This is a genomic window from Bradyrhizobium sp. dw_78 (assembly GCF_018449525.1).
GTDB lineage: Bacteria > Pseudomonadota > Alphaproteobacteria > Rhizobiales > Xanthobacteraceae > Bradyrhizobium.
In genome coordinates this window covers 318,579-374,929 of the sequence record NZ_JAAVUS010000005.1, presented here as the reverse complement: position 1 = coordinate 374,929, position 56,351 = coordinate 318,579, and the positions used below count along the sequence as shown (strand labels likewise).

Below are 56,351 nucleotides of genomic sequence, written 5' to 3'. Positions count from 1 at the left end.
CGTTCCTGGTCTGCGAAATCCTGCATCTGCATCCCGACCAGTTCGAGACCTTCATGCATGCGCGGGTGACGAAGGCCGAGGCGAAACAAATCCTCGACGTCATCGCCCGGCGCATCGCCACGCGTAAACCGGCCGCCTATCTCGTCAACAAGATCTATATGCGCGGCCTGCCGTTCTATGTCGACGAACGCACCATCGTGCCGCGCTCCTTCATCGGCGAGTTGCTGGACTCGCATTTCGGCGAGCACGGCGGCGAGGACGGCGGCTCGCTGATCGACGATCCCGGAGCGGTGGAGACCGTGCTCGACCTTTGCACCGGTTCCGGCTGCCTCGCCGTACTCGCCAGCCGGGCATTCCCGGACGCGCAAGTGGACGCGGTGGACATCTCCAAGGGCGCGATCGAGGTCGCCACGCGCAATGTCGCCGATTACGGTCTTGAAGACCGGGTGACGCTCTACCGGGGCGATCTGTTCGACCCCCTCGGCGGCAGGCGGTACGACCTGATCATTTCCAACCCGCCCTATGTCGACGCGGACGGCATGGCGGCGCTGCCGCGCGAATGCCGCGCCGAGCCGAGCCTGGCCTTCGATGGCGGCGCCGACGGGCTCGCCATCGTCAGGCGCATTCTGGCGGAAGCCGGCCGGCACCTGACGCCGCAAGGCGGGCTATTGTGCGAGATCGGCCGCGGCCGCGAGCTGCTGGAGGCCGCCTTTCCGCAATTGCCGCTGCTATGGCTCGACACCGAGGAATCCGAAGGCGAGGTGTTCTGGATCGGCGCCGCCGACCTGTAAGGCCGGCTTTCCCGCGGGGCTGCATGGCCCCGAAAACCGTCCGATTGGGACAAAATAGTACAGCCTTTGACGTTCCCGTGCGGTGCCGAAACTGATAGTTTGCAGGCAACCGCCAACCCCTAAGACATGAAGAGGCCCCTATGCTCGACAAGAGCCCACGCTCCGCCGCCGTCAACGTTCCGAACGACCTTGCCGCGCACTGGATGCCGTTCACCGCCAACCGGGCCTTCAAGAAGGCGCCGCGTTTGCTCGCCGGCGCCAAGGACATGCACTACATCACCGTCGACGGCCGTAAGATCATCGACGCCGCGTCGGGCATGTGGTGTACCAATGCCGGCCACGGTCGCACCCAGATTTCGTCCGCGATCGCCAAGCAGGCCGAGGCGCTGGACTATGCGCCGCCGTTCCAGTTCGGCATTCCGCAGGCCTTCGAACTCGCAAGCCGCATCGCCGATCTGGCGCCGGACGGGCTCGACCACGTGTTCTTCTGCAATTCCGGCTCGGAAGCCGCCGACACCGCGCTCAAGATCGCGCTGGCCTACCACCAGATCAACAGCCAGGGCTCGCGCACCCGCCTGATCGGCCGCGTGCGCGGCTATCACGGCGTCGGCTTCGGCGGGACTTCCGTGGGCGGCATCGTCAACAACCGCAAGCTGTTCGGCACGCTGCTGGCCGGCGTCGATCACCTGCCCGCGACCTACGACCGCGAGAAGCAGGCCTTCACCAAGGGCGAGCCGGAATATGGCGCGCATTTCGCCGATGAACTGGAGAACCTGGTCAATCTGCACGGCGCCAACACCATCGCCGCCGTGATCGTCGAACCGATGGCCGGCTCGACCGGCGTGCTGCCGCCGCCGAAGGGCTATCTCAAGCGGCTGCGCGAGATCACCCAGAAGCACGGCATCCTGCTGATTTTCGACGAGGTCATCACCGGCTATGGCCGGCTCGGCTACGCCTTCGCCGCGGAACGTTACGGCGTGCTGCCGGACATGATCACCTTCGCCAAGGGCATCACCAACGGCGCGGCGCCGATGGGCGGCGTGATCGTGCGCGACACCATCCATGACGCCTTCATGAGCGGCCCGGAGCACATGGTCGAGTTCACCCACGGCTATACCTATTCGGCGCATCCGATCGCCTGCGCCGCGGGTCTGGCCACCCTCGACATCTATCGCGACGAAAAGCTGTTCGAGCGCGCCAACAAGCTCGAGCCGAAATTCGCCGACGCTGTGATGACGCTGAAGGGCCAGCCCAACGTGGTCGACATCCGCACCATCGGCCTGACCGCCGGCATCGACCTTGCCTCGCGGCCGGACGCCGCCGGCAAGCGCGGCTACGACGCGATGGTCAGCGCCTTCCACGACAACGACCTGATGCTGCGCATCGCCGGCGATACGCTGGCGCTGACGCCGCCTTTGATCATCAGCGAAGAGCAGATCGGCGAGATCGTCGAGAAGGTCGCCAAGGTGATCCGCGCGGTCGCGTAACATCCCTTCCCGGCCTCTCCCCGCCAGACGGGAGGGGCCGGACTTCGCGTATAAAAATTTGCATGGATTGAGAATTCCGGCGAGGATGCGGTGTCCTCGCCGTCCCGAGCGGACAATGCCAGCCACACCCCGCCAAGAACGGGGCGATGGAGCTGCCGCCAGCCAGGCTGCGGAACATCCGGCCGCACCAGAGAACATCAGAGCCTTACCGGCTCTGATTGCATCAGAACCGGGCTCTAACATTTTGTTCTGACGCGTTTTCTTCGCGCGAACCGGAATCCACTTCGCTCGAAAACGCTATAGCCCCTCGAATCAACATTGATGCTAAGGTTGCCGCGCTTGGGGGAGCGTCGCGCGCAACATGATCCGTATTTCGACAATTTTCATCGCCATCTGCATGGTGCTGGTCGCAGCCTCGCTCGGCCTCGTCCTGTATTCGGTCGCAGGAATCAGCGGAACCGAATCCGCGATCGTGGCGCTCACCGCGCTGACCTTCCTGATCCTCTACAACGCCGTATCGATGCGGCTGCGCGACCGCACCGACGTCGGCAGCCAGATCGCTGATTTGTCGCGCGGCACCGCCGATCTCGCCCGTCAGATCGCCGAATTCGGACGGCGGCTTTCCGCGGTCGAGGGCCGTGTCGCCTCGGCGAATTCCACCGGCGCGGACCGTATTCAATCCGTCATGGGCGAAATCGGTGAACTGGGCATGCTGGTCAAGCAGCTCGCCGCCTCCGTCGCAGCGCATGACGAAATGCTGGCGTCAGGCATTGCGGCCGCAGCGGCGGCCAGCAAGCCGGCGGATCACCGGCAGCAGGAATTGCCGCCGTCCGGCGAAGCCTCCGGCGCTGTGGCGGCTCCCGCAGCGACAGCGCCCGCCCCTTCCCGCAACCCGGTACACGTGCTTGCGGCCGTGAAAAGCGCCGTGGAGGAGAACCGGCTCGATCTCTATCTGCAGCCGATGGTGACCCTGCCGCAGCGCAAGGTTCGGTTCTACGAAGCCGTGACCCGCCTGCGCGACGACAAGGACCAGGTCATCACCGCCGATGATTTCGTCGGGATCGCGGAAGCCGCCGGGCTGATCGGCCGGATCGACCATATGGTGATGCTGCGCTGCGTGCAGGTGCTGCGCCGGCTGATGGTCCGCAACAAGGAAGTCGGGATCTTCTGCAACGTCGCCGCGGCCACGCTGGCCCATCCGGCGACCTTCGCGCAATGCCTCGATTTCCTCGAGGCCAACCGCGCGCTGGCCCCCTCCTTCGTGCTCGAATTCAAGCAGGCGACGTTCCGCAACATGGGCCCGACCGAGGCCGAACATCTGGCGGCCCTGGCGCAACGCGGCTTCCGATTCTCCATTGATCATGTCACCGATCTCAGATTCGAGCCGCGCGACCTCGCCGACCGCGGCGTCCGCTTCATCAAGGTTCCCGCGGCGCTGCTGCTCGATGTCAGGCAAAGCTCGACATCCGACATCCATCCTTCCGACCTTTCCGATCTGCTCGGCCGCTTCGGAATCGACCTGATCGCCGAACGGATCGAAGGGGAACGCGCGGTGGTCGACCTGCTCGACTACGATGTCCGGTTCGGACAGGGCTTCCTGTTTGCGCCGCCGCGGCCGTTGCGGCCGGAAGGCGCATCTGCTACCGGCGGGACCGCTCCCACCAAGGCGCAGGACAGCAATGGTTCCGGCAACACCGCTCCCGCCGATATCCCGGCGATCAATTCTCCCAGAGCCACCGGCAATGCCGCGCTGGCGCGGCGCATCGCAGGACCGGGCTAGCCGGCGATCCGTGTCATGACGGGCCTCCGTTTCGTCGAAAGGCTGCGCGATCTCGTCGATGGCGTGGACGTCGTGCTCAGCGACATCTGGGGCGTGGTCCATAACGGGCTGGAGGCATTTCCCGAGGCCTGCGAGGCGCTTCATAGCTTTCGCCAGCAGGGCGGCACCGTCATCCTGATCACCAATGCGCCGCGGCCGGCGGATTCCGTGCAGCGGCAATTGCGCAAGCTCGACGTCGCCGACGACACCTATGACGCGATCGTCAGCTCAGGCGATCTCACCCGGCATTACGTCGCCGATCACCCCGGCCGGAAAGTTTTCTGGCTCGGACCGGAACGCGACAATTCCATCTATCGCGGGCTCGATCCGGTGCTCGCGCCGCTGGGCGAGGCGGATTACATCGTCTGCACCGGTCTCCTGGACGACGAGACCGAATCCGCCGAGGATTATCGCGGCATGATGATGCAGGCGCGCGAGCGCAAGCTGCCGCTGATCTGCGCCAATCCCGACATCGTGGTCGAGCGCGGCGACCGCCTGATCTATTGCGCGGGCGCGGTCGCCGAACTCTATCGCGAACTCGGCGGCGAGGTGATTTTCTACGGCAAACCGCACCGGCCGATCTACGAACGGGCCATCGGGCTTGCGGCCGAGCGCCGCGGCGAGATGCCCCAGCTCAGCCGCGTCCTTGCGATCGGCGATTCCGTGCGGACCGATCTGGCGGGCGCCCACGGTTTCGGGATCGATTGCCTGTTCGTGACACGCGGCATCCACGCCGAAGAATTCGAGGGCATCGACCAGTTCGATCCCGCCTCGGTCAAGGAACTGTTCGGCCATCCGCCGCGGGCGCTGATGCGGGAATTGCGCTGGTAGTTGATGCCGTCGTCCCGGGATGGTCTGAAGGACCGGACCTCAGATGCGCAATTGCGCACCATAGTTCGCCTCTTCGAGACGCCCGGAATGACGGCGAAAAATAAAATGCCCGGACAATGCCGGGCATCTTGATTGGTCAGCGGGAAGTCGCCTGGCGCTATTACGCGCTCGCCATGTCCGGAAACACCGCTTCGATCTTGGTCTTCAGCGTGGCCGCATTGAACGGCTTGACGATATAATTGTTCACGCCGGCCTTCTTGGCCGCGATCACATTCTCGGTCTTCGATTCCGCCGTGATCATGATGAACGGCGTGGTGGCCAGATTGGGGTCCGCACGCACTTCCCGGAGCAGGTCGTAGCCGGTCATCGGCTCCATGTTCCAGTCGGAGATCACCAGCCCGTACTTCTTGTTGCGCATCTTGTTCAACGCAGCCGAGCCATCGCTGGCGTCATCGATATTCTCGAAGCCGAGCTGTTTCAGAAGATTTCTGATGATGCGGATCATGGTGTTGTAGTCATCCACCACCAAAACCGACATCGACAAATCAACCGCCATCTGGACCCCCGTTACGACGCCATTAACTATCAGTCTGCCTGGGACAGGAACGTCCCGCAGTTCGTCCCCAGCAGTAGCATCAGCCGTTAAACAGCCCGTTAACCGCCGCCTCCCGATACCGGATTTGACGTCCACCCCGGCGCTTTTTTCGGTTCTGACTGAATCAGAACGGGAGCTATCCTGGCTGTTTTGACGCGTTTTTTTCCCACAAACCGGTATCCGCCCTGCTCGAAGACGCCGCAGGCCCCGTTTTGGGACATCACTTGACTTCGCCGGGGCCGCCAAGCCACCGTCCGGCACCCGATTTGAGCTGAAGAATCCCTGAAAATGACGTCTGGCTTTACCGTTATCCGCGATTCCACGCCTTCCACCGCGATTCCGAGGGGAACCGTGGTCGCCATGGGGAATTTCGACGGCGTCCACCTTGGCCACCGCGCCGTGATCGCCGCGGCGCTCGAGATGGGGCGTATTCACGGCAAACCGGCGCTGGCGGTGACGTTCGAACCGCATCCGCGGCGGTTTTTCAGCCCGAATACCCCCCAATTCCGGCTGACCGACGAGGCCGCCAAGCTGCGGCTGCTGGCCGGGACCGGCCTCGCCGGCGCCGTGGTAATGACATTCGACGCCACCCGCGCCGGCACCACCGCGCAAGATTTCATTCACCATGATCTGATCGAGCGGCTCGGGATCAGCGGAATAGCCGTCGGCTACGACTTCCATTTCGGCAAGGGGCGGGTCGGCTCGCCGAGCCTGCTGGTCGGCGAGGCGCCCCGGCTCGGCATCGAGGTCGATGTGCAGCCGCATGTCGATATCGATGAGCGGCCGGTCTCCTCCAGCGCCATCCGCATGGCGCTCACCGAGGGGCATGTCGCCGATGCCACGGCGATGCTGGGCGGTCCCTGGTTCGTTACCGGTGAGGTGATTCACGGCGAGAAGCGTGGCCGCGGCCTCGGCTATCCCACCGCCAATATCCGCCTCGACGGCAATTGCGGGCTCAAGCACGGCATCTACGCCGTGCGGGTCGGCCGCGGTGATCAGCGCTTCGACGGCGTCGCGAGCTTCGGCCGCCGCCCCACCTTCGACAATGGCGCCCCGCTGCTGGAAGTCTTTTTGTTCGATTTCAAGGGCGATCTCTATGGAACCGCGCTGGACGTCGCCTTCATCGCCTTTATCCGCGATGAGCTGAAGTTCGACAGCGTCGATGCGCTGGTGCGCCAGATGGATAATGACAGCGCCCGCGCCCGCGCGGCCCTGGCGGCTGCTCCGGACGCGTTTCCGAAACTGGGGACGATTGGGTGATTTACGCCCCTCCCCCTCCCCATCAAAACACGCTATTCACCCCGCCATGAACGAAAAACCGCAAAAGTCCGACGCGCCGGACTATTCCAAAACCCTGTTCCTGCCGCAGACCGGATTTCCGATGCGCGCCGGCCTGCCGCAGCGCGAGCCGGAAATCCTGAACTATTGGAACGAGATCGGCCTTTACCGGAAGCTGCGCGAGACCGCCGCCGGACGGGCCAAATTCGTCCTGCATGACGGCCCGCCCTATGCCAACGGCCACATCCATATCGGGCACGCGCTGAACAAGATCCTCAAGGACGTCGTCACCAAGAGCCAGCAGATGCTGGGCTTCGACTCCAATTACGTGCCGGGCTGGGACTGCCACGGCCTGCCGATCGAATGGAAGATCGAGGAAGAGAACTACCGCTCCAAGGGCAAGCAGAAGCCGGATTTCCGCGATTCGGTGGCGATGGTGGCGTTCCGCCGCGAGTGCCGCGCCTATGCCAACCACTGGCTCGACGCGCAGCGCGAGGAGTTCAAGCGGCTCGGCGTCATCGGCGACTGGGATCACCGCTACGCCACCATGGATTATTTCGCGGAAGCCCAGATCGCCCGCGAACTGATGAAATTCGCCGCCAACGGCACGCTCTATCGCGGCTCCAAGCCGGTGATGTGGAGCGTGGTGGAGAAGACCGCGCTGGCCGAAGCCGAGGTCGAATACGAGGATTACACCTCGGACACGGTGTGGGTGAAGTTTCCGGTGGCCTCGCCGGCGCATGGCGCACTGGCCTCCGCCTCCGTCGTGATCTGGACCACGACGCCGTGGACCCTGCCCGCCAACCGCGCCATCAGCTTCTCGCCGAAAATCTCTTATGGCCTTTACAAGGTGACGGATGCGCCGCCGGACAACTGGGCCAAGACCGGCGACCTGCTTTTGCTCGCCGATGCGCTGGCGGAAAGCGTGTTCAAGCAGGCGCGCGTCACCGCCTATGAGAAGGTCCGCGATGTTCCAGCCGACACGCTCGACGCGGTGGAATGCGCGCATCCCCTGAAGGGTCTCGGCGGCAACTACCAATTCACGGTGCCGCTATTGCCCGGCGACCACGTCACCGACGATGCCGGCACCGGCTTCGTGCATACCGCGCCCGGCCACGGCCGCGAGGACTTCGATCTCTGGGTGTCGAACGCACGCGAACTGGAAGCGCGCGGCATCAACCCCGCCATTCCCTATACCGTCGACGAAAACGGCGCACTGACCGCGCAGGCGCCGGGCTTCGAGGGCAAGCGCGTCCTCAACGACAAGGGCGAAAAGGGCGACGCCAACGAGGCCGTGATCAAGGCCCTGATCGAGGCCGGCATGCTGCTGGCGCGCGGCCGGCTCAAGCATCAATATCCGCATTCCTGGCGCTCGAAGAAGCCGGTGATCTTCCGCAACACGCCGCAATGGTTCATTGCGATGGATAAGGACATCGCCGATCACGGCAAGGCAAAGCCTGGCGACACGCTGCGCGCCCGCGCGCTGCAGGCGATCGCCGTGACCCAATGGGTGCCGCCGGCGGGCCAGAACCGCATCACCGGCATGATCGCCGGCCGCCCCGACTGGGTGATCTCGCGGCAGCGCGCCTGGGGTGTACCGATTGCGGTGTTCGTGCGTGAAAAGGGCGACGGCTCCGCCGAAATCCTGCAGGACGATGCGGTCAACAAGCGCATTGCCGACGCTTTCGAACAGGAAGGCGCCGACGCCTGGTATATGGATGGCGCGCGCGAGCGCTTCCTCGGCTCCCTCGCCAACGAGGAATGGAAGAAAATCGACGACATCCTCGACGTCTGGTTCGATTCCGGCTCGACCCACGCTTTCGTGCTGGAAGATCCGGTGCATTTTCCGGGGCTGGCCGGCATCAAGCGCAAGATCGACGGCGGCGACGATACCGTGATGTATCTGGAAGGCTCGGACCAGCATCGCGGCTGGTTCCATTCGTCGCTGCTGGAAAGCTGCGGCACCCGCGGCCGCGCGCCTTACGACGTGGTGCTGACCCACGGCTTCACGCTGGACGAGAACGGCCGCAAGATGTCGAAATCGCTCGGCAACACCGTCGAGCCGCAAAAGGTGATGAAGGACTCCGGCGCCGACATCCTGCGGCTGTGGGTCTGCGCCACCGACTATGCCGACGATCAGCGGATCGGCCCGGAGATTCTCAAGAACACCATCGAGACCTACCGCAAGCTGCGCAACTCGATCCGATGGATGCTCGGCACGCTGCACCATTTCAAGCCGGCCGATGCGGTGGCGCATTCCGACATGCCCGAACTGGAGCGGCTGATGCTGCATCAGCTTGCCGAGCAGGCGGTGATCGTGCGCCGGGCCTATGCGGAGTTCGACTACAAGACGGTGATCGCGAGCCTTTCGGCGTTCATGAACACCGAATTGTCGGCGTTCTATTTCGATATCCGCAAGGACACGCTGTATTGCGACCCGCCGTCGTCGCTGGCGCGCAAGGCCGCGCTGACCACGATCGACATCATTTGCGACGCGATCCTGAAATGGCTGGCGCCGGTGCTGTCGTTCACGACGGAAGAGGCGTGGCGGATGTACAGGCCGGACGCGGAGCCCTCGGTGCATCTGACGCTGTTTCCGGAAGGCTTCGAAAAATTCCGCGACGATAGGCTGGCTGCGAAATGGGAGACCCTTCGCGACGTCCGCCGTGTCGTCACCGGCGCGCTGGAATTGGAGCGCGCCGCCAAGCGGATCGGCTCGTCGCTGGAGGCCTCGCCGCTGGTCTACGTCTCGGACCGGAATATCCTTGCCACCCTGTTTGATGTCGATCTGGCGGAAGTCTGCATCACTTCGAATTACGAGCTGCGGGAGGGCGAGGCACCTGCCGGCGCATTTCGCCTGGATGCCGTGCCCGGCGTTGCCGTGGTGGTCGAGAAGGCCGTCGGCACCAAATGCGCGCGCTCGTGGAAGATCCTGCCCACCGTCGGCGAAGACCCCGAATATCCCGACGTGTCGCCGCGCGACGCCCAGGCGCTGCGCGAATGGAAGGCGCTCGGGGTGGCCGTTTGAGCTCCCGCCTCCGTCCCGGCATCATCGCCGCCATCGTCACGCTGCTGCTCGACCAGGCCTCGAAATTCTGGCTGCTGCGCGTGTTCGACATCGCCCATCGCGGCGCGGTGAAGATCACACCGTTCTTCGATCTGGTGCTGGCGTGGAATATCGGGATCAGCTTCGGCTGGTTTCAGAGTGACAGTCCTGCCGCGCAGATCGCGTTGATGGCGGTCAAGGCCGTGGCCGTGGTCGTGCTGGCAATCTGGATGGCGCGGTCGCGTTCCTTGCTGGCGACCGTTGCGCTCGGCCTGATCATCGGCGGCGCCATCGGTAACGCCATCGACCGCTTCGTCTATGGCGCGGTGGTCGATTTTGCCCTGTTCCACATTGAGGTCAGTGGCCATACCTTCAACTGGTACGTGTTTAACTTGGCCGACGTGGCGATTGTTGCCGGGGTTATGGCCCTATTGTATGATTCCTTCCTGGGGGTACCCGCCGCAAAAGCGCCCTGATCGGGGCTAATACGGGCTCTCTAGGCTCAAATGACTTGCAGGTTGCCTGCAGGAGCGGAGCTGCGCCCCTGCCCGGCGATCCCGCGGGAAACCTTGAACAGGAACAACGCGATGCGCGATACCAAAGCCAGCAATTGGTTTGTGCGGAATGCTTCCGGCGCGCCGATGCATGCCATTCGGCTCGCCGCGGTCGCCCTCGGCATCGGCTTCGTGATGGCCACCGGCGCGGCCCGCGCCCAGGAGGATGACGAGGAAGACGACACGACCTTCGAGGAAAAAATCATCCAGGGCATCATGACCGGAATCGGCGGCACCAACATGGACAACCGGGGCATCGACTATCGCGAGCGTTCCCCGCTGGTCGTGCCGCCCAAGATCGACCTGCCGCCGCCGGCCGTCACGTCCAAAACGGTGAACGTGCCGAACTGGCCGAAGGACCCCGACGAAGCGCGCCATAAGGCAGCGGTCGCGTCCCGCAAGAACGATGACAAGGATCCGCTCAAGGCGGCCCGCGTCCTGACCCCGGCTGAAATGGCCGCCGGCAAGACCGCCAAACCTGCCCCGACCGGCATGGGCGATTCGGACACGCTGGTACCGGGCGGCGAGCCTGGCAGGACTGCGATTCTCAGCCCGTCGCAGCTCGGCTTTACCGGCAGCATGTTTAAAGTTTTCAAGGGCAACAGCAGCGAAACCGCCCCCTTCAAGGGGGAACCAACCCGGGAAACCCTGACTCAGCCTCCCGTGGGATACCAGACCCCGTCGTCCAATTTCCAATACGGCACCGGTCCCAAGGAATCGCTGAACAAGGAATACGATCCGGCCGCTGGCAAGTATGGCGATTGATCGCGCCTGCTGGCCCGTTTCGCAACACTCGACTTCGTGACATCCGGCCTTGCCTCGTCGGCGTATATTGCCGCCGCTTCTGTTGTCACGGCTTTTCCCGAATGATTCCGTTCGGGCCTTCAGACAGGTCATAATGCGCCCATACCGCCCCGCCGTTTTCATTCGCGCCGCGCTCGTCTCGGCCTTCGCATTCCTGACCCACGGCGCATCCGCCCAGACCACGGTGACTTCGGATCCTCCGGCCACGTTCACGCTGGATAACGGCCTCAACGTCGTGGTGATCCCGGATCACCGCACGCCGGTGGTCACGCAGATGATCTGGTACAAGGTCGGCTCCGCCGACGAGACGCCCGGCAAGTCGGGCCTTGCGCATTTTCTCGAACATCTGATGTTCAAGGGTACCAGCAAGCATCCGGCCGGTGAATTCTCGCAGACCGTGCTGCGGATCGGCGGCAACGAGAACGCCTTCACCTCCACCGACTACACCGGCTATTTCCAGCGCGTGCCGCGCGACCAGCTCGGCAGCATGATGGAGTTCGAGGCCGACCGCATGACCGGCCTGATCCTGAAGGACGAAAACGTGCTGCCCGAGCGCGACGTCGTGCTCGAGGAATACAACATGCGGGTCGCCAACAATCCGGAGGCGCGGCTGATCGAGCAGGTGATGGCGGCGCTGTATCTCAACCATCCCTATGGCCGCCCGGTGATCGGGTGGCACCACGAAATCGAAAAACTCAACCGCGAAGACGCACTGGCGTTCTACCGGCGTTTCTACGCGCCGAACAACGCGACGCTGGTGATCGCGGGTGACGTCGATGCCAAGGACGTCCGCGTCATGGCGGAGCAGACGTTCGGCAAGGTCGCGGCGCAACCCGCGATCCCGGCGCGGCGCATCCGCCCGCAGGAGCCGCCGCCGATCGCGCCGCGCACCGTGACCTTCGCCGATCCCCGCGTCGAACAGCCCAAGCTGATGCGCTATTATCTGGTGCCGTCCGCCACCACCGCGGCGGCCGGGGAAAGCGCCGCGCTCGACGTGCTGGCGCAGTTGATGGGCGGCGGCAGCAACTCCTATCTCTACCGCGCGCTAGTGGTCGACCAGCCGCTCGCCGTCAGCGCCGGCGCCGGCTATCAGGGCACCTCGCTCGACGCCACGCAATTCACGATCACGGCCTCGCCGAAACCCGGCGTCGAATTCGCGCAGATCGAACAGGTGATCGACCGCGTGATCGCCGGCATCGCGAAAGACACCGTGGCGGCTGAGGATCTCGAACGCGTCAAGACCCAGCTCATCGCCTCGGCGATCTACGCCCAGGACAATCAGGCGACGCTGGCGCGCTGGTACGGCGCGGCGCTCACCACCGGCCTCAGCGTCGAGGACATCAGAAGCTGGCCGGACCGCATTCGCGCGGTCACCGCCGAACAGGTGCGGGAGGCGGCGCAAACATGGCTCGACAAGAAGCGGTCAGTGACCGGTTACCTGATCAAGGATACCGCGCCGAAACCCGAGGAGAAGCGCTCGTGAGCAATCTGCGGGTTTACACGCGGCGCACCGCCCTCCTGGTCGGCGCCTGCCTTGCCCTGGCGCCGCTGGCGCCGACACCGTCGCAGGCGGCGGCCAGGATCCAGCATCTGGTTTCGCCCGGCGGCATCGAGGCCTGGTTCGTGCAGGACTCCACCGTGCCGGTGATCGCGATGGAATACGCCTTCGGCGGCGGCGCGACCCAGGATCCGGCCGGCAAGACCGGCGTCGCCAGCCTGGTTTCCGATTTGCTCGACGAGGGCTCCGGAGATCTGGATTCCAAGACCTTTCATGAGCGGCTCGACCGCCGCGCGATCGACCTCAGCTTCAGCGCGACGCGGGACTATTTCCGCGGCTCGCTGCGCATGCTGAAGGACACCAGCGACGAGGCCTTCGACCTGCTGCGGATGTCGCTGACCTCGCCGCATTTCGACAGCGCCGACGTCGAGCGAATTCGCTCGCAGGTCATTTCAAGCCTGCAAAGCGACACCACCAATCCGAGCGCCCTGGCCGGCCGCAAGTTCCTGCAAATGGCCTTTGGCGATCACCCTTATGGGAGGCCGGCCGACGGCACGCTGGAAAGCGTGCCGTCGATCACGATCGCCGATTTGAAGGATTACACCCGCCGCGTGCTGGCGAAAGATACGCTGAAAGTCGCCGTCGTCGGCGATATCGACGCCGGCAAGCTTGGCCAATTGCTGGACCGCACCTTCGGCAGCCTGCCGGCCAAGGCGCAGCTCACGCCGGTCCCCGACGTCGCGGCCGCCAAACCGCCGCAGCGCGCCTTCATCCCGCTCGACGTGCCGCAGACCGTCGTTACCTTCGGCGGCCCCGGCATCCGCCGCCACGATCCGGATTTCATGGCGGCCTATATCGTCAATCACATTCTCGGCGGCGGCGGTTTGTCGTCGCGGCTCTACCACGAGGTCCGCGAGAAGCGCGGCCTTGCCTATTCGGTCTACGAGTCGCTGGTGTGGATGGAACACTCCGCGATCTTCGTCGGCAACACCGGAACGCGCGCCGACCGCGCCGGCGATACGGTGGAAGCCATCAACCAGGAAGTCCGCCGCATCGCCGAGGAAGGCCCGACCCAGAAGGAACTGGACGAGGCCAAATCCTACCTGAAGGGCTCGCAGATGCTGGCGCTGGACACGTCCTCCAAGCTGGCCTCGGCGATGCTGCAATATCAGCTCGACGGCATGCCGATCGACTATATCGAGAAGCGCAACGCCATCGTCGACGCCGTGACGCTCGACGACGCCAAGGCCGCGGCCAGGCGGCTGTGGGGGCAGGGCCTGCTCACCGTGGTCGTCGGCCGCGCCCCGCAGGCCACCGCCGAGCCCGCGGCCATGACGCCGCCGCCGCCCAAGGCGAACTGAAGGGTGAATTGATTTTCTCCTGCGGGCAGCCAAGCTAAGCAGCCGCCCCGCGGCACGCTCTGCCCTCTCCCCCGCCTGCGGGAGAGGAACGGATGGAGCGCGGCGAAGCAACTTCAGCATAAAACCGCTATCTTGAGCTCGCCGATTCCTGACGAATGCCCCGGTGGACGCCATGCTGCGGATTTCCCGCAATCTTATCATCGACGACGACGACATCGAGATCTCGTTCGTGCGCGCCTCGGGTCCGGGCGGCCAGAACGTCAACAAGCTCTCGACCGCGGCGCAATTGCGCTTCGACACGCGCCGGGTCGCGCTGGCCGACGATGTCGCGGCGCGGCTAGAGCGGTTGGCGGGCCAGCGCATGACCAAGGATGGCGTGATCGTGATCCATGCGCAGCGCTTCCGGACCCAGGAGCGCAACCGCGCCGATGCCATTGACCGGTTGACGGAGTTGCTGCGCGAGGCATTGGTGCGCCCGACGCCGCGCCGCGCCACACGGCCGACGCTGGGCTCGAAAAAGCGCCGGCTCGAAGGCAAGAAACGCCGCGGCGACATCAAGGCCAACCGCGGCTCGCGCAGCTTCGATGATTAGGGCCGTGAACAACGGGGAGCGTCTTTCGGCGTTGCGCCCGCGGCCTCCCCTCCCACGGCAAAAATCTCTAGATTGAAGGCTCATTTCCGCGAGTCGCCGATGCCCGTCCGCCAGCTTCCCGAACAGATCGTCAACCGCATCGCCGCCGGCGAAGTGGTCGAACGTCCCGCGAGCGTGGTCAAGGAACTGGTCGAAAACGCCATCGACGCCGGCGCCAGCCGGATCGATATCTTCACCGATGGCGGCGGCAGGCGACGGATCGGCATCACTGACGACGGCAGCGGCATGACCTATGACGATCTGGCGCTGGCGGTGGATCGCCACGCCACTTCGAAACTCGACGACGAGGACCTGCTGCGGATCCGCACGCTCGGGTTCCGCGGCGAGGCGCTGCCGTCGATCGGCGCGGTGGCGAAACTCGGCATCACCACCCGCCATGGCAGCGAGCCGCATGCCTGGTCGCTCTCGGTCGAGGGCGGCGTGAAATCGGCGATCATGCCGGCGGCGCTGTCGCACGGCACCCGGGTCGAGGTCGGCGATCTTTTTTTCGCGACGCCGGCGCGGTTGAAATTCCTCAAGACCGACCGCACCGAAGCCGAGGCGATCCGTGAGGTGGTGCGGCGGCTGGCGATGGCGCGCCCCGATATTGCCTTCACCCTAGCTGGCGAGGAACGTGCGCCCGTGACCTGGGCCGCCGCACTCCCCGGCGCGCCCGGCCGGCTGACGCGGCTCGGCGATATCCTGGGCGCGGATTTCCGTTCCAGCGCGATCGAGGTGCGCGCCGAACGCGAGAGCGTGGTGGTCGAAGGCTTTGCCGCGGCCCCGTCGCTGACCCGCGCCAATGCGCTCGGGCAATATCTGTTCGTCAACGGCCGCCCGGTGCGCGACAAGCTGATCCTGGGCGCGGTGCGCGCGGCCTATTCCGACTATTTGCCGCGCGACCGCCATCCGGTGGTGGCGCTGTTCGTGACGCTCGATCCGCAGGAGGTCGACGCCAATGTGCATCCGGCCAAGACCGAGGTACGATTCCGCAACGCGGGCCTGGTCCGCGCCCTGATCGTGCATGCGCTGAAGGAGGGTCTTGCGCGCGAGGGCCGGCGCACCGCGGCCAACGTCGATGGCGCGGCGATCACGTCATTCCGTCCCTCCTTCGCGCCACGCCCCGCCAATTGGGACTGGCGCAGCTCGCCGGCTTTCTCTCAGGGATTTTCGCCCGCCGCGTCACGGCCGTCTTTCGAGGCAGCAACCGCTTTCGCCGAGCCGGGACAGGCCGCGTTCGATGTCGGCACGCCCACGGCCGATGTGCGGTTCGAGCAGGCGCCGTCCGCCGATCTGCTCGACCGTCCGCTGGGCGCGGCGCGGACCCAGATCCACGAAACCTATATCGTGTCGCAGACCCGCGACGGCCTTGTGGTGGTGGACCAGCACGCCGCCCATGAGCGCATCGTCTATGAGAGGCTCAAGGCTTCGCTGTCGAGGAACGGCGTACAGCGGCAGATCCTCCTGATCCCGGAGATCGTCGAACTGGACGAATCCACCGTGGAGAAGATCATGGCACGCGCCGACGAATTGGCTTCGTTCGGGCTCGCGGTGGAATCCTTCGGCCCCGGCGCCGTCGCGGTGCGTGAGACACCGTCACTGCTCGGCAAGGCCGACGCGGCGTCGCTGTTGCGCGATCTTGCCGAACACATGGCGGAATGGGACGAGGCGCTGCCGCTGGAACGCCGGCTGATGCATGTCGCGGCCACCATGGCCTGCCACGGCTCGGTGCGCGCCGGCCGCCGCCTCAAGCCGGAAGAGATGAACGCGCTGCTGCGCGAAATGGAAGACACGCCGAATTCCGGCCAGTGCAATCACGGTCGCCCGACCTATGTGGAGCTGAAGCTTTCGGATATCGAGAAGCTGTTCGGGCGAAGGTAGGGCGAGATGAGCCTATAGCGATTGGTATATCCGTCATTCCGGACGGCGCGAAGCGGCGATCCGGAATCTCGAGATTCCGGGTTCGATGCTTCGCATCGCCCCGGAATGACGGACGTACCAATGGATTGCCACGAATTACATACTGGCCCGCAAAAACACGAACTCGGTGTCGTCATAGGCGCGCCGCTCCAATTCCTCAAAACCTTCCGGCGCGGCGAACGCGGCCGCCTTGGCTTCCTCGACGACCAGCAGCGCGCCCGGCGTCAGCCAGCCGCCACCGCGCAGCGAGGCGAGCGCCTTCTCGGCCAGCTTCATGCGGTAGGGCGGATCGAGAAACGCCAGCGAGAACGGCTCGACCGGGTGCGCCGGTCCGAGATCGGTGGCGTCGCGGCGGTAGATCTTGGTCACGCCGCCAAGGCCCAACGTTTCGACATTGTTGCGCAACAGCGCACGGGCTTCGGCGCCATTATCGACGAACAGCGTGAATTTCGCGCCGCGCGAAACCGCTTCGATCCCGAGCGCGCCGGTACCGGCGAACAGGTCGAGCACCCGCGCATCCCCGATCGGATCGCCATAGGCGTGGATCAGGATGTTGAACACCGACTCGCGCAAGCGGTCCGCGGTCGGACGGATGTCGCGCGACGACGGCGATGCCAGATTTCGGCCTTTCAATCGTCCGCCAACGACGCGCATGGCTACATCCCTTGCCGGGGTGAGCGAGACGTTGCCGCAACGGCAGTAGACCCCCTCTCCCATGGGAGAGGTGAAACCGAACTCAAGGCGAGGTTCAACCCAAAAGCCATGAGAGGACTCTTACTCGTCCCGCGGCCTCAGATCGCGCTTGCCGTGATAGCCGCGCTGCGGACGACGCGGCGGGCCGTAGCCATTGGCCTCGGCTTCATTGCGGGCGCGCGCTTCCTCGCTGCCGGTGCGCTGCACCAGCACGCGGCGGCCCTTGCGGTCGGCGATCAGCGCACTCTTGCCGGCTGGCTTGAACGGCTTCTTGCCGTGCGGCGCCTCGGCCGCATCGTCGTCGGTCTTTGCATCGGGCTCACCCGGCATCGGCCGGTTGAAATCAGCTCCCGCCAGCGCGGCGATCTTCTCGCCCAGCTGGTCGCGCAACACCCGAGTCCTGACCTCATCGACCTGCCCTTCGGCGAGTTCGGCCAGTTGGAACGGGCCGTAGGACACCCGGATCAGCCGGTTCACTTCGAGGCCAAGATGCGCCATCACGTTGCGCACCTCGCGGTTCTTGCCTTCGCGGATCGCAAATACCAGCCAGACATTGGCGCCCTGGTCGCGTTCCAGCGTCGCATCGATCGAACCATATTTGACGCCGTCGACCTCGATGCCTCTCTTCAGTTCGTCGAGCTGGGCCTGCGTGACCTCGCCATGGGCGCGGACGCGATAGCGCCGGAGCCAGCCAGTGTCGGGCAGTTCGAGCGCACGCGCCAGGCCGCCGTCATTGGTCAACAGCAGCAGGCCCTCGGTATTGAAATCGAGCCGGCCGATACTGATCAGCCGCGGCAGGCCCTCCGGCAGATTGTCGAACACCGTCGGCCGCCCTTCCGGATCGGCGTGGGTCGTCATCAGGCCGCGCGGCTTGTGATACAGAAACAGCCGCGTGCGCTCGCGCGGCGGCAACGGCTTGCCATCCACGGTGACGACGTCGTTGACGGTGACATCGAGCGCCGGCGAATTGATCACGCGGCCATTGACGCAGACGCGGCCCTGCACGATCCATTCCTCGGCATCGCGGCGCGAGGCTAAGCCTGCCCGCGACACCACCTTGGCGATGCGCTCGCCGGATTTCTTTTCGCGCGGCGCCCGCGCCGGGCGGCGCTCCTCGGGCGCACGCTCGCGATAGGCGCCGCGGCCGCCAAAGGCCGGGCGCTTGGCGAAGATCCTGCTGTCATCCTCATTGTCGCGGCGCGGCCGATCAGCACCGCGATCGCTGCGCGGATGTTCCTGCCAATCCCTGCGGCCTTCGGTTCTTCCGGAGTCGTTGTCGCGGCGGGGCCGGTCGAACTTCGGACGATCGTCACCGGATCGATCGAATTTGGGCCGTTCGCGAAACGGGCGGTCACCTTCCGGACGATCGCCGCGCGGGCGCGAAAACCGCGGACGTTCCTCGCCGCCGCGGTCGTCCCGCGGTTTGTCGTAACGGGGTTTGTCAAAGCGCGGCCTGTCGAACTTCGGCTTGTCGAAACTCCGCGCGCCATCGCGGGACGGGGGGGAATTGCGTCCGACATGGTCGGGCGAACTGGCATCGCGTTTCTGCCACGGCTTTGAATCGCCGCGATCCCCCGTGTCGCGCTTGCGATCACGGTCGCCAAATTCCTTGCGCGGTCCGCGATCCGGAGCGCCGCGGGAGAATTTCCTGTCGCCGTCGAACTTCCTGTCCGGCCGATCGCCACGGGGACGGTCGCCGTCCTTGCGAAAACCTTCGCCGCGCGGCGTATAGGGCCGCTTCTCGCCACCGCCGTCACGCGACGCGTAGGGCTTCTTGTCGCCGAATTTCCGCTCGGAGAAGCGCGCCGCCGGGCGCCCCTCGCCGCGCGGCGCGCGATCGTCACGATGATGGCTCGGACGATCGCCGCGCGGGGTGTACGGACGCTTCTCGCCATCGCCACGGGAAGGACGATCGGCAAAGGGCCGATCGCCGCGCGGGCGGTCGTCCCTGTTGAAACGGGCAGGACGCGGCGCGTCACCCTCATGGCGCCGTGGCGCGTCCCGGTCGTAGCGGCGCGGCGCATCGCCCTCGTCCCGACGCGGCGGCGAACCTTCCCGCTTGCCGGCATAGGGCTTTCCGGAACCCGAATAGGGCTTCTTGCCATACGATTTCGCGCCGTCGGCTTTACCGGCATAAGGGCGGCGCTCACCGTCGCGCTGGTCGCCATCCCGTTTTACAAAGCCGCGCTTGGCGAATTTCTTCTCCGGGCCCCGTGCGGCGCCGGAACGGCCCTTGCCGCCCGAAGGCCGATCACGCCGGCCGCGCGAGGAAGCGTTGTCTTTGTCGTTATCGCGGGGCATGAAGGGTCTCACTAAGGGTGCAGGGCAAATAACAATGGATGCGCACTCGTTGTTTTGAGCCGCATACTCACGCAAAACCGGTATCCACTTTTGCTGAAGGGCAGCTTAGTAGCAGAGTTATCCGGGTAATACGAGACATGACTGCAGCATCTTTGATGGATCTGGCGCTGAAAACGGCCGAAAAGGCCGGAAAAGCCGGCGAAGTGCCGGTCGGATGCGTCATCGCGCGCGGCAACGAGGTGATCGCGACCGCCGGGAACCGCACTTTGACCGACCGCGACCCGACCGCGCATGCCGAAATTCTCGCGATCCGGCAGGCCGCTGGGATCATTGGCAGCGAGCGGCTGACCGATTGCGACCTCTACGTCACGCTGGAGCCTTGCACCATGTGTACCGCCGCGATCTCGTTCGCGCGAATCCGCAGGCTCTATTACGGCGCGGCGGACCCCAAGGGCGGAGCGGTCGATTCCGGCGTGCGGTTCTTCGCCTCGCCCACCTGCCACCACGTGCCAGAAATCTATTCGGCGGTCGGCGAAAGCGCGGCCGCCACGCTGCTGCGCGAATTTTTCAAAGCGCGGCGGTGATCGTCTCGCAATGACGAAAGCTACGCCGCCGTAAAGAACTCCATCAGCTTCTTCGCCGTCTCGTTCGGATTTTCCTCAGGCAGAAAATGCCCGGAATCGACCGGCGAGCCCGTCACGTTGGTGGCCCAGCTCTTCCAGGTGTCGAGCGGCGTGGCGGCGGCGCTGGCGATGCCGGCATCGCCCCACAGCGCCAGCATCGGGATCGTGATCTTGTTGCCGACGTCGTGATCTCTCTTGTCGATCTCGTAATCGGCATAGGCGCCGGCGCGATAATCCTCGCACATCGCATGCACGCGCGAGGGATCGCGGAACGGCGCGAGATAATGTTCGAGCGCGCGCGGATCGATCTCGTTAAGCGTTTTCGACTTGGTCTGGCTCGCCATTTTCTCCTTCAGGAAGAAATCCGGCGCGCCACCGACCAATGTCTCGGGAAACGGCGCCGGCTGGGCCAAAAAGGTCCAGTGATAGATCTTCAGCGCATAAAGGCGGTTCATCCGCTCCCAGTAATCATAGGTCGGCAGGATATCCAGCACCGCAAGTTTCGACAGCCGGCCGGGATGATCGAGCGCGAGACGATAGGACACCCGTCCACCACGATCATGGCCGGCGAGCGCGAAATGCACATAGCCGAGCTGCTCCATCGCCTCGATCATCGCCTGCGCCATCGCGCGCTTGGTATAGGGCGTATGGTTTGCGTCGCTTTCGGGCATGTCCGACCAGCCATAGCCCGGCAGGTCGGCAATGATCAGGGTGAACCTCTCTGCCAGCTGCGGCGCCACGGGGTGCCACATCACATGCGTCGACGAAAACCCGTGCAGCAGCAACAGCGGCGGCCCCTTGCCGCCGACGCGGGCGAAGATGCGACCGGATTTGGTGTTGATCCATTTGGATTCGTAGCCAGGAAACAGATCGGCGAGATCAGGCATACGTTACTCCCTTCGATGTCATTCCGGGCGACGCGTTGAACGCGTCGACCCGGAATCTAGAGATTATTGAGCGCTTGGGTACACCATCCCGAGATTCCGGATCGATGCGCGTTGCGCATCGCCCGGAATGGCGGCCTCTAGCTGCCCGCCTTTTCTTTCTCCACCGCCTGCCAGCCGATGTCGCGGCGGCAAAATCCGTCGGACCATTGGACGCGGTCGACGGCTTCATAGGCATGACGCTGCGCTTCGGTGATGCTCTTGCCCAGCGCGCAGACGTTCAGCACGCGGCCGCCATTGGCCAAAATCTGTCCATCCTTCGACACCGTACCGGCGTGGAAAATCTCGACGCCCTCGATGCCGGCAGCGGCGTCGAGCCCGTCGATGCGCGAGCCCTTCTTGTAGTCGCCGGGATAACCCTTTGCCGCCATCACCACCGTCAACGCCGATTCCGGATACCAGCGCAGATCGAAATTCTTCAATTGCCCGTCGCAGGCGGCCAGAAACGCCGGCACGATATCCGACATCATCCGCAACATCAGCACCTGGCATTCCGGATCGCCGAAGCGGACATTGTATTCGAACAGTTTCGGTCCCTGCTCCGTCAGCATCACGCCGGCATAGAGCACGCCGCGAAACGGCATGCCGCGGCTCTTCATGCCGGCGACGGTGGGAAGGATGATCCGTTCCATGATCTGGTCGTGGATTTCTTCCGTGACGAACGGCGTCGGCGAATAGGCGCCCATGCCGCCGGTGTTCGGCCCCCGGTCGTGATCGAACACGCGCTTGTGGTCTTGCGCGGAAGCCAGCGCGATCGCGGTCTCGCCATCGCATAGCGCAAAGAAACTGACCTCGCGGCCGGACAGGAATTCCTCGATCACGACTTCCGCGCCGGCAGCGCCGAAAGCGCCCTCGAACATCATGGCGATGGCGTCTTCGGCCTCGGCCAGGGTCTGGGCGACGACGACGCCCTTGCCTGCGGCGAGCCCGTCGGCCTTGACCACGATCGGCGCGCCCTGCACGCGGACATAGGCGAGCGCATCGGCGGCCTTGGAGAAACGGCGATAGGCCCCGGTCGGAATGCCGAACTCGCTGCAGAGATCCTTGGTGAATCCCTTCGAGCCTTCGAGCTGCGCCGCCTGCCGGCCCGGCCCGAACGCCTTGATCCCGGCGCGTGCGAGGTCGTCGACGATCCCCGCCGCGAGCGGCGTCTCCGGCCCGACCACCACCAGATCCACCGCGTTGCGTTGGCAGAATTCGATCACCGCGGCGTGGTTGGCAACATCGAGCGCCACGCATTCGGCTTCCCGCGCGATCCCCGCATTGCCTGGCGTACACCACAGCTTCGTCACCAGCGGCGATGCCGCGATCTTCCACGCCAGGGCGTGTTCGCGGCCGCCGGAACCGAGCAGGAGAATATGCATGAGGAAACCAATGCAGGTGTGTGAAACCGAGTCGGTCGCATAAAACTCTCTGCTCCCGCAAGAGCAAGATATCAAATGCCGTCATTCCGGGATGCGCCACTTGGAGCAGGACCGGAATCCATGCTCCCGATGGTGGTTATGGAATCCGGGCTCGCGTCTTCGATGCGCCCCGGAATGACACGCGGCTACGGCTACCGCGCTGCCCCCGCGATGATCTCCTGCAGCGTCGCGACGTGGCGGGCGAAGGCGACGCGCCCGGCCGCGGTCGTGGTCACCGTGGTCCGCGGCTTTTTGCCGACGAAGGCCTTCTCGACCGCGACATAACCCGCCTTTGCCAGCGTCTCGATATGGGCGCCGAGATTGCCGTCGGTGGCTCCGGTGAGTTTTTTCAGCCGGGAGAATTCCAGCCCGGCGGTGGCCGGAAGCGCGTTCAGCGCCGCCATGATTTTCAGCCGCAGCGGCTGATGGATGATGTCGTCGAACTCGGCCATCGGTCAGTTCCGGCGCATCCAGAGCCCGCCCAGGATGAGCCCGCCGCCATTGATCAACGCCATCCACGGCTCGAACCAGTCGCCGATCAGGAAGTAGCCAGCCAAGGTGAGCGCGGCGATGCCGAGACCGATCGCAACAAAAGCCCGGCCCACCCATAAGCCGACGAGGGTATAGGCCAGCATGAAGTAGATCGGCCAGAACGTTGCCAATTGACGCGGCGTGAAATGCGCCAGCCCGCGGGTGCAGAAGAAGCCGAAGGCCAGGAACAGCAGGAAGGCCGTCAGCATCCTGACATCGAAGCTGCGGATGCCGGTTCGGGTGCGGCCGAAACCACTGACGACGAACGAGCCCGCAATGCCCGCCACGTCAACCGCGATCCAGATGTAACCGGCGCTACGCGGCCAGAGAAATGACGCGATATTGCCCGCGAAAACCAGCACGCCCCACATCACAATCAGCAGGCTGGAGAGTTGGTAGACCGTCGATTGCCGGACCCGGCGTGCGACGGAATCGATATCCGACAGCGCGGAGGCGGCTTGCTGCGGGTCGATGCGGCTCATGAATTCAGGCCCGCGGTTGCGACATCGTCGGCAATGACGGAGACGGCCGCGGGACTGCTGACGATGCCCATATGGTTGACACCGTCGATGATCCTGACGGCGGCGCGGTCGCCGACCGCCTCGCGATATCTGTCGGATAACATCAATTCGTCGGCGGAGCCCGCAAAGATCGTCACGGGTTTGGTCGCCGCCGCAAGATCGGCGCGGAAATCGCGCGAAACGGCGAAGTCGCGCATCAGCCGGTACGAATAAGTCGCGGTGAGCATTTTCGCCGAATGGGGCGGCACCGCGAAAGCAATGGTCGGCAGCGATTCCGCCCAGGGCAGGCCGATCCGACGCAACACCGACAGCGCGATGAAGCGCGGAATATCCGGATTGGCCCAGCCGCCGGCATCGGGGCGGCTGCTCGGCGCATCGTAGCCGAGATAGGGCGCCAGCAATACGGTGCGGGTAAACAGGCTCTGGATCGCCGAGCCCGCCACGCGCAACGCGAACCCGCCGCCGGACGAGTGGCCGACCAGCGTCAGCGGCGCTGTTGGATTGGCCTTGCGGATTTCAGCCACCAGATCGGCCATGTCATCCTCAAGCTGGCCCGGATAGGCGATGTCGCCCCTGGTTCCGGAGCTGCCGTGGCCGCGGATATCCACCGCATAGGTCTGCACCCCTCGTGCCGCCAAAGCGAGCGACAGCGCCTGGATCGCCCCGCCGCTGGAGCCCGACGAGCCATGAATGACGACAGCGATGCGACCGACCGCCGGCCCGTGGGCCGGATAATGCCGATACGCCAGTTCAGTGCCGTCGCGGGCCTGGAACCGGGACACCCCAGGCAGCGCGCTGAAATCGATCGAGTGGCGCGCGTCTGAAATCGAGGCCAGTTCGGGCGGTTGCCGGACCGGCCAGGCGATCAGCCCGACCAGCAGAAGAACAGCCAAAACGGCGACGGCGAGGATCCAAAGGATGGCCCTGAGGCCGCCAGTCACGATCGTCGCGGTCATGATGCCGCCTTTCCCGGATGGCTCAATTTACCAATATAGATAACTCTGTAATACAGAGCATGTAAAGCCGCAAGTGCAGATTTGCGGGTGCAACCGAAAACCTTACCTTGCGCGCGAACCTGAAAAGCCTGATTCGATTGTCCTGAAATGACCGTTGCCGAAGCCCTGATCAACGCGCCCGAATTTACCGTCTCCGAACTATCCTCCGCGCTGAAGCGGACGGTGGAGGACGCCTATGGCCATGTCCGGGTGCGCGGCGAGATCTCCGGCTTCCGCGGACCGCATTCCTCCGGCCATTGCTATTTCGCACTGAAGGACGAGAGCGCCAAGATCGAGGCGGTGATCTGGAAGGGCGTGTACGGCCGGATGCGCTTCAAGCCGCAAGAAGGGCTCGAGGTCATCGCCACCGGCAAGCTCACCACCTATCCCGGCTCGTCGAAATACCAGATCGTGATCGAGGCGCTGGAGCCGGCCGGCATCGGCGCGCTGATGGCGCTGATGGAAGAGCGCAAGCGGAAGCTCGGCGCCGAGGGCCTGTTCGACGAAGCGCGCAAGCAGCTCCTGCCGTGGCTGCCGGAAGTGATCGGCGTCGTCACCTCGCCGACCGGCGCCGTGATCCGCGATATCCTGCACCGGCTGCAAGACCGCTTTCCGCGCCGGGTGCTGGTGTGGCCGGTCAAGGTGCAGGGCGAGGGTTCGGCCGAACAGATCGCAGCCGCGATCCGCGGCTTCAACGCGCTGCCCGAGCAGGGCAAGGTTCCGCGGCCGGACGTGCTGATCGTCGCGCGCGGCGGCGGTTCGCTGGAGGATTTGTGGTCGTTCAACGAGGAGATCGTGGTCCGCGCCGCCGCCGAAAGCATGATCCCGCTGATCTCGGCGGTCGGCCACGAGACCGACATCACGCTGATCGATTTTGCCGCCGACAAGCGTGCGCCGACGCCCACCGCCGCCGCCGAGATGGCGGTGCCGGTGCGCAGCGAGTTGATGGTCGAGGTCGCGACGCTGGCGCGGCGCGCGATGCTGTGCTGGCAGCGCAGCCAGGAAAGCCGCCGCAACGAATTGCGTGGCGCCGCCCGCGCGCTGCCGGCGGCCAGCGAACTGCTGGCGATTCCGCGCCAGCGGCTGGATAGCGCGGCAAGCACGCTGCCCCGCGCATTGAGGGCCAATACGCATGCCCATTTCCGCCGCTATGCCGCCGGCAGCGCGCGTCTGACCGTGCGGGTGCTGCGCGGCCAGCTCGAACACGCGCGCCAGCGGCTCAGCGTTTCCGGCGAACGGATGGTCCATTGCACGAAGTCGCTGTTGCGCCACCGCCGCGACCGCTATGCCGGACTTGAGATCAGGCTGAAGGCATCGAAGCTCGCGAACGCGCAGGCGCAGCGGCAGGCGGTCGCGCGTCAGCACGAGCGAACGCTGCGGCTTGCCGAGCGGGCGCGGCGGGCGCTTGAAACGGCCATGCAGCGCCATCAGGCGCGCGTCGCGCATAGCGGGCAATTGCTGGCCGCGCTGTCCTATCGCGGCGTGCTGGCGCGCGGTTTTGCGCTGGTGCGCGACGAGCATGGACGCGCGCTGCGCGCCGCGGCCTCGATCGGACCGGGCGAAAATCTCTCGATCGAATTTGCCGATGGACGCGTCGCGGCCACCGCGGACGCGAGCCGGCCGGCGGCGACAAGTCCGGCAAAGCCTGTCGCCGGCGAACCCAAAACCGCCGCGCCGAAGCGCGTGGTCAAACCGGTCGGCCAGGGAAGCTTGTTTTAGAGTGTGATGAGTCTGGGTTGAAAGTGGATGGCATCGGAAGTTCACCTCTCCCATCGGGAGAGGTCGACGGAGCATACGGCCAAATCAATTCAAGCAACACTCATCCTGCTTTAGAAGCGGCCCTTACCTCGCGAGCCACTCCGCTACACGCTTCTGCGAATCGGTGCGCGCCTCCGGATCGCTGCCGAGATGGCCGCGTTCGGGCACGGCGGCATCCGAGGTTCCGGCCAGCGCCCGAAGCGGAAAATTCGCGCGGTCGAAATCGTGATAGGCGGCGGGATAAACCACGATATGCACCAGCGCGCTGCGCCCGCGCGCGCCTTCGATCATCTGCCGGCAGGCGAGCGGCGAACTGACGTCGTCCTTGGCGCCGATCAGGAGCAGGGTCGGTACCCGGGCGCTCCAGCCAAGGCCGGCCGAAAGGCGGCAATCCGGATAGAACGCGATCGCGGAACGAAAATCCGGCTCGACGCTGCGTGAGGACAATTGCGGGCGCACCGCCCACAACAGCGCGCTGGCGCCATTGGCCCATCCCAACAGGCTGATGCGATCATGCGCGGTCCAGGGCTGCTGCACCAGCCATTGCCGGGCCGCCAGGATGTCCGCCACCCGTTCGCGGCGGGCCAGCACATGACGTTCCTTGACGCGGCATTGCGGGCCGAGCTCACGCGAACCGTAGCTGTCGGGCAGCAGCACCGCTGTGCCGGATTTCAGCAATTGCTCGGCCCAATCGCGATAGCGCGGCAGCACCGGCTCGGAACGGCCGGCCAGTCCGCCGCAGCCATGCAGCGCGATGACGGCAGGAAACGGCCCCTCGCCGTCGGGCTTATAGAGCTCGGCATGCAACACGCCGGTCGCTGCGGGGATATCGACCTCACGCGGCGAAGGCAGCGGTGCGGCCTCCGCTGCGGAGGTCATGGCGAGCAGCGTCAGGAATATGATTGCTGACAGAAAGCGCATTCAGGTTTGCCGGGTCGCTAGGGGGCTGAAAACACAGCACTTCGCCGCCAGAAGTACCATGTGCCCTGATCCGAAATTCATCACAAATCGGTGGGTTTGACGGGCGGACATCGGGACCTATTTATGGTAGGGAAACGTTTCTAAATATTCGGCGCCGGTCAGAACGACCGGGCGCCAATGGCGTTTCGAGCGAAAGTCTGTCTCGCACCAATCTGTTCCAGATTCGGGTCGCGGGACGTGGATGCCGACTCGGGTGAAGAAACGCGTCACGACAAAATGCGAGCCAGGTTCCGATCCAATCGGAGCCGCAAAGGCTCCGGAAACTGGAGTTAAACCGTGCTGAATAAATTCGGCCCTTCGGGCCACGGCGAGGCGCAGGTGCAATATCTCGACGGCGACTTCCGGGTGATCTCGCCGGGAACCTATGTGCGTTGCGCGGTGAGCGACCTGCGGATTCCGTTGGATGAATTGAAATATTGGAGCGTCGATCTCCAGGAAGCCTATGCGGTCCCGACCGCGGTGCTGCAGCGGCATTTTCCCGCCGCGCTGAAGACGGTGAAGTGACGCATCACATTTTCCAGAGCAGATTGAATTTTGGTTGAATCGATTGGGCCTCATGCTCCGTTCACCTCTCCCCAGCGGGAAGAGGTGAATTTTCGATACCATCCAGTTTCAACCTAAACTCATCACGCTTTAGTCCCGCCGGAACTTGTTCTGGCGGGCCTGAAACAACCGATCCGCCACGAATTTCCGCAACCGTGCGTCTTCCTCGAATGCGAGCGAGACTGCGAACGCCACGATATCGCGCGTGCGGTCCGGGAGTCCGGCTCCGCCGCGCAGCCGTACCAGGTCCTTTTCCGTCGTCACCAATGTCAAGCCATCCCGGGCAGCGTCCGCGGCCAACGCATCGATCTCGCTGGCCGAATAGGGGTGATGATCGGGAAAGACGCGCTCCCGCACCACCTCGATCCCAGAGCCGCGCAACGTTCTGAAAAACCGCCGGGGATCCCCGATCCCGGCGAAAGCGAGCACGCGTTTACCACTGAGCGACGCCGCCGATGCCGCATCGGGTTTCAGACGCGCGCGCAGCACCGGCTTGTCCTGCGCATTGATCGCATCCGCCACGGCGTCGGCCGCCTTGCCATCGCCGATCACGATCAGCGCGTCGGTGCGGGCGAGTTGCGGCGGCAGCGGCGCCCGCAACGGACCGGCAGGAAAGACCCGGCCGTTGCCGAGGCCACGGTCGCCATCGATGACGATCAGCGACGCATCCTTGGCGATCGCCGGGTTCTGGAAGCCGTCATCCATCAGGATAACGCTCGCGCCCTGCGACCGCGCCAGCGCGACCCCGTCGACGCGGTCGCGCGCCACCACCACCGAGACCGTCTGCGCCAGCATCAGCGGTTCGTCGCCGACATCACCGGCGGCATGCCTGGCGGGATCGACCTTGACCGGTCCCTGCAAGCGTCCGCCATAGCCGCGGCTGAGCACCACCGGCGTCTCGCCGAGATCGCGCAGGACTTTCGCAAGGGCCAGCACGGTCGGGGTCTTGCCGGCGCCGCCGGTGTGATAATTGCCGACGCACAGCACCGGAACGCCGGCGCCAAAGCCCGGGCGCTGCAAACGAAGGGCGGCGGCGAAACCATAAACGGCGCCGAGCGGCGTCAATAACAGCGATATCCAGGATGACGGCCGGTACCAAAAGGCCGGCTCACGCACCGGCCGCTCCCATTTCGAGCCGCAGCTGCAACAGATACGGCTCGAGCGCGGCAAGCGTGCGCTCCAGCGCGCCGCCGAGCTGTTCGACCACCCGCACAGACGCATCCGCCGATTGCTCGCGCGCCGCCGGGTCGGCCAGCAATTGGCCGAGCTGCTTCACCAGCGCTTCCAGCGTGTCGGCGTGCATGGCGCCGCCCGCGCTGTCGAGCGCATCGTAGACATCGGTGAAATTGAAGACGTGAGGGCCGTGAACGATCGAGGCGCCGAGCTTGATCGCCTCGATCGGATTCTGCCCGCCGTGAGGAACCAGCGAGCCGCCCATGAACACGATCGGCGCCAGCCGATAGAACAATCCGAGTTCGCCCATGGTGTCGGCGACATAAATATCGGTCGTCGCCATCGGCAATTCCTCGTGCGAGCGCAGCGCCACATGCAAACGGGTGGCGGCGATGGCGCGGCCGATCGCCTCGCCGCGAGCGGGATGCCGCGGCACGATCACGGTCAACAGCGACGGAAAATACCGGGTGAGCGTCCGATGCACGTCAAGCAGGATCTCCTCCTCGCCGGGATGCGTCGAGGCCGCGACGATGATCGGGCGTCCGCGCGTCACCGCCATCAACCGTTCCAGCTTCGCCATGTCGGCGGGCGGCGCGGGGACATCGAATTTCAGATTGCCCGTGGTGATGACGTTGCGGCTGCCGAGCGCCGCAAAGCGCGCCGCATCGGCTTTCGATTGGGCGAGGCAAATATCGAACCTGCCGAGCAAGGCCGAGATCGTGCCCGACACCCGGCGCCAGCGCGGGAACGAGCGGTGCGACATCCGGCCGTTGATCAGGACCATCGGCAGCCGCCGGGCCGCGCTCGACAGGATGAGATTGGGCCACAGGTCGGATTCGATGAAGAGCGCCAGCGAAGGCCGCCAGTGATCGAGGAAACGCGCGACGTAACGCGGCGAATCATACGGCACATATTGATGGATGATATCGGCGGGAAACCGCTTGGCCACGATCGCCGCCGACGTCACCGTGCCCGAGGTCAGCAGGATGCGCATATTCAACGCGCGCAGCCGCTCGATCAGGGCGGCCGCGGCCAGCACTTCACCGACGCTGGCGCCGTGGATCCAGACCAGCGGCCCGTCGGGGCGGACACCTCCGCCCATGCCACGGCGCTCACCGATACGGTCAGGATCCTCCTTGCCCTGTTTCAGCCGCCGGCTGATCAACGCCGGCGCCAGCGGCACGGCCGCCGCCGACAGCCGCTGGTAGAGACGCAATGTCATCGGCAGGGAATCAGCCATGCTCCGCCTCTTCCGGACGGCCGACCAGCGCATAGGCCCGGCGGGTCGCTTCGTTCAAAATCGCTTCGACATGGGCGCGGATCTTTTCCATCGCCTCTGTGTCGGCATCCGGCGGCACCCAGATCGTTTCGATGCCCACCAATGCGCCTTTCCCGAACGGCAGATTGATGGTGGTCCGGTCCCAATTGTTCAGGCGGATGAAACGACTCGTCGCCATCGCAAAGGGCATGATCGGCCGCCCCGATTCCCGCGCCAGCATGATGATGCCAAGACCCGCGACACGCGAGCGCTTCGGCACGTCGGCGGTCAGCGCGACGTTATAGCCCCGCCCCAGCGCGCGCACCATTTCCTTGAACGCGCCGACGCCGCCCTTGCGATGGAACGACGAGCCGTGATCGCCGGAGCCGCGGATGGTGCCGATGCCAAGCCGCTCGGCGGCGATCGCGTTGAATTCGCCGTCGCGATGCCGGGAGATCAGCACCTTGGCGCGGTGGCTCTCCTTGGTCTTGATGAAGGGCGTCAGGAAATGCTGGCCATGCCAGAACGCGAAAATCGCCGGCATATCCGGCTCGGCCAGATCGTAGACGTTGACGGGCTCGAAACAGAATTTGTTGGTTTTCCAGACCAGCCGCAGATATTCGGCCGCGAGAAAACCCACAGCACGCTGGAGCCAGTTGCTGCGCAGCCCGTTACGAAGCAGTCTTCTCAATGGCCGGGCTTTGTATCTTGACCCGGATCGAGCAGCCGATGGAGATGGACCACGAAATAGCGCATCTGGGCGTTGTCGACGGTCTGCTGCGCCTTCGCCTTCCAGGCGGCATAGGCGGTGGCATAGTTCGGATACACGCCGACGATGTCCACCTTATCGAGATCCTTGAACGTCACATGCTCCAGATCCGTCAGTTCACCGCCGAGGACGAGATGGAGCAATTGTGGCTGGGCACTATCTGGCATGATTCCCTTTCCTAGCGACGATGCCCCGCAAGCAAATCCTGCAAGGCGCGACAGAGGTACTCAGGGCAGCGGATAGTGCCGGAAATGCTCGACAATGCTCGCATGACGGTCGTGTCCCGCTGCCACCAGCACCCCGTGCGTCACCTCGCGGCGATTGTAGAGGATGGTGTCCCCCGAAAGCGCGGTCATCTTACCATCCGCTTCCTCGACGATCAAATTCGCCGCGGCGAGGTCCCAGTCGCGGCTTTGGCCTCCGGCAAACGCCGCGTCCAGCCTTCCCTCCGCGACCCGGCATAGCCGCAGCGCCAGCGAGCCGATTCGCGGATAAAGCGTGATTTCGCCGGGCTCCCGGCTCAAGCATTGCACCAGCGGCTTCGGGCCGGCCAAGCGGGAAAAGTTCAGCTCCGTGCCCGGCGTCGCCCGAATCGGCACGTCGTTGCGCGTGGCGCCCTTGCCGCGCTCGGCAGAGAAGAACTCATCGGTGACCGGCGCGAACACCGCCGCAAGCACGGGAGCGGCATCCTCGACCAGCGCCACGCTGACGCACCAGTCCTCGCGGCCGGCGAGATAGGCGCGGGTGCCATCGATCGGGTCCACGATCCAGACCAGCTGCTTGCCCAGGCGCGCCTCGTCGTCGGTGCTTTCTTCCGACAACCAGCCGTAGTCCGGCGCGGCAGAACGCAACCTGGACTCGAGAAAATCATTGACCGCGATATCGGCCTCGGACACCGGCGACGAGGCGCCCTTGGTCCAGTTTTTCAGCTCGGTGCGGAACATCGAGAGCGCCAGCGCGCCGGCCTGCCGCACGGTATCTGTCAACAGCGCGGCGTCGCGCGGCGAAATCCCGTGATGCACGTTGCCGGCGTCACCTTCCGCCAAGCGTCAATCCCTCGATCCGCAGCGTCGGCGCATTGACACCGTAACGGAATTGCAGGTCATTGGCGGGCACCAGCGACTTGAAGATTTCAAGCAGATGACCCGCGATCGTCACCTCGCTGACCGGATAGGTGGTCTGGCCGTTCTCGATCCAGAAGCCGGAAGCGCCGCGGCTGTAATCGCCGGTCACGCCGTTGACGCCGGAGCCGATCAGATCGGTGACGTAAAAGCCCTGCTTGATGTCCGACATCAGTTCGGCCGGCGTGGCCTCGCCCGGCTCGAGGTGAAGGTTATAGGACCCCGGCGACGGCGACGACGATACGCCGCGCTGGGCGTGTCCGGTCGTGACCAGCCCGAGCTCGCGTGCGGTGGCCGAATCCAATAGCCACGACGTCAGCACGCCCTCGTCGATGATGGCGAGCTTCTTGACCTTGACGCCCTCGGCGTCGAACGATTGCGAACGCAATCCGCGCACCCGCAACGGATCGTCGATGATGCGGATATTGCTGGCAAACAGCTTTTCGCCAAGACGGTCTTTCAGGAAACTGGTCTTGCGCGCGACCGAAGCGCCGTTCACCGCGCCGACGAGATGGCCGACGATCGATCCGGCAACGCGGGGGTCGAACACCACGGGCACCTTGCAGGTCTCGACCTTGCGCGGATTGGCGCGCGCCACCGTGCGCTCGCCGGCTTTGCGGCCGACGCTTTCCGGCGATTCGAGATCGGAAGCATGCGGCGCGGCGGTGTAATCATAATCGCGTTCCATGCGGGTGCCGTCGCCCGAAATCGCGGTCATCGCGATGCTTTGGCTGGAACGCAGATAGGAACCGTGGAAGCCGGTGCTGGTCACCAGCACCATGCCGCCGATTCCGGTGGAGGCCGAGGCGCCGCCCGATTTGGTCACGCCCTTGACCGCAAGCCCGGCCGCTTCGGCTTCACAAGCACGGCGCTCCAGTTCGGATGTCGATGGGACCTTCGGATCCAGCAGATCGAGATCGGGAAAATCCCGCGCCAGCAGCGCCGGATCGGCTAATCCCGCATATTTGTCTTCGGGCGCGACCCGCGCCATCGCAACCGCGCGCTCGGCAAGCCTGGCCACGCCGTCGCCGCTGACATCGTTGGTCGAGACCACCGCTTGCCGCTGGCCCACCAGCACACGCAGTCCGACATCGTCGCCTTCCGAACGCTCGGATTCCTCGACCCGTCCGTCGCGCACTTCGACCCCTTGCGACACGCCGCGCACCGCCACCGCGTCAGCGGCATCCGCGCCCGCGCGTTTGGCGGCCTCGACGAGGCGCTGCGCCAGACCGCTCAGGGCGGATTGATCGAACAGATCCGAGAGCGCGGCATCGGAGGAACGCGGCGACGCGGCTGATGGTGAAGAGATCACGAATGAAATCCCAGGGATTGAAGAACGATTGAAGCCGGATCGCAACGGGTTCGATGCAATCGGCCGATCCCATCAGATGTGCCCGATTCATGCGGACTTCAAGCGTTTTCGTGAACCGGAACATAAGATTTTCCAGCACGCGGCAAGGTCTCGTCAATCATGTGAGCCAAGGTCTTGTCAATCATGCCGACGGGTGACTTCCGATTAACCAGCCTTCTTAAGAGGAAACGGAAATTGCCGTGGCAAGCTCCACGCATCGACCGGGAACATAATCCTGGCGGGGAGACAAAGCCGTGAGGCGTCAAACATCAACAAGCGGGGTCAATCCCGCCGGGTCGAGCCGCGCCTTGCGGCTCGACCCTCTCTCTTTGCCCGTGAGCTTCGACGCGCACGATACGCGCGCTGACGGCGGCGTGCGGCAAATCGAACTTCATCGCGAACGCGTGGTGCTGCGCCGTGCGCTGCACGGCATGCGGATGGCGGTCAATGTCCGCGTCAGCGATTTTCTCGGCGTCGCGCTACGCGGCATCGACGATGCGCAGATGCTGGCGCTGGTTCACCGCGATCCCTCGCTGACAATTCCGCTCTGCGTCAGTTCCGACCGCGACGAGATCGTGGCCGCCTGGCGGATGTGGAGCGATATCCTCCAGCTTCCGCAACTGCCGGAAGACAAAGCATCCGAGCCGGCGCCGCGGCGCCGCCGTCACAACGCGATTCGGACGCGCCGTCCGAAATTTCTGATGCGGCGGCGGCGCGGAGATCTGCTCAACCCTGCGAATATTTACCGGGGCGAACGCGAGATCATCGCGCGGAATTAACGTTCCGGTTTGCAAGAAAGCCAGAACATGATCGGTTCTGATTGAATCAGAACCAAGGCTTCTTGTTTTGACGCGTTTTCTTCACGCGAACCGGTATCCACTTCGCTCGAAAACGCTCTAATTCGCCCGCATCACCGCGTCGGCGAGAAGCCCCGCGAACAGCAACAGTCCGGCATCGCGATTGGATTTGAAGACCCGCAGGCACAGCACCGTGTCCGAGATATCGAGGCGGGCGGTCTGCCAGACGAGATGCGCGGCGAAGATGGCGAGCCCGATCCACGCCGGGAAACCGGAGCCGGCCAGCCACAACGCGACCCCGATCAAAACCACCGCCAGTCCATAAAATGACAGCAGCGCCGGTCGCGTGCGTGCGCCGAACAGCCGCGCCGTCGATTTGACCCCGATCAGCGCGTCATCCTCGGCGTCCTGATGCGCGTAGATGGTGTCGTAGCCGATCACCCATGAGATCGAACCGGCATAGAGCCAGAGCGCCGCCGCATCGATGCGCCCGAGCGTGACCGCAAACCCCATCAGCGCGCCCCACGAGAACGCCAGTCCAAGCACGATCTGCGGCCACCAGGTGATCCGCTTCATGAACGGATAGATCGCCACGATCATGAGCGAGGCGATGCCGGTGGCGACCGCAAAGCGGTTGAATTGCAGCAGCACCGCAAGACCGACCAAGACCTGGGCGACCAGGAAGGCCAACGCCTGCCTGACACTCACCTGCCCCGCCGGGATCGGCCGCGACCGCGTCCGTTCGACCATCGCGTCGAGATCGCGGTCGGTGATGTCGTTCCAGGTACACCCCGCGCCACGCATGACGAAGGAGCCAATGGCGAACAAGACGATGAAGAGCGGCAATCGGCTGACATCGTGCGCGACGCCGGCGGCCAGCGCCGCCGACCACCAGCACGGGATCAGCAACAGCCAGGTGCCGATCGGCCGGTCGAACCGGGCAAGCCGCAAATAGGGGCGTGACCAGGATGGCGCGACGGTGTCGACCCAATTGCCGGTCGAATCGGCAACGCGGGCGGCGGCGCTCATTTGAGACTTGGGTTGCTGAGACTTGGGCTGCTGAGAATCGGGCTACCGAGACTTGGGCGATTGAGTCCGGAGCTGCGCTTCGAGGTGAAATGGCCGATACGAATCCGTATCGGCCGGACGAGGAATGTCAGGCCGGCAATACGCGTCATCGCGTCAGCACATTGCCGTTCAGCGTGTCGAAGGTACTGCCGCCCTTCTTCTTCGTCGCCTCCGGAAGCGCTGCGGCCGAGCCCAGCACCTCGCTCAGGCTCGGACCGGCCGGCCCCCTTTGCTGCGCCTGCTGTGCGCTGTCGCAGACCTTCTTCAGCATCATCTCGGTGTTCTTGTGGCCATTCTTGAGCTGGTCGGTGACCTGCTGCGGAATTCCGCACTTTGCCGCGTTGGACTGGACATATTTGATCATCTTGAGTTCGGCCTGGCCGAAGCCCTCGATCAGCTTGCAGGCCTCTTCGGGCGAGGCATGCCGGTCGCTGGCGGCCTTGATCTGCTTGCCGCGCTTTTCCGCGTCCTCGCGCAACGGAACGAAGTCCTTCATGCAATCACCGGGCGGACCGGCTTGCTGCGGAGGCGCCGACGAAAATCCGCCGCTGGAGATCGGGGCCGCGCCGCCGGCAGGAAACGAACTCATCGCAGGGGAGCCAACCGCGGCCCTCGGCATCGAACCGTTCACCGGCGGGAATGCAGGATCGCTCCTCTGACCGGCTTGGCCCGGCACGGGCGGAAAGGCCGGATCGTTCTGTTGGACCATTCGGCCCGGCAACGGTGCGGGAAAGGCGCCTTGGGCCAGAGCCTGTTGGCTCAAGAAAATCTGGCCGGCGCAAGCGGCAAGGATGGCCAAGGTAAGCGGTGCGATCAGGCGGCGGATGGTCAAAGCGGTTCCTCCGGCAAGGTCCCAATGATCCCTGTCGTCTTCCGGTGGAAGAGCGATTTGCAGCGGGAATTTACGATTGCTGGCAGTCCTTAACAAGCTGCGGAATTTGGCAACAGCGCGGCGTGGAGCCGCATCGGCCCGGAATAATTGCTCCAGATTCTCATCCTTTCGGTTAAAACGCGGCCCTGTTTGGAAGGTCATAGATGCCCCAGATCGATTTTCGCGCCCCTCGCCTGTTCGTCGATATTCCCCTGCACGGGGATCAAACGGTCGCACTGGAGCGCAATCAAAGCAATTATCTCGGCAACGTGCTGCGGCTTTCCGCGGGTGAGACCATCCTGGTGTTCAACGGCCGCGACGGCGAATGGCAAGCCTCGATCGCGGGACGCAAGCGGCCCGACAGCCTGAATATCATCGCCCAAACCCGGCCGCAGGACCGCCTGCCTGACCTCGCTTACGTCTTTGCGCCGTTAAAACATGCCCGGCTCGACTACATGGTGCAGAAAGCGGTCGAGATGGGCGCCTCGTCGTTGCGGCCGGTATTGACCCGTTTCACGCAGGTTTCAAGGGTTAATGGCGAGCGGATGCGCGCCAATGTGATCGAGGCCGCCGAACAATGCGGCATTCTCGGCATCGCGGCCGTGGCCGAACCGGTACCACTCGACGGTTATTTGAGCCGGCGCGCGGCAGAACGGCTGCTCGTGTTCTGCGACGAGGCCGCCGATGTCACGAATCCGTTGCAGGCACTGCGGCCCGGAGCAACGGCTGCGACCGGAATCGACGTGTTGATCGGCCCCGAAGGCGGGTTTGCCGAGGAGGAGCGCGCCCTGCTGCTGCGGCAGCCGCAAATCGTAAGGCTTTCGCTGGGGCCGCGGGTGCTGCGCGCCGATACCGCGGGGGTCGCCGCGCTTGCCCTGGTGCAGGCCGTGCTTGGCGACTGGAGGGGTGCCGGCCCATAAAGGGCGGCCGGCGCCGTCATTTTTGGCCCATCCTTGAGGCATCCGGCCGATCCCTGTCGAAACCACCGCTTAGCCATGCTAAAGCTCGTCAGGCCCTAGTCTCTTGTTTTGACACGTTTTCTTCACCGCGAACCGGTATCGCTTCGCCCGAAAACGTTATAATGGCCGCGCCGGATCACGTTGAAACCTGTTTTCGGGATAATTGGACGTTACGATGACCTCGACCACCGCCGGATCCGCCGCATGGGCGGACGCGCTGCTAAAGTCGTTCGCGCAGGCCGGCTACGCCCATGCCGAGCCGGCGATCCTGCAGCCGGCTGAGCCGTTCCTTGATCTGTCGGGCGAGGACATCCGCAAGAGCCTGTATCTAACTACCGATGGCAGCGGCGAAGAATTGTGCCTGCGCCCCGATCTCACCATCCCGGTGGCGCGCGACTATCTCGCCTCCAGCCGGGCCGGCCAGCCGGCCGGGTTCAGTTATCTGGGGCCGGTGTTTCGCTATCGCGGCGGCCGGCCGAGCGAGTTTCTGCAGGCCGGCATCGAATCCTTCGGGCGGCAGGACCGCGCCGCGGCCGACGCCGAGATGCTGGCGCTGGCGCTCGAAGCGACCGCCGCCTTCGGCTTGACCGATGTCGAAATCAAAACCGGCGATGTGGCGCTGTTCAACGCGCTGATCGACGCTCTCGATCTCTATCCGGTGTGGCGGCGGCGGCTGGTCAAGGATTTCAACCGCAGGATCAGCCTCGAGCAGGACATCGAGCAGCTGACACTCGCGACCGGCCCGGACCATAACGAGTACCAGGGCGTATTGGCCGCGCTCGCGGGCTCCGACCGCAAAGCGGCGCTGGCGCTGGTCACCGATCTGATGTCGATTGCGGGCACCACCAATGTCGGCGGCCGCACCGTCGCCGAGATCGCCGACCGCTTTCTCGAACAGTCGACGTTGAAGGGCGGCGCACTGCCGAGCGACGCGATCGCGATCATCAAACGCTTCCTCGCGATCACGGGCGATCCCGATGACGCGATCGCGCAACTGCGCGCGCTGGCCGGCGACGCCAAGCTGAAGATTACGGCCGCGATCGACCAGTTCGAGAGCCGCGTCGGCTTCATGGCCGCGCGCGGCATCGACACCCGCAACACCCGCTTTGCCACCTCGTTCGGCCGCGGCCTCGATTATTATACCGGATTCGAATTCGAACTGCACCGCACCGGTAATGGCGCCGAGCCGCTGGTGGCGGGCGGACGCTACGACGGATTGATGACCCAGCTTGGATCGGGCACGCCGATCCCGGCGGTCGGATTCTCGGTGTGGGTCGAAACCCTGACCAAACTCGGCAAGCCTATCGCCGGCAGGAGAAAACCATGACGGCGCCATTCGTCCTGGCGGTGCCGTCCAAGGGCCGCCTGCAGGAAAATGCCGAGACGTTCTTTGCGCGCGCGGGGCTGGCGCTGGCGAAGCCGCGCGGCGCCCGCGATTATCGCGGCACCATCAACGGACTCGACAATGTCGAGATCGCCTATCTTTCAGCGGGCGAGATCGCCTCGCAGCTGGCGCGCGGCGCGGTGCATCTCGGCGTCACCGGCGAGGATCTGCTGCGCGAAAGCATCGCCGACGCCGACAAGCGCGTGCTGCTGATCGACGGCCTCGGCTTCGGCAACGCCAATGTGGTGGTCGCGGTGCCGCAGGCCTGGATCGACGTCCGCACCATGGCCGATCTCGACGACGTCACCACCGGTTTCCGCGAGCAGCATAACCGGCGGATGCGGGTCGCCACCAAATACATCAACCTGACCCGGCGATTCTTCGCCTCCCGCGGCGTCGTCGATTATCGCATTGTCGAAAGCGCCGGTGCGACCGAAGGCGCGCCGGCGGTCGGAACCGCCGAGATGATCGTCGACATCACGACGACGGGGGCGACGCTGGCGGCCAACGGTCTCAAGGTGCTCGACGACGGCGTGATCCTGCGCAGCCAGGCCAACCTGGTGGCCTCGCGCGACGCCGACTGGTCGAAGGGCGCGCGCGAAACCGCGCGCGTCATCCTCGATCATATCGCGGCGCGGGCGCGGGCCAATAAATACCGCGAGGTCCGCACCCGCTTCGCCGCATGCAACGCCACGCTGCTCACCGAAGCGCATAATCGCTTCGGCGTGGTCTCGCCGTTCGGCGGGCCGACATCATCGGGCATGTTGACGCTGCACTGCCCGCCGGCACAGCTTTACGCACTCGGCAGCTTCCTGCGCGCGCACGGCGCCGATACGGTTTCGGTGGCGTCGCTCGATTACGTGTTCGACCGCGACAATCCGTTGTTCGCAAGGCTTGAGGCCTTCTTGCGGCAGTAAGGCGCAAGCCCGGCGCGCATCCCTGTGGCGACAAGGCGCCGCGATTGCCATATGTTGTGGTTCCGATGATTGAGACCTGATCGATGATGCTCGGTACCGATGTTTCTGGCCTGTCCACCACCGCCGCCAATGCTGCGATGCAAGGGCTGTCGATCGTCGTGCCGGTGTATAACGAGGCGGCCGGTCTTGTCGCGCTGCACGCCCGGCTGGATGAACTGGCGAACAAGTTGAAGCAGCGCTACGGCCTCGCCGCCGAAGTGATCTATGTCGACGACGGCAGCGCCGACGCCACGCTCAGAATCGCAAGCGGGCTTGCGGCCGACGCGCTCGACGTTCAGGTGGTGTCGCTGTCGCGCAATTTCGGCAAGGAAGCGGCGCTGATGGCCGGGCTTGATCATGCGCGGCGCGGCGCCGTGCTGTTCATGGACGGCGACGGCCAGCATCCGCCCGATCTGGTCGAAAAGCTGGTCGGCCACTGGATCGAAGACGGCTATGACGTGGTCTACACCGCGAAAGCGCATCGCGACAATGAATCGCTGCCGCGGCGGATCGCCGTGCATGGTTTCTACGCGCTGATCAATTGGGGCGCGCGGCAGAAAATCCCGGAGGATGCCGGCGACTTCCGCCTGCTGTCGCCACGGGCCGCCGCCGCGCTGCGCCAACTCCCCGAACGCAACCGCTTCTTCAAGGGACTGGCGAGCTGGATCGGCTTCCGCCAGATTCGCGTCGACTACGAACCCGCCGCGCGCACGCATGGCGTCACCACGTTCAGCGCCGGCCGGCTGCTGGGTCTTTCGATAGAAGGCCTGACCTCATTCTCGGTCGCGCCCTTGCGCTTTGCGAGCCTGCTCGGCGTGCTGCTGGCGTCGGCGGCCTTCCTGTTCGGGCTTTCGATTCTCTGGGAAACCTGGACCACCGGAAAATCGGTTCCCGGCTATCCTTCGCTGGTGATCGGCCTGATGACCATCGGCGGCGTGCAGCTCATCATGATCGGCATCGTCGGCGAATATATCGGCAAGATCCTCTCGGAGCTGAAAGCCCGCCCGATCTATTTCGTCGCCGAACATATCGACAAGCGCGCCGGAGAGAAAAGTGTGGACGCCCGCGAAAGGTCCGCGGCCGAATGAACGGCGCCGCGCCGCGCCGCATCTGGCTGTGCGCCGACGATTACGGCATCAGCCCCGGCGTCAACCGCGCCATTCGCGACCTGATCGAACGCGGCCGCCTGAATGCGACCTCGGTCATGACGGTCGGTCCCGCCATCGGCCGAAACGAAGTCGCTTCGCTGCAAGCCGCCGTTGCGAACAGCGCGCGCTGCGCCATCGGCCTGCATGCGACGTTGACGGCGCCGTTCCGGCCCCTGACCATGCATTTCAAGCCGGTCGAGGGCGGCCTGTTCCTGCCCTTTCCAAAATTGCTGCGTGCGGGCCTGCTGCGGCGGCTCGATCCTGAAATCATCCGCGCCGAACTGGTGGTGCAGTTCGAATCCTTCAAGGAATTGTTCGGCCGCGCGCCGGATTTCGTCGACGGCCATCAGCATGCGCAATTGTTTCCGCAGGCGCGCGACGCGTTCCTGAGCGCGGTGAAGGAAGCCGCGCCCGGCGCCTGGGTACGCCAGGGCGGCCGACGGCTGCCATTGTCCGAGCGGCTCGGCGCGCCCAAGGCGCTGGTGCTCGATCTTCTCAGCGCGCAATTCCGGACCCGCGCCGCGCGCGCCGGCATCGCGTTCAATCCCGCCTTTGCCGGCGCCTATGATTTCTCCCGGCAGCCCGATTTCGGCGCGCTGATGGGCGAATTTCTCGATCGGCTGCCCGATGGCGGCCTTGTCATGTGCCATCCCGGATTTGTCGACGAAACGCTGGCCGGCCTCGACCCCCTGACCGGCCAGCGCGAGCGCGAATACACCTTCCTTGCCGGCGAGCATTTTCCGCCATTGCTGGCGGCGAATAACGTTACGCTGGCTTGATATCGTTCGCGAAAACCTGCCGGCCTTTTTGTCGCATACAGAAATTTAATCCGGCCCGGCACTACCTCGGACATAAAACGCGCCTAGATTTCGCCCGCGCCACCAGCGAGGAAGAACGTCATGACGCCGCAAGAACGCCAATTGATCGACGACCTTTTCGGCCGGCTTTCGAAGCTGGAAGGCTCGCCACGCGATCCCGATGCTATTGCAGCCATTACCCAGGGCCTGCGCGGCGCGCCCAACGCCTTGTATGCGCTGGTGCAAACGGTGCTGGTGCAGGATGAAGCGCTCAAGCGCGCCAACCAGCGCATCCAGGAACTGGAGGCCGACGGCGGCCCCGAACAGCATCCATCTGGCGGCTTCCTCGATTCGATGCGGGACGCGATCTTCGGACAAAACCAGCCGCACGGCTCGGTGCCGAACGTGCCTCCTCCGCCCGGCGCGGGCAGCCGCCCGGTCTGGAACAGCGGTCAGGCGCTGCAACAGGCGCAATATCCGGGACAATATGGTCAGGGCCAATATAATCAGGGCCAGTACGGACAGCCCTATGGCGCACTGCAAGGTCCGATGGGCAGCCCGATCGGTGGAGGCGGCGGATCGTTTCTCGGCACCGCCGCCGCGGCCGCCGCTGGCGTGGTCGGCGGATCGCTGCTGCTCAACAGCGTCCGCTCGATGATGGGAGGCAGCCATTCCGGCTTCGGCGATCCCACCACGATCGTCAATGAAAAGGTCGTGAACGAAAGCCCGTGGCGCGACCAGTCCGACAGCAGCCTCGCCCGCGACGCGGGCGTCAACGATATCGGCTCATCCCGGGACCGCGCCGACGACAATTCGCGCGCCGGACTTTTCGACCAGGCCTCGAGCGACGACAGCCATGACGACATGGATTTCGATTCGGATGATTTCGGCAATGATGGCGGTAGCGACGACGTCTGATCGTCATCGCCCGGCGACATGAAAAAGCGGCCGCCGGAGCATGATTCAATTAAGTTGAATCATGCTCCGGCGGCCGCTTTTTTTAACTGGTTTTCTTCACGCCAACCGGCATCCACCCCGCCCATCCAGACCCGGGGCAGGCCTTCGCCCGAAAACGCCTTAGAGCGGGATGACTTTTCTTCGAATCGTCATCCAGCTCTACCTTTTGTTTGAGTATGATCTCCGCGCAAACGCGTTCCGCGTTTGTCGCGAGGGAAAACCGGTACCCACTTTTCCGGATCATGCTCTGGCAAGGTCAGATGACGACGACCTTGGCGCCGACATTGACGCGGCCGTAGAGATCGATGACGTCCTGATTGCGCATCCGGATGCAGCCTGACGACACATTGGTGCCGATCGTCCAGGGCTCGTTGGAGCCGTGGATACGATAGAGCGTCGATCCCAGATACATTGCACGCGCGCCAAGCGGATTGTCGGGACCACCCGCCATGTGCCGCGGCAGATCGGGGCGGCGCTGAAGCATTTCCGGCGGCGGCGTCCAATCCGGCCACTCTTTCTTCGCCGAAACCGTCTTTACGCCCGCCCAGGTAAATCCCGGCTTGCCGACGCCGATGCCGTAGCGCAGCGCCTTGCCGTTACCCTCGACCAGAAACAGGAACTTGTTCGGTGTATCGATGACAATGGTGCCGGGCTTTTCCTTGCCGTCATACTCGACGAGTTGCTTCTCAAATCTCGGATCGAAAGGACGCAGCCTGGGATCGGCGGCGGCCGCATCCTGTGGCTCGGCCTGTTGCGGATCCGCCTGCGGCAACAAGGCGCGCCGCGGATCGTAGGACGGCTGCTGCTGATAGACGGGTGGCTGATATTCCGGTTGTTGCGGATAGCGCCCGGCCTGCTGCTGTCCGTCGCCGAACAGAAACTCGATGAAGCCGCCCCCGAGATTAGGGCGTTCGGCATAGGCGGTACGCACCGGCGCCGCCGGCGGCGCGCCCTGGTTGGCGTAGATCACCGTCGGTTCGGGAGGCGCCGCATCGATCGCGGCAGCCTGATGAATTCCGCCAAGCAGGGAGGACGCGCCGGCGAACAGCGCAAGGGTCATTTTTCTGGGCATCGACGTACTCTGTACTGTTTCGTCGTGGAGGCGCTTTCAGTGGCGCCGTTATATGCGGGCAATAAAGGTCAAAACCGCATCGGTTTGGTAAACGGAATCGCCGTTTCGATTCACCACGTCGCCAGCGGGGCGCCGTTTTGTCCGGTAGCGTTTATTTTCAATGAATGCAGGCCGTGCATGGTTAATCGATGGTGTGCAGGAAGCGGCGAGACGATTCGGAAGAAAATTCCGGCGTGAACTTCACGTTAAATCACATCTGTTTAAACGGTGGTGGGTGTAGTTCAGGGAAGCTCTCATGCCGATTCATCGCAGACGTTTTCGTGTCGAAAAAGCCGTTACCGGCGATATGCCGATGCCCGAGGTTGCTGACGACGAGGTCGGCCCCACGAACCACGAGATCATGAGCGAACTGCGCGCGATCCGCAGTCAGATGGCCGCTCCCGGCCGCAGCGCCGCCGTGGAGACCGGACAGCAGATCCTGACGGAGGCCGCCGAAGCCCAGGCCACGCTCGAAAGCTATCGCGCCCAGATCGAACAATGCGAAAAGCTCAAGGTCGAGCTCGACCTCATTCACGATGCCATCAGCCGGACCAAGCGGGAAATCGCGGTTCTGCACGGCAAGAGCTTCAACGGCGAGGAAATGGCCCGGGTCAACGGCGAACTCGGCGCCGTGGTCGGCGGCACCGAGGAAGCCACGCAGCAAATTCTCGAAGCCGCGGAGGCGATCGACCAGGCCGCGAGTGCATTGACCAAGGTGAACTCACCCGAGCAGCACAAGCAGCTGGCGGAGGAAATCCAGGAGCGCGTCGTCGGGGTTTTCGAGGCCTGCAACTTCCAGGACCTGACCGGCCAGCGTATCAAGAAGGTGATGACCACGATGAAATTCATCGAAAATCACATCACCGTCATGATGGATATCTGGGGCGGCGTCGATGCGATCAAGGCCCACGTGCCGCCGGCCGTCGATACCCGCAGCGAGGATGAGAAGCTGTTGAACGGCCCGAAGCTGGAAGACGATATCGGCCATGCGTCACAGGATGACATCGACGCGCTGTTCGATTGAGTCTCGGTCTCAAAGGCCTTATCGGCTCCGAATCGATCGGAACCGATAACGCCCCGCGAACCGGCCTCCCCCACTCCGCCCGAAACGCCCAGTCCGATAAACAAAACGCCGGCATCTGCCGGCGTTTTTTATTTCCCGAAGCTGAAGCCGCCTGCCGGGGTGCGTCCGAAAACGAAACCCCCGTTCAACAAGCTCCGGATTCCGGGTCTGACGGGATAAACAGTCAGGCTTTCATCAAGCCATCAGGCTTTGGGCCCGCAGCGGACATAGACCATGGTGCCGTAGCGGGTCGCGGCGTCCTTGTCGATGAAACGGGTAATCATGACCCGGCCGTCGAAGGAAACAATCTCGCGATCCTGTTCGCCGCCCGCCGGACCGGACGGACCGATATAATTTTTGCCGCCGGGGCTGCCCTTGAGGTCAAGTTCCTGCGGCGTCGCCTGGTCGGCCAGATGCATGATCACGCCGCCATGGGCGCCGGCGCCGATCACATAAGGTTGCTTGCACTGCGACCGCGCCGCGGCTTCGGTGCGCGCCTGGTCTTTCGGATCGAGGTACGATGCAAGGCCCCAGCGGCCGACCAGTTCGTCCGCGTGAATGGAGGACGGCATTTCCGGTGCTACGCCAGGCTCCGTCGAAACCGTAGACGTGGGCGACGTCAGGCCGAAGCTTCCGCACGCGCCGAGAAACAGCGACAGCGCGGAAACGATCCCCAGACTGGCAATCGTTCGCACGCTACGTGACCTAACCATGGCATCCCCCGAGCTGAAATTCATCGCCGCACCCGTCCTGCGGCCAAACGTAAAATGGCTTTCGGAGCAACGAGGTCCAGCAAACCATGCTGGCGCTCCGATCTGACTTCCTTTGAAGCATCCTATATCAGCCTAACCAAGGGTTTAACCCTGTTGCTTGACAGGATCGGCGCCACGCCATATTCCCCCAAAGCGCATGATTAGCACTCCGAGAGCCCGATTGCTAAGGGATGCTGACTGTCCGGCGCCATCGGGGTGTCGAATACGTCTCGTATCTTGAGCGGCTTTCGATGGCAAACCAGATCTCAAAACCGAGCCTCCAAAGGAACCGTCATGGCTAAAACCAAATTTCGTCCGCTGCATGACCGCGTCGTGGTCAAGCGTATCGACGCCGAAGAAAAAACCAAGGGCGGCATCATTATCCCGGACAGCGCCAAGGAAAAGCCTTCGCAGGGCGAAATCACGGCGGTCGGCCCCGGCGGCCGTGACGAAGCCGGCAAGCTGATCCCGATCGACCTCAAGGTCGGCGACCGCGTGCTGTTCGGCAAATGGTCAGGCACCGAGGTCAAGCTCGATGGCGAGGAGCTCCTGATCATGAAGGAGTCCGACATCATGGGCGTGCTCGCGTAAGCGATAAGCCAAAGAGCCGCGCCGCTCGCCGTCGTCATGCCCGGATTTGATCCGGGCATCCGTCATTCTTCGAAACAGGATGGATTGCCGGGTCAAACCCGGCAATGACGGGCAAAGGGCGTTTCAACTATCAATCCATCGGGAGTAATTCAAATGGCAGCCAAAGACGTTAAATTCTCAGGAGACGCGCGCGATCGCATGCTGCGCGGCGTCGACATTCTCGCCAACGCCGTCAAGGTGACGCTCGGCCCCAAGGGCCGCAATGTCGTCATCGAAAAGAGTTTTGGCGCCCCCCGCATCACCAAGGACGGCGTCACCGTCGCCAAGGAGATCGAGCTCGAGGACAAGTTCGAGAACATGGGCGCGCAGATGCTGCGCGAAGTCGCCTCCAAGACCAACGACACCGCGGGCGACGGCACCACCACCGCTACCGTGCTGGCGCAGGCGATCGTCCGCGAAGGCGCCAAGTCGGTTGCCGCCGGCATGAACCCGATGGACCTCAAGCGCGGCATCGACATTGCCGTGGCGGCCGTGATCAAGGACATCGAGAAGCGCGCCAAGCCGGTCGCTTCCTCCTCCGAAATCGCCCAGGTCGGCACCATCTCGGCGAACGGCGACGCCGCCATCGGCAAGATGATCGCGCAGGCGATGCAGAAGGTCGGCAATGAGGGCGTCATCACGGTCGAGGAGAACAAGTCGCTCGAAACCGAGGTCGACATCGTCGAAGGTATGAAGTTCGACCGCGGCTACCTGTCGCCCTATTTCGTCACCAATGCCGAAAAGATGACTGCCGAGCTCGAGGACGTCTACGTGCTGCTGCACGAAAAGAAGCTGTCCGGTCTGCAGGCGATGCTGCCGGTGCTGGAGGCCGTGGTGCAGTCGGGCCGTCCGCTCCTGATCATCGCCGAGGACGTCGAAGGCGAGGCGCTGGCGACGCTGGTCGTCAACCGGCTGCGCGGCGGACTCAAGGTCGCCGCCGTCAAGGCGCCGGGCTTCGGCGATCGCCGTAAGGCGATGCTGGAAGACCTCGCGATCCTGACCGGCGGCCAGCTGATCTCCGACGACCTCGGCATGAAGCTCGAGAACGTGACGGTGAACATGCTCGGCCGCGCCCGCAAGGTGGTGATCGACAAGGAAAACACCACGATCGTCAACGGCTCCGGCAAGAAAAAGGACATCGAGGCCCGTGTCGGCCAGATCAAGGCGCAGATCGAGGAGACCACCTCGGACTACGACCGCGAGAAGCTGCAGGAGCGTCTGGCCAAGCTCGCCGGCGGCGTCGCGGTGATCCGCGTCGGCGGCGCGACCGAGATCGAGGTCAAGGAGAAGAAGGACCGCGTCGAGGACGCCCTCAACGCGACCCGCGCCGCGGTGCAGGAAGGCATCGTGCCGGGCGGCGGCGTGGCGCTGCTGCGCGCCAAGAAGGCGGTCGGCCGCATCCACAACGACAACTCCGATGTCCAGGCCGGTATCAATATCGTGCTGAAGGCACTGGAGGCTCCGATCCGCCAGATCGCCGAGAATGCCGGTGTCGAAGGCTCGATCGTCGTCGGCAAGATTCTCGATGACAAGTCGGAGACCTTCGGCTTCGACGCCCAGACCGAGGACTATGTCGACATGGTCGCCAAGGGCATCATCGATCCGGCCAAGGTGGTCCGCACCGCGCTGCAGGACGCGTCCTCGGTGGCGGGCCTGCTGGTGACCACCGAAGCCATGGTCGCCGAACTGCCGAGGGAGCCGGCGCCGCCGATGCCCGGTGGCGGCGGCATGGGTGGAATGGGCGGCATGGGGGGCTTCTGAAGCCCACCGCCGGTACCGATCAGAAGGCCGCCTCCGGGCGGCCTTCTTTTTTGGCGAATGCGAAGTTTTCCGGTTCTGACGGAAGCAGAGCCGAGGCGCTATCCTTTTGTTTCAACGTATCTTCCTGACGTGGACCGGCATCCGCCCGACCCGAAAACGCGATAAAGAGATTTGCTCCCCGCGCCATCGGCCGGTATCGATGAGGCTTGGTGACGCCACCCGATTCTGCCCGTCGAGGAATCCCCTATGCGTACGCTGCTGTTCTGCCTGCTCGGTGTGATGACGGCCTCGTCCAGCTCCACTTTCGCCGACATGAAGCTTTCGACAAAACCTGCCGCGGGCGCCGACGAGATCAGATATTTCACCTCCATCGACGGCCTGATGGACGGCAGCGCCGACGTCATCCTCAAGGAAACCCGGCAGGGCAGGACCGTCACCTCCGCGGTGCTCGACCTCTGCTATCCCGCCGAGAAAGGCTCCGACCGCAAGGACCGTTTTGTCGCCAACCTCGCGGTGAACGGACAAACCCTGAGCGGCACCACCCAGAGCCTCGGCGACAAATTGCCGGTGACGGTGAACCTCACGCGCCGGCCGACCGGCGACACCTTCGAGTTCAAGGGCAGGATCAGCATCGGCCAGACCGCGACCGAGGTGGCTTCGTCGGACAATTCCGATCTGAGCGAGCGGGAATTCGAGGACAACCAGTCCACCGAGGACGGCATCAACCCGGCGCCAAAGGACTTTACCGAAGTATCGCCGGAATCCATCGCCGTCAGGGTGAAGCTGGACGCCGCGGCGGATTTCCTGAAAAGCCTGAAGGGGCAGGACCTCGAAATTTCCGTAAGCGGCCTCGCCGTCACCTGCGACGCGTTGCGCGCCGGCGAGCAGACCGTCAACATCACGGTGGATCCCGACCACGCGGCGGCGCTGATCGCCCGGGCCAAGGCGGCGCCCGGCGTGGTCTCCGCCGGCTGGACCACCGGAATCGTGGAGATGGACCGCACCATCCGCTTCGCGGCATCCGACTGGCGCGACGGCGACAAGCTCAACAAGGATAAACTCGCTGCCGCGGTCGCCAATGTGCTGGCGAAAACCCTTGCGGCCAAGCCGTCGGCGGCGGCCTGGGACGCCCATACCGGAAAGCTGAAACTGACCCTCAAGCGCCCGAGCCAGATCTACCCGGCGCTCGACCTCACCGACAGGATCGAGGTCGACGCCCTGGTGTCACCGGACAAGCCCGGCGGCTCTGACCGACTGATGCTGTGGATCAGCACGCCGGTGGTCTCGACCTCGGACGAAAGCCCCGGGCCGAAGCTCAATCTGGCCGATGATTCCAGCAGCGACGAGGAAGCCGATCCGAAAGACGACAATGGTTCGGTCGACGCGCTGGCAAAGGAATTCAGGGCGCAGCGCTGGGACCCGGACAAATCGACTTGGAAATAAAATCGACTCGGAAATAAAATCGATTTGGAAATAAACGGCTTCCGCCTCTGCCCGGCGGACTTCGCTGCACCCTTTCGATGCGGAGGTGCATTTGACATGCCGCTTCCAGGCGGCATGAATGAAGAGTGTCCGAGGATCAGGGTTTTCAGGGAGGCCCGCACCGAATGGCACGCTATGACGTGATCGTAATCGGCGCCGGTCTAGGCGGCCTGACGGCGGGCGCGATCCTTGCCCGCGCCGGACGCAAGGTGCTGATCGTCGAGCGCAGCAATTCCGTCGGCGGTGCGGCGTCGAGCTACAAATCCGGAGACCTGTTCGTCGAAGGTTCGCTGCACGAGACCAGCGATCCGCACGATCCGCGCGACCCCAAGCATGATGCGCTGACGCACGCCGGCGTCATCGATGCGATCCAATGGATTCCATCCGGCGTATTCTACCAGGTGCGCGGCGGTCCGCTCGATCGGCCGTTCGTGATGCCCGACAATTTCGACGCGGCGCGGCGCGCGCTGACCGAACGCTTCCCGGACGCCGCTGGCGGAATCCGGCAATTGCTCGGCGACATGGAGCGGCGCGGCGGCCACGCTGTCGAAAAGCGCGGGTGCTGCGACACATCCGCGCGAAAATGTCGGCGCGCTTTTGAAGCTGGCGCCCGCGATCGGCGACTGGCGATTGTCGCTGTCGGAAAAACTCGACCGGGTTTTCGGCGACAACGAAGCCGTCAAATGCGCGCTGGCCGCCAATCTTTCCTACTTCCACGACGATCCCGCTACGCTGTGGTGGATGTTCTTTGCGATGGCGCAGGGGAGTTATCTGCAAACCGGCGGACGCTACGTGCAGGGCGGCTCGCAGCGGCTTTCCAGCGCACTCGCCCGCGCCATCAGGACCGCCGGTGGTGAGGTGCTGGTGCGCCGCACCGTCAGCCACATCGCGCTGGATGCGCGGGGCCAGGTCGATGCCGTGACGCACACGGCGCGCGACGGCAGCGATCCGCAGCAGGTCGAATGCCGGCGCGTCGTCGGCAATGCCGCGCCCGAGACGCTTGCAGCCCTGATGCCGGCCCCGGCTGCGGAAAAGCTCAAGGCGAGTTACGCGCGGCAAACCCCCTCGGCGTCGCTGTTTGCGCTGACGCTCGGGCTTTCGAAGCCGCCGCGCGAATTCGGCATCGAGGTCTATTCGACGCAGTTATTGCCGCGCGACATGAAGCGGCTGTCCGACTATGCGGCAGGCGCGGCGCTGCTGGCGGAGGAGCCCGGCGAGCGGATGCCACCGATGTCGATCGTCGATTATGCCGCAATCGATTCCGGCGTTCCGGCCCCGCCTTATGTGCTTTCGGTCCTCGGTCCCGACCGTCTGTCGAACTGGGACGGCTCCAGCACCGAAGCCTATCGTGCGAAACGCGGCCGCTGGCAGGCGGCGATCATCCGCTATCTGGATTCGCTTTATCCGGGTCTGGCGGACAGCGTGGTCGCGACGTCGTTCAACAGCGCGCTGTCGGTCCGGCAATATCTCAACGCGCCTCATGGAGCGGTCTACGGCTTCGCGCCGGCGCCGCAGCGCTCGACGCACCCGATCCCGAGGCGTTCGCCGCGCACGGTGGTGCCGGGGCTTTTCCTGGCCTCGGCCTATGCCGGATTCGGCGGCTATTCCGGTGTCGTGCAATCCGCCGGCGTCTGTGCCGACATGATCCTGCGCGAGCCATAGCGTTTCCGAGTAAACGCCTCAATTGGTGTTGATGTGAAAGTGCAGCGCTCGCGTTCCAATGAACGAAACGAGGTCGCCTTGCCGTTTCCAGGTCGTGGCCTCGGTCAGCGCCGAAAGCAATTGATCGTCAGCTTCCGCCCGCTCTGGCGCGCAGCCGCGCTCTTCCATCCGGCCGGGCACGAAGATCACGCTATTGCCGGCCACCGAGAACTGGCCCTGTCCGCCCTTGCACCACAGGTCGAGTCTCGCCGTGCCGTTGTCGCCGATCTCCAGCGTCGGCACCCGTTTCGAGCCGGGCTGCGGGGCGACGTCCAGCGTCATTTCGAATCCGAATGGAAACCCGTCATCGGCGATGGCCGGAACGGTGCCCAGCGCGCCCGCCGCCAGCACCAGCGCCACGGCAGATCGATTCAGAAAAAATCTCACAGAGAACATGCAGCCTCGCAACCATCCGCCCCCAACCGCGCGCCGTTCTAATGGAGCGGTGCAACATTGGCCAGATTGGCGGCCGCATGATTGCCCTGCCCCAAAGCAAATCCCCGCGACATCGATCGCGGGGATTTCCGTAACGCGGTCGGAACCGATCGCTTATTTCAGGACCATCGCCGTGAATGGGTAGACATAGGCCTGCAGCATGACGAACAGGCCGACCAGGCACGCCAGCGCGATCGAATGCTTGAACACGAAGCGCAGGATCGTGCCCTCATGGCCGAACCAGTTGGTCGCGGTCGAAGCGACGACGATCGATTGCGCGTCGATCATCTTGCCCATGACACCGCCGGACGAGTTTGCCGCCGCCATCAGGACCGGCGAAATGCCGAGCTGCTGCGAAGTGATCTTCTGCAAATTGCCGAACAGGATATTCGAGGCGGTATCCGATCCGGTCAGCGCGACACCGAGCCAGCCGAGCAGCGTGCCGAAGAAGGGATAGAGCACGCCGGTCGCAGCGAAGGCGAGACCGAGCGTCGCGTCGACGCCGGAAAGGCGCGTCAGCGTGCCGATTGCCAGCATCGCCGAGATCGTGATCAGCGAATAGGCGCACAGTTTGATGGTTCGGCCATATTCGGAAATGATCTTGCCTGGCGAGAGCCCCATAACGAGACCGGCGATGATTGCCGCCAGCAAGATGCCGGTACCCGTGAACGACGCATAAGTGAACGAGAACACCGCCGATTCCTTGGTTGGTGCCGGTACCACCGGCGTGACCTTGTTGATCATCTGGTGCAGTTCTGGAACCGGATAGTTCCAGGTGAAGATCGGATTCACCGCGGCTTTGAACCAGTCGGTGCCCCAGATCAAAAGGATGACGCACAGAATGATCCACGGTACCAGCGCGTTGAGCAATTCGCCCGGAGCCAGCGGCGTTGGATCGATCAGCTTCGCCGGCGCCATGGTGCGTGCGGACTCATCGTTGCCGCGCAGCGCCGGCGACAGCCAGAGTTCCGTCGGCTGCCAGATTTTCAGGAACAGGATCAAGCTGCCCATCGAGATCAGCGACGAGCCGATGTCGACGATCCACGGATTGATGTAGTTCGAGATCAGGAATTGCGGAATGGCAAACGAGAGGCCAGTGACGAGGATGGCGGGCCAGATTTGCTTCATGCCCCTGAAGCCGGCGAATGCCCAGACTACCCAGAACGGCACGAGCAGCGAGAAAATCGGCAACTGCCGGCCCACCATCGCGCCCAGGGTGTAGGGATCAATGCCGGTCACCGAAGCAAGGCCCTGGATCGGTGTCCCGAGCGCGCCATAGGCCACCGGCGCCGTGTTGGCGATCAGCGACAGGCCGGAGGCGGCCAGCGGCGAGAAGCCGAGCCCGATCAGGATCGAGCCCGTGATCGCCACCGGGGTGCCAAAGCCGGACGCGCCCTCGAAGAACGCGCCGAACGAGAATGCGATCAGCAGGAGCTGCAACCGCCGGTCGGCTGTCACGCCGCCGACGGCGCGCTTGAGCGTCTCGAACCGGCCCGACTTGACGGTGAGCTGATACATGAAGATGACGTTGAGAACGATCCAGCCGATCGGGAAGAATCCGCTCACGATCCCTAAAATCGAGGCGCGGACCGACATGTTGGCCGGCATGGTGAACAGAAAGATGGTCACCAGATTGGTGATCACCAGCGCAATGATCGCGGCGATATGTGCCTTGACCTTACCGGATGCGATCATGAGCAGAAGCGAGACCACCGGTATCGCTGCGGCGATCGTCGAAAGCGGCGCACTGCCAAACGGATTATAGACTTGGTTCCACATTGCGGTTCCTCCCCACGCTGTTATGGGCAGAACCCGGCCAGCGTGGACGGCCAAGCCCGCCTAGCGTGATCGCAGGGAACGATTTATGCAATGTACGAAATTGGCCACGAATCCGGACAACGCCTGATCCGCTCACAACCTCGCGAAGTAGGAAAAGGTCCCCGCCCCTCGCCGTTACAGCCATGCTAGGGTCGACGTGGCGGGGGCGACAAGCTAACCCGGACCTTAAAGTCTACGACTTTAGTGCAAGAATCCCCATCTCAATTTTCGAGATCTTGAAGCCATTCCCCGTGGAGACGGTCATCCGTGAACAATATTCGCTCGACGCTCGCCGCCGTATGGCGGATCGCCTTTCCCTACTTCCGTTCCGAAGACAAATTAGCCGGCGGCGCGCTGCTGGCGTCAGTGATTGCAATCGAACTCTCTCTGGTTGCGATCGACGTTCTGCTGAACCAGTGGCGCGGCCGCTTCTACAATGATCTGCAGGCAAGGGATTGGGACGGGTTCGTCTGGGAGCTCGGCGTCTTCACCGCTCTCGCGGGACTCAATGTCGCGCTTTCGATCTACCAGCTTTACCTCAACCAGTGGCTTCAGATCCGCTGGCGGCGCTGGATGACCAGCCGCTATCTCGGCGAATGGATGCACAAGGCCAACCACTATCGCATGCAGCTACAGGGTGATGCCGCCGACAACCCGGATCAGCGCATCGCCGACGATATCAGGCTGTTCGTCGACCAGACGCTCGGTATCGGCGTCGGCCTGCTCAGCTCCCTCGTGTCGCTGGCGTCCTTTGTCGTCATCCTCTGGGGTCTTTCCGCCGAATCTCCGCTGACGCTGTTCGGCGCCGAATTTCTCGTCCCTGGCTATCTGGTCTGGGGCGCATTGATCTATGCCGTCTTTGGCACCGCGCTGACGCAATGGATCGGTTCGCCGCTGGTCAACCTGTCCTTTGAGCAGCAGCGCTATGAAGCCGATTTTCGCTTCAACCTGATGCGCGTGCGCGAAAATTCCGAACAGATCGCCCTGTTGAAGGGCGAAAGCGCCGAACGGCTGCGGCTTTCGGAACGCTTCGGCCGCGTGGTCGAGAACTGGTACGCCATCATGAGCCGGACCAAGCGGCTGACGGCCTTTACCTCGAGCTATTCCCAGGCCGCGGTGATCTTCCCGTTCATCCTGGGGGCGCCGGCCTATTTCGCCAACAAGGTCCAGCTCGGCGGCCTGCTGCAAACGGCATCCGCGTTCGGCAGCGTTCAAAACTCGTTGTCGTTTTTCGTCTCGATCTACCGGTCGCTGGCGGAATGGCGATCCGTCATCGCGCGGCTCGATGGCTTCGAGATGTCGATCGCCAGCGCCACCGATCTGGCCGCCAGTCCGGATTCGATCGCCGTCGTCGCATCGGCCGGCGACGAGATCGATCTGGAAAAACTTCTGGTGCAATTGCCGAACGGAACGCCGCTGGTCTCGGCAACCAGCTTCAATCTTCGCGCCCATGAACGCACGCTGGTCACGGGCCCATCCGGGGCAGGCAAGTCGACCTTGTTCCGCGCCATCGCCGGAATTTGGCCTTTCGGCCACGGCTCGATTGCCATTCCAGCCAACGCAACCCTGATGATGCTGCCGCAACTGCCCTATTTCCCGATCGGCCCCCTGCAAGCGGCGATCGCCTATCCCGCGGAAGCGGACGCCTATAGCCCGGACCGGATCAGGGAAGTTCTTAACGCAGTGGGCCTGCCCCGGCTGGTGCCGCGGCTGGACGAGGAAGCGCACTGGAATCGGATGCTCTCGCTGGGTGAACAGCAGCGGCTCGGGCTCGCCCGCGCGCTTCTGATCGCGCCCCAATATCTGTTCCTCGACGAGGCGACAGCTTCGCTCGACGAGCCCGCAGAGGCCGCGCTCTACCGCCTGATCGAGCAGGAATTGCCTGCGACCGCCATCATCTCGATTGGTCATCGATCGACGCTCGCGGCCTTCCATCAGCGCAACGTGGTGCTGGCCCGCGACGGCGAGATGTTTACGCTGCAAAATCAGGAAACGGACGCCGTGTCGCCGTAGCGTCTTCCCGGTTCTGATTTCATCAGAACCGGGACCTGTCCTTTTGTTTTGATGCGTTTCTTCAAGCGGAACCGGAATCTGCCCTGCTGATCCGTGCGGGCAGCTGGCTGCCGCTCGAAATACCATCACGGGGGCGCGCTCAATTGGCGAAGCCCTGCCTTGCACGGGCGCAGGGGAGAACGCGCGCCGGCGACATCGCAAGCCACGAACAAAGCATCCTCAAAACAAATCGCCCCACAAACAAAAGGGGGCGGCAGATCGCCCTGCCGCCCCCTTTTTATTCTGAGCTAAAGAAAACTTACTTCAGGTTGGTCATCGCGGTCAGGTCAGCCGACAGCTTGACGATGCCCGCCGCGCCGCACCAGTTCGATCCGACTCCGCTCGGATTGATCGAGGAAACGCTGGTCGTTCCCTCGCCGGCGAAGGTGCTGGTGAAGGCGTTGCAATTGGCCTTCGACAGGTCGCTGTCGGAGTAACGCAGATCGAGCGTGAACACCTTGTAGGTGAAGCCGACGCCGATATTCCAGGTGTTATAGTCGGCATATTTGATGCCGGCCGGGAATTCCGGGACGCTGTAGAAGGAATCAGAGGTTCCGAGCCACTGCCGTCCGAACTCGCCGGACACATACAAGCCAACGCCGCTGTCGCCGAAGACCGTGGCCGGCGCGGTGTACTTGGCGGTGATCGAGGAATAGTTGCCCCAAGCACCGCTGTTAAGAAAATTCGGCGAGTAATATTCGGTCAGGCCGGCTTGGAAGTTGTCATTAAACGTGTAGTTGAACTTGGCGTAGCCTTCGAAGAAGCTCACGTCCTTCTTCATCACGTTGCCGTCGCCAAGGAAAATTGTTTGCGAGTCGACCGAGCAGACGCCGCCGCCGGCAACGCCGGACGGAGAAATGACGTTGTCGGCGCAACGGCCGCCTGGATACAGGTAGCCCCAGACACCGAAGTCGAACGCGGCTGCGCCGAAGGTCGGACGGATACCGCCGTAGACATCGACTTCCGCCGAGGCCCGGTTGGCGAACGAGATGCTCTCGTACGAGGTACCGATATAGAGCTGCAGGTCCT

General features: G+C 64.1%; 52 protein-coding genes and 1 pseudogene (2 of these 53 cut by a window edge). 29 read left to right on the top strand and 24 right to left on the bottom strand.

Annotated features, from left to right (window positions below):
* The 4 genes from prmB to HB630_RS16090 form a co-directional block, all read left to right on the top strand.
* Positions 1–791, top strand: partial view of a 50S ribosomal protein L3 N(5)-glutamine methyltransferase gene (gene prmB, locus HB630_RS16105; RefSeq protein ID WP_213773232.1) — the 3' portion only. 175 nt of this gene lie to the left of the window's left edge; the window shows 791 of its 966 coding nt (coding positions 176–966); its start codon lies beyond the left edge, outside the window; it ends in the stop codon at positions 789–791.
* 140 nt (positions 792–931) lie between these two features.
* Positions 932–2,278, top strand: a complete 1,347-nt coding sequence (locus HB630_RS16100) for an aspartate aminotransferase family protein (RefSeq protein ID WP_213773231.1) — start codon at positions 932–934, stop codon at positions 2,276–2,278.
* A gap of 361 nt (positions 2,279–2,639) precedes the next feature.
* On the top strand, positions 2,640–4,058 hold the full coding sequence (locus HB630_RS16095) for an EAL domain-containing protein (RefSeq protein WP_213773230.1): 1,419 nt from the start codon (positions 2,640–2,642) through the stop codon (positions 4,056–4,058).
* A 15-nt stretch (positions 4,059–4,073) separates the two neighbouring features.
* Positions 4,074–4,928: a TIGR01459 family HAD-type hydrolase gene (locus HB630_RS16090; protein ID WP_213773229.1), complete on the top strand. Its 855-nt coding sequence runs from the start codon at positions 4,074–4,076 to the stop codon at positions 4,926–4,928.
* A gap of 160 nt (positions 4,929–5,088) precedes the next feature.
* On the opposite strand, the gene HB630_RS16085 is transcribed toward HB630_RS16090, so the two are convergent.
* On the bottom strand, positions 5,089–5,484 hold the full coding sequence (locus tag HB630_RS16085; protein ID WP_213773228.1) for a response regulator: 396 nt from the start codon (positions 5,482–5,484) through the stop codon (positions 5,089–5,091).
* A gap of 327 nt (positions 5,485–5,811) precedes the next feature.
* Between HB630_RS16085 and HB630_RS16080 the strand changes: the two genes are divergently transcribed.
* From HB630_RS16080 to lspA, 3 genes are read left to right on the top strand one after another with little or no spacing between them, the layout of a single operon-like run.
* Positions 5,812–6,783, top strand: a complete 972-nt coding sequence (locus tag HB630_RS16080) for a bifunctional riboflavin kinase/FAD synthetase (protein ID WP_213773227.1) — start codon at positions 5,812–5,814, stop codon at positions 6,781–6,783.
* A gap of 46 nt (positions 6,784–6,829) precedes the next feature.
* Positions 6,830–9,829 (top strand): isoleucine--tRNA ligase, encoded by a 3,000-nt coding sequence (gene ileS, locus HB630_RS16075; RefSeq protein ID WP_213773226.1) that lies wholly within the window; start codon positions 6,830–6,832, stop codon positions 9,827–9,829.
* Positions 9,802–10,323, top strand: coding sequence for a signal peptidase II (gene lspA, locus HB630_RS16070; RefSeq protein WP_213773225.1), 522 nt, complete (start codon positions 9,802–9,804; stop codon positions 10,321–10,323). The genes ileS and lspA overlap by 28 nt, the downstream gene beginning before the upstream one ends.
* Positions 10,324–10,349: 26 nt before the next feature.
* On the opposite strand, the gene HB630_RS16065 is transcribed toward lspA, so the two are convergent.
* Positions 10,350–10,499, bottom strand: coding sequence for a hypothetical protein (locus HB630_RS16065; protein WP_213773303.1), 150 nt, complete (start codon positions 10,497–10,499; stop codon positions 10,350–10,352).
* A 37-nt stretch (positions 10,500–10,536) separates the two neighbouring features.
* Between HB630_RS16065 and HB630_RS16060 the strand changes: the two genes are divergently transcribed.
* The 5 genes from HB630_RS16060 (at position 10,537) to mutL (ending at position 16,576) form a co-directional block, all read left to right on the top strand.
* Positions 10,537–11,166, top strand: coding sequence for a hypothetical protein (locus HB630_RS16060; protein ID WP_346656100.1), 630 nt, complete (start codon positions 10,537–10,539; stop codon positions 11,164–11,166).
* 133 nt (positions 11,167–11,299) lie between these two features.
* The gene (locus HB630_RS16055; RefSeq protein ID WP_213773223.1) at positions 11,300–12,688 is read left to right on the top strand and encodes a pitrilysin family protein; all 1,389 of its coding nucleotides are present in this window, start codon (positions 11,300–11,302) and stop codon (positions 12,686–12,688) included.
* Positions 12,610–14,064 carry a pitrilysin family protein gene (locus tag HB630_RS16050; protein WP_213773222.1) on the top strand — a complete coding sequence of 485 codons (1,455 nt, stop codon included), beginning with the start codon at positions 12,610–12,612 and terminating at the stop codon, positions 14,062–14,064. The genes HB630_RS16055 and HB630_RS16050 overlap by 79 nt, the downstream gene beginning before the upstream one ends.
* A gap of 172 nt (positions 14,065–14,236) precedes the next feature.
* Positions 14,237–14,656 (top strand): alternative ribosome rescue aminoacyl-tRNA hydrolase ArfB, encoded by a 420-nt coding sequence (arfB, locus tag HB630_RS16045; RefSeq protein WP_213773221.1) that lies wholly within the window; start codon positions 14,237–14,239, stop codon positions 14,654–14,656.
* A 99-nt stretch (positions 14,657–14,755) separates the two neighbouring features.
* Complete coding sequence (gene mutL, locus HB630_RS16040) at positions 14,756–16,576, top strand: DNA mismatch repair endonuclease MutL (protein WP_213773220.1); 1,821 nt, start codon at positions 14,756–14,758, stop codon at positions 16,574–16,576.
* 135 nt (positions 16,577–16,711) lie between these two features.
* On the opposite strand, the gene rsmD is transcribed toward mutL, so the two are convergent.
* Together rsmD and HB630_RS16030 are read right to left on the bottom strand one after the other, a co-directional pair.
* A complete protein-coding gene (gene rsmD / locus HB630_RS16035) occupies positions 16,712–17,269 on the bottom strand; it encodes a 16S rRNA (guanine(966)-N(2))-methyltransferase RsmD (protein WP_213773219.1) in 558 nt (185 codons plus the stop codon).
* 120 nt (positions 17,270–17,389) lie between these two features.
* Positions 17,390–19,609: a pseudouridine synthase gene (locus HB630_RS16030; RefSeq protein ID WP_213773218.1), complete on the bottom strand. Its 2,220-nt coding sequence runs from the start codon at positions 19,607–19,609 to the stop codon at positions 17,390–17,392.
* Positions 19,610–19,746: 137 nt separating this feature from the next.
* On the opposite strand from HB630_RS16030, the gene HB630_RS16025 reads away from it, so the two are divergent.
* Complete coding sequence (locus tag HB630_RS16025) at positions 19,747–20,193, top strand: nucleoside deaminase (RefSeq protein ID WP_249780879.1); 447 nt, start codon at positions 19,747–19,749, stop codon at positions 20,191–20,193.
* Positions 20,194–20,213: 20 nt separating this feature from the next.
* Here the strand turns inward: HB630_RS16025 and HB630_RS16020 are convergent, their stop codons facing one another.
* The 5 genes from HB630_RS16020 to HB630_RS16000 all read right to left on the bottom strand — a co-directional run bounded on the left by HB630_RS16020 (position 20,214) and on the right by HB630_RS16000 (position 24,587).
* Positions 20,214–21,119, bottom strand: a complete 906-nt coding sequence (locus HB630_RS16020; protein ID WP_213773217.1) for an alpha/beta hydrolase — start codon at positions 21,117–21,119, stop codon at positions 20,214–20,216.
* 137 nt (positions 21,120–21,256) lie between these two features.
* Positions 21,257–22,540 carry a phosphoribosylamine--glycine ligase gene (gene purD, locus HB630_RS16015; RefSeq protein WP_213773216.1) on the bottom strand — a complete coding sequence of 428 codons (1,284 nt, stop codon included), beginning with the start codon at positions 22,538–22,540 and terminating at the stop codon, positions 21,257–21,259.
* Between the two features lie 191 nt (positions 22,541–22,731).
* Positions 22,732–23,031, bottom strand: coding sequence for a transcriptional regulator (locus HB630_RS16010; RefSeq protein WP_213773215.1), 300 nt, complete (start codon positions 23,029–23,031; stop codon positions 22,732–22,734).
* 3 nt (positions 23,032–23,034) lie between these two features.
* Positions 23,035–23,592: a hypothetical protein gene (locus HB630_RS16005; protein WP_213773214.1), complete on the bottom strand. Its 558-nt coding sequence runs from the start codon at positions 23,590–23,592 to the stop codon at positions 23,035–23,037.
* Positions 23,589–24,587: an alpha/beta fold hydrolase gene (locus HB630_RS16000; protein WP_213773213.1), complete on the bottom strand. Its 999-nt coding sequence runs from the start codon at positions 24,585–24,587 to the stop codon at positions 23,589–23,591. Before HB630_RS16000 ends, HB630_RS16005 begins: the two co-directional genes overlap by 4 nt.
* 147 nt (positions 24,588–24,734) lie before the next feature.
* Between HB630_RS16000 and xseA the strand changes: the two genes are divergently transcribed.
* A complete protein-coding gene (gene xseA, locus HB630_RS15995) occupies positions 24,735–26,345 on the top strand; it encodes an exodeoxyribonuclease VII large subunit (protein WP_213773212.1) in 1,611 nt (536 codons plus the stop codon).
* A gap of 123 nt (positions 26,346–26,468) precedes the next feature.
* Here the strand turns inward: xseA and HB630_RS15990 are convergent, their stop codons facing one another.
* The gene (locus HB630_RS15990; protein WP_213773211.1) at positions 26,469–27,305 is read right to left on the bottom strand and encodes a dienelactone hydrolase family protein; all 837 of its coding nucleotides are present in this window, start codon (positions 27,303–27,305) and stop codon (positions 26,469–26,471) included.
* A gap of 336 nt (positions 27,306–27,641) precedes the next feature.
* Between HB630_RS15990 and HB630_RS15985 the strand changes: the two genes are divergently transcribed.
* A complete protein-coding gene (locus HB630_RS15985; protein WP_213773210.1) occupies positions 27,642–27,869 on the top strand; it encodes a DUF2093 domain-containing protein in 228 nt (75 codons plus the stop codon).
* Between the two features lie 129 nt (positions 27,870–27,998).
* Here HB630_RS15985 and lpxK read toward each other — a convergent pair whose 3' ends face one another.
* From lpxK to HB630_RS15955, 6 genes are read right to left on the bottom strand one after another with little or no spacing between them, the layout of a single operon-like run.
* The gene (lpxK, locus tag HB630_RS15980; RefSeq protein ID WP_213773209.1) at positions 27,999–29,024 is read right to left on the bottom strand and encodes a tetraacyldisaccharide 4'-kinase; all 1,026 of its coding nucleotides are present in this window, start codon (positions 29,022–29,024) and stop codon (positions 27,999–28,001) included.
* Positions 29,017–30,354: a 3-deoxy-D-manno-octulosonic acid transferase gene (locus tag HB630_RS15975; protein WP_213773208.1), complete on the bottom strand. Its 1,338-nt coding sequence runs from the start codon at positions 30,352–30,354 to the stop codon at positions 29,017–29,019. The genes lpxK and HB630_RS15975 overlap by 8 nt, the downstream gene beginning before the upstream one ends.
* Positions 30,314–31,030: a lysophospholipid acyltransferase family protein gene (locus tag HB630_RS15970; RefSeq protein WP_213773207.1), complete on the bottom strand. Its 717-nt coding sequence runs from the start codon at positions 31,028–31,030 to the stop codon at positions 30,314–30,316. The genes HB630_RS15975 and HB630_RS15970 overlap by 41 nt, the downstream gene beginning before the upstream one ends.
* Positions 31,027–31,275, bottom strand: coding sequence for a DUF4170 domain-containing protein (locus HB630_RS15965; RefSeq protein WP_213773206.1), 249 nt, complete (start codon positions 31,273–31,275; stop codon positions 31,027–31,029). The genes HB630_RS15970 and HB630_RS15965 overlap by 4 nt, the downstream gene beginning before the upstream one ends.
* A gap of 60 nt (positions 31,276–31,335) precedes the next feature.
* A complete protein-coding gene (locus tag HB630_RS15960) occupies positions 31,336–32,154 on the bottom strand; it encodes a 3'(2'),5'-bisphosphate nucleotidase CysQ (protein WP_213773205.1) in 819 nt (272 codons plus the stop codon).
* Entirely contained in the window at positions 32,141–33,541 is a 1,401-nt protein-coding gene (locus HB630_RS15955; protein WP_213773204.1) for a metallopeptidase TldD-related protein, read from the bottom strand. Before HB630_RS15955 ends, HB630_RS15960 begins: the two co-directional genes overlap by 14 nt.
* Positions 33,542–33,834: 293 nt before the next feature.
* Between HB630_RS15955 and HB630_RS15950 the strand changes: the two genes are divergently transcribed.
* Positions 33,835–34,359: a DUF6101 family protein gene (locus tag HB630_RS15950; protein WP_213773203.1), complete on the top strand. Its 525-nt coding sequence runs from the start codon at positions 33,835–33,837 to the stop codon at positions 34,357–34,359.
* A 117-nt stretch (positions 34,360–34,476) separates the two neighbouring features.
* Here HB630_RS15950 and ubiA read toward each other — a convergent pair whose 3' ends face one another.
* Together ubiA and HB630_RS15940 are read right to left on the bottom strand one after the other, a co-directional pair.
* On the bottom strand, positions 34,477–35,406 hold the full coding sequence (gene ubiA / locus HB630_RS15945) for a 4-hydroxybenzoate octaprenyltransferase (protein WP_213773202.1): 930 nt from the start codon (positions 35,404–35,406) through the stop codon (positions 34,477–34,479).
* A 145-nt stretch (positions 35,407–35,551) separates the two neighbouring features.
* Positions 35,552–36,154, bottom strand: coding sequence for a hypothetical protein (locus HB630_RS15940; protein WP_249780878.1), 603 nt, complete (start codon positions 36,152–36,154; stop codon positions 35,552–35,554).
* Between the two features lie 30 nt (positions 36,155–36,184).
* Between HB630_RS15940 and HB630_RS15935 the strand changes: the two genes are divergently transcribed.
* The 7 genes from HB630_RS15935 (at position 36,185) to HB630_RS15905 (ending at position 42,478) form a co-directional block, all read left to right on the top strand.
* Positions 36,185–36,370, top strand: a complete 186-nt coding sequence (locus HB630_RS15935) for a hypothetical protein (protein WP_213773302.1) — start codon at positions 36,185–36,187, stop codon at positions 36,368–36,370.
* A gap of 110 nt (positions 36,371–36,480) precedes the next feature.
* Positions 36,481–37,236, top strand: a complete 756-nt coding sequence (locus HB630_RS15930) for a 16S rRNA (uracil(1498)-N(3))-methyltransferase (protein WP_213773201.1) — start codon at positions 36,481–36,483, stop codon at positions 37,234–37,236.
* A 214-nt stretch (positions 37,237–37,450) separates the two neighbouring features.
* Positions 37,451–38,602 carry an ATP phosphoribosyltransferase regulatory subunit gene (locus HB630_RS15925; protein WP_213773200.1) on the top strand — a complete coding sequence of 384 codons (1,152 nt, stop codon included), beginning with the start codon at positions 37,451–37,453 and terminating at the stop codon, positions 38,600–38,602.
* Positions 38,599–39,576, top strand: a complete 978-nt coding sequence (gene hisG / locus HB630_RS15920; protein ID WP_213773199.1) for an ATP phosphoribosyltransferase — start codon at positions 38,599–38,601, stop codon at positions 39,574–39,576. The genes HB630_RS15925 and hisG overlap by 4 nt, the downstream gene beginning before the upstream one ends.
* 83 nt (positions 39,577–39,659) lie before the next feature.
* Positions 39,660–40,703, top strand: a complete 1,044-nt coding sequence (locus HB630_RS15915; RefSeq protein ID WP_213773198.1) for a glycosyltransferase family 2 protein — start codon at positions 39,660–39,662, stop codon at positions 40,701–40,703.
* Entirely contained in the window at positions 40,700–41,542 is an 843-nt protein-coding gene (locus HB630_RS15910) for a ChbG/HpnK family deacetylase (RefSeq protein ID WP_213773197.1), read from the top strand. The genes HB630_RS15915 and HB630_RS15910 overlap by 4 nt, the downstream gene beginning before the upstream one ends.
* 120 nt (positions 41,543–41,662) lie before the next feature.
* A complete protein-coding gene (locus HB630_RS15905; protein ID WP_213773196.1) occupies positions 41,663–42,478 on the top strand; it encodes a DUF2076 domain-containing protein in 816 nt (271 codons plus the stop codon).
* Positions 42,479–42,773: 295 nt separating this feature from the next.
* On the opposite strand, the gene HB630_RS15900 is transcribed toward HB630_RS15905, so the two are convergent.
* Positions 42,774–43,589 (bottom strand): L,D-transpeptidase, encoded by an 816-nt coding sequence (locus HB630_RS15900; RefSeq protein ID WP_213773195.1) that lies wholly within the window; start codon positions 43,587–43,589, stop codon positions 42,774–42,776.
* 295 nt (positions 43,590–43,884) lie between these two features.
* Between HB630_RS15900 and HB630_RS15895 the strand changes: the two genes are divergently transcribed.
* Positions 43,885–44,652, top strand: a complete 768-nt coding sequence (locus HB630_RS15895; protein WP_213773194.1) for a protein phosphatase CheZ — start codon at positions 43,885–43,887, stop codon at positions 44,650–44,652.
* 242 nt (positions 44,653–44,894) lie between these two features.
* Here HB630_RS15895 and HB630_RS15890 read toward each other — a convergent pair whose 3' ends face one another.
* Complete coding sequence (locus HB630_RS15890) at positions 44,895–45,404, bottom strand: hypothetical protein (protein ID WP_213773193.1); 510 nt, start codon at positions 45,402–45,404, stop codon at positions 44,895–44,897.
* A gap of 333 nt (positions 45,405–45,737) precedes the next feature.
* Between HB630_RS15890 and HB630_RS15885 the strand changes: the two genes are divergently transcribed.
* Both HB630_RS15885 and groL read left to right on the top strand, forming a co-directional pair.
* The gene (locus tag HB630_RS15885) at positions 45,738–46,034 is read left to right on the top strand and encodes a co-chaperone GroES (RefSeq protein ID WP_100383742.1); all 297 of its coding nucleotides are present in this window, start codon (positions 45,738–45,740) and stop codon (positions 46,032–46,034) included.
* A gap of 153 nt (positions 46,035–46,187) precedes the next feature.
* Positions 46,188–47,834 carry a chaperonin GroEL gene (groL, locus tag HB630_RS15880; protein ID WP_213773192.1) on the top strand — a complete coding sequence of 549 codons (1,647 nt, stop codon included), beginning with the start codon at positions 46,188–46,190 and terminating at the stop codon, positions 47,832–47,834.
* A gap of 19 nt (positions 47,835–47,853) precedes the next feature.
* On the opposite strand, the gene HB630_RS15875 is transcribed toward groL, so the two are convergent.
* Positions 47,854–48,021 carry a hypothetical protein gene (locus HB630_RS15875; RefSeq protein WP_213773191.1) on the bottom strand — a complete coding sequence of 56 codons (168 nt, stop codon included), beginning with the start codon at positions 48,019–48,021 and terminating at the stop codon, positions 47,854–47,856.
* 92 nt (positions 48,022–48,113) lie between these two features.
* Here HB630_RS15875 and HB630_RS15870 point away from each other — a divergent pair, with 92 nt between their 5' ends.
* Together HB630_RS15870 and HB630_RS15865 are read left to right on the top strand one after the other, a co-directional pair.
* Positions 48,114–49,277, top strand: a complete 1,164-nt coding sequence (locus tag HB630_RS15870; protein WP_249780889.1) for a hypothetical protein — start codon at positions 48,114–48,116, stop codon at positions 49,275–49,277.
* Positions 49,278–49,441: 164 nt separating this feature from the next.
* A pseudogene (locus tag HB630_RS15865) lies at positions 49,442–50,978 on the top strand (FAD-dependent oxidoreductase).
* Positions 50,979–50,996: 18 nt separating this feature from the next.
* On the opposite strand, the gene HB630_RS15860 reads toward HB630_RS15865, so the two are convergent.
* Together HB630_RS15860 and HB630_RS15855 are read right to left on the bottom strand one after the other, a co-directional pair.
* Entirely contained in the window at positions 50,997–51,413 is a 417-nt protein-coding gene (locus HB630_RS15860) for an META domain-containing protein (protein WP_213773189.1), read from the bottom strand.
* Between the two features lie 153 nt (positions 51,414–51,566).
* Positions 51,567–53,231, bottom strand: a complete 1,665-nt coding sequence (locus HB630_RS15855) for an L-lactate permease (RefSeq protein ID WP_213773188.1) — start codon at positions 53,229–53,231, stop codon at positions 51,567–51,569.
* A 306-nt stretch (positions 53,232–53,537) separates the two neighbouring features.
* On the opposite strand from HB630_RS15855, the gene HB630_RS15850 reads away from it, so the two are divergent.
* The gene (locus HB630_RS15850) at positions 53,538–55,283 is read left to right on the top strand and encodes an SbmA/BacA-like family transporter (protein WP_213773187.1); all 1,746 of its coding nucleotides are present in this window, start codon (positions 53,538–53,540) and stop codon (positions 55,281–55,283) included.
* Positions 55,284–55,581: 298 nt separating this feature from the next.
* Here HB630_RS15850 and HB630_RS15845 read toward each other — a convergent pair whose 3' ends face one another.
* A protein-coding gene (locus HB630_RS15845; RefSeq protein ID WP_213773186.1) for a TorF family putative porin crosses the window boundary here: on the bottom strand, positions 55,582–56,351 show its 3' portion. Its footprint extends 229 nt past the window's final position; 770 of the gene's 999 nt are visible here — the last part of the coding sequence; the start codon falls outside the window, past its right edge; its stop codon occupies positions 55,582–55,584.

What these genes read in the sequence shown, in the direction of transcription:
- lspA (WP_213773225.1), top strand. Translation starts at nt 9,802, where the DNA reads ATGGAAGGCGCTCGGGGTGGCCGTTTGAGCTCCCGCCTCCGTCCCGGC.
- HB630_RS16080 (WP_213773227.1), top strand. Translation starts at nt 5,812, where the DNA reads ATGACGTCTGGCTTTACCGTTATCCGCGATTCCACGCCTTCCACCGCG.
- HB630_RS15885 (WP_100383742.1), top strand. Translation starts at nt 45,738, where the DNA reads ATGGCTAAAACCAAATTTCGTCCGCTGCATGACCGCGTCGTGGTCAAG.
- HB630_RS16060 (WP_346656100.1), top strand. Translation starts at nt 10,537, where the DNA reads ATGGCCACCGGCGCGGCCCGCGCCCAGGAGGATGACGAGGAAGACGAC.
- HB630_RS15900 (WP_213773195.1), bottom strand. Translation starts at nt 43,589, where the DNA reads ATGCCCAGAAAAATGACCCTTGCGCTGTTCGCCGGCGCGTCCTCCCTG.
- HB630_RS15895 (WP_213773194.1), top strand. Translation starts at nt 43,885, where the DNA reads ATGCCGATTCATCGCAGACGTTTTCGTGTCGAAAAAGCCGTTACCGGC.
- HB630_RS15905 (WP_213773196.1), top strand. Translation starts at nt 41,663, where the DNA reads ATGACGCCGCAAGAACGCCAATTGATCGACGACCTTTTCGGCCGGCTT.
- HB630_RS16100 (WP_213773231.1), top strand. Translation starts at nt 932, where the DNA reads ATGCTCGACAAGAGCCCACGCTCCGCCGCCGTCAACGTTCCGAACGAC.
- HB630_RS15930 (WP_213773201.1), top strand. Translation starts at nt 36,481, where the DNA reads ATGCCCCAGATCGATTTTCGCGCCCCTCGCCTGTTCGTCGATATTCCC.
- HB630_RS16095 (WP_213773230.1), top strand. Translation starts at nt 2,640, where the DNA reads ATGATCCGTATTTCGACAATTTTCATCGCCATCTGCATGGTGCTGGTC.
- HB630_RS16050 (WP_213773222.1), top strand. Translation starts at nt 12,610, where the DNA reads ATGGCTCGACAAGAAGCGGTCAGTGACCGGTTACCTGATCAAGGATAC.
- hisG (WP_213773199.1), top strand. Translation starts at nt 38,599, where the DNA reads ATGACGGCGCCATTCGTCCTGGCGGTGCCGTCCAAGGGCCGCCTGCAG.
- ubiA (WP_213773202.1), bottom strand. Translation starts at nt 35,406, where the DNA reads ATGAGCGCCGCCGCCCGCGTTGCCGATTCGACCGGCAATTGGGTCGAC.
- HB630_RS16025 (WP_249780879.1), top strand. Translation starts at nt 19,747, where the DNA reads ATGACTGCAGCATCTTTGATGGATCTGGCGCTGAAAACGGCCGAAAAG.
- HB630_RS16065 (WP_213773303.1), bottom strand. Translation starts at nt 10,499, where the DNA reads ATGGCATGCATCGGCGCGCCGGAAGCATTCCGCACAAACCAATTGCTG.
- HB630_RS15975 (WP_213773208.1), bottom strand. Translation starts at nt 30,354, where the DNA reads ATGCGCTGGTCGGCCGTCCGGAAGAGGCGGAGCATGGCTGATTCCCTG.
- HB630_RS16055 (WP_213773223.1), top strand. Translation starts at nt 11,300, where the DNA reads ATGCGCCCATACCGCCCCGCCGTTTTCATTCGCGCCGCGCTCGTCTCG.
- HB630_RS16010 (WP_213773215.1), bottom strand. Translation starts at nt 23,031, where the DNA reads ATGGCCGAGTTCGACGACATCATCCATCAGCCGCTGCGGCTGAAAATC.
- groL (WP_213773192.1), top strand. Translation starts at nt 46,188, where the DNA reads ATGGCAGCCAAAGACGTTAAATTCTCAGGAGACGCGCGCGATCGCATG.
- HB630_RS15910 (WP_213773197.1), top strand. Translation starts at nt 40,700, where the DNA reads ATGAACGGCGCCGCGCCGCGCCGCATCTGGCTGTGCGCCGACGATTAC.
- rsmD (WP_213773219.1), bottom strand. Translation starts at nt 17,269, where the DNA reads ATGCGCGTCGTTGGCGGACGATTGAAAGGCCGAAATCTGGCATCGCCG.
- HB630_RS16020 (WP_213773217.1), bottom strand. Translation starts at nt 21,119, where the DNA reads ATGCCTGATCTCGCCGATCTGTTTCCTGGCTACGAATCCAAATGGATC.
- HB630_RS15870 (WP_249780889.1), top strand. Translation starts at nt 48,114, where the DNA reads ATGACGGCCTCGTCCAGCTCCACTTTCGCCGACATGAAGCTTTCGACA.
- HB630_RS16030 (WP_213773218.1), bottom strand. Translation starts at nt 19,609, where the DNA reads ATGCCCCGCGATAACGACAAAGACAACGCTTCCTCGCGCGGCCGGCGT.
- HB630_RS16000 (WP_213773213.1), bottom strand. Translation starts at nt 24,587, where the DNA reads ATGACCGCGACGATCGTGACTGGCGGCCTCAGGGCCATCCTTTGGATC.
- HB630_RS16090 (WP_213773229.1), top strand. Translation starts at nt 4,074, where the DNA reads ATGACGGGCCTCCGTTTCGTCGAAAGGCTGCGCGATCTCGTCGATGGC.
- HB630_RS16085 (WP_213773228.1), bottom strand. Translation starts at nt 5,484, where the DNA reads ATGGCGGTTGATTTGTCGATGTCGGTTTTGGTGGTGGATGACTACAAC.
- HB630_RS15890 (WP_213773193.1), bottom strand. Translation starts at nt 45,404, where the DNA reads ATGGTTAGGTCACGTAGCGTGCGAACGATTGCCAGTCTGGGGATCGTT.
- HB630_RS15915 (WP_213773198.1), top strand. Translation starts at nt 39,660, where the DNA reads ATGATGCTCGGTACCGATGTTTCTGGCCTGTCCACCACCGCCGCCAAT.
- HB630_RS15855 (WP_213773188.1), bottom strand. Translation starts at nt 53,231, where the DNA reads ATGTGGAACCAAGTCTATAATCCGTTTGGCAGTGCGCCGCTTTCGACG.
- HB630_RS15990 (WP_213773211.1), bottom strand. Translation starts at nt 27,305, where the DNA reads ATGCGCTTTCTGTCAGCAATCATATTCCTGACGCTGCTCGCCATGACC.
- mutL (WP_213773220.1), top strand. Translation starts at nt 14,756, where the DNA reads ATGCCCGTCCGCCAGCTTCCCGAACAGATCGTCAACCGCATCGCCGCC.
- HB630_RS16005 (WP_213773214.1), bottom strand. Translation starts at nt 23,592, where the DNA reads ATGAGCCGCATCGACCCGCAGCAAGCCGCCTCCGCGCTGTCGGATATC.
- ileS (WP_213773226.1), top strand. Translation starts at nt 6,830, where the DNA reads ATGAACGAAAAACCGCAAAAGTCCGACGCGCCGGACTATTCCAAAACC.
- arfB (WP_213773221.1), top strand. Translation starts at nt 14,237, where the DNA reads ATGCTGCGGATTTCCCGCAATCTTATCATCGACGACGACGACATCGAG.
- HB630_RS15875 (WP_213773191.1), bottom strand. Translation starts at nt 48,021, where the DNA reads ATGGCGCGGGGAGCAAATCTCTTTATCGCGTTTTCGGGTCGGGCGGAT.
- purD (WP_213773216.1), bottom strand. Translation starts at nt 22,540, where the DNA reads ATGCATATTCTCCTGCTCGGTTCCGGCGGCCGCGAACACGCCCTGGCG.
- xseA (WP_213773212.1), top strand. Translation starts at nt 24,735, where the DNA reads ATGACCGTTGCCGAAGCCCTGATCAACGCGCCCGAATTTACCGTCTCC.
- HB630_RS15860 (WP_213773189.1), bottom strand. Translation starts at nt 51,413, where the DNA reads ATGTTCTCTGTGAGATTTTTTCTGAATCGATCTGCCGTGGCGCTGGTG.
- HB630_RS15965 (WP_213773206.1), bottom strand. Translation starts at nt 31,275, where the DNA reads ATGCCAGATAGTGCCCAGCCACAATTGCTCCATCTCGTCCTCGGCGGT.
- HB630_RS15925 (WP_213773200.1), top strand. Translation starts at nt 37,451, where the DNA reads ATGACCTCGACCACCGCCGGATCCGCCGCATGGGCGGACGCGCTGCTA.
- HB630_RS15940 (WP_249780878.1), bottom strand. Translation starts at nt 36,154, where the DNA reads ATGGTCCAACAGAACGATCCGGCCTTTCCGCCCGTGCCGGGCCAAGCC.